Origin of the sequence: Pseudonocardia sulfidoxydans NBRC 16205 (assembly GCF_007989085.1) — a bacterium.
Lineage (GTDB): Bacteria > Actinomycetota > Actinomycetes > Mycobacteriales > Pseudonocardiaceae > Pseudonocardia > Pseudonocardia sulfidoxydans.
Map to the genome: position 1 here is coordinate 57,006 of NZ_BJVJ01000004.1, position 55,103 is coordinate 112,108.

General features: G+C 71.7%; 55 protein-coding genes, 1 tRNA gene, 1 other RNA gene and 6 pseudogenes (1 of these 63 only partly in view). 44 read left to right on the plus strand and 19 right to left on the minus strand.

Features of this window, described 5'->3' with window-relative positions:
- The first annotated feature begins 438 nt into the window (after positions 1-438).
- Entirely contained in the window at positions 439-684 is a 246-nt protein-coding gene (locus tag PSU4_RS03315; RefSeq protein ID WP_147102456.1) for an RNA-binding S4 domain-containing protein, read from the plus strand.
- On the opposite strand, the gene PSU4_RS03320 is transcribed toward PSU4_RS03315, so the two are convergent.
- The 4 genes from PSU4_RS03320 to PSU4_RS03335 form a co-directional block, all read right to left on the minus strand.
- Positions 685-2,715, minus strand: coding sequence for an acyltransferase family protein (locus PSU4_RS03320; protein WP_246114918.1), 2,031 nt, complete (start codon positions 2,713-2,715; stop codon positions 685-687).
- 189 nt (positions 2,716-2,904) lie between these two features.
- Positions 2,905-3,555, minus strand: a complete 651-nt coding sequence (locus tag PSU4_RS03325) for a transglycosylase SLT domain-containing protein (RefSeq protein ID WP_147102458.1) — start codon at positions 3,553-3,555, stop codon at positions 2,905-2,907.
- Between the two features lie 539 nt (positions 3,556-4,094).
- Positions 4,095-5,153, minus strand: a complete 1,059-nt coding sequence (locus PSU4_RS03330) for an S-adenosylmethionine:tRNA ribosyltransferase-isomerase (RefSeq protein ID WP_147102459.1) — start codon at positions 5,151-5,153, stop codon at positions 4,095-4,097.
- A complete protein-coding gene (locus PSU4_RS03335) occupies positions 5,150-5,851 on the minus strand; it encodes an SDR family oxidoreductase (protein WP_147102460.1) in 702 nt (233 codons plus the stop codon). The genes PSU4_RS03330 and PSU4_RS03335 overlap by 4 nt, the downstream gene beginning before the upstream one ends.
- Before the next feature lie 47 nt (positions 5,852-5,898).
- Between PSU4_RS03335 and soxR the strand changes: the two genes are divergently transcribed.
- From soxR to PSU4_RS03355, 4 genes are read left to right on the plus strand one after another with little or no spacing between them, the layout of a single operon-like run.
- Positions 5,899-6,363 (plus strand): redox-sensitive transcriptional activator SoxR, encoded by a 465-nt coding sequence (soxR, locus tag PSU4_RS03340; RefSeq protein WP_147102461.1) that lies wholly within the window; start codon positions 5,899-5,901, stop codon positions 6,361-6,363.
- Between the two features lie 59 nt (positions 6,364-6,422).
- Positions 6,423-6,746, plus strand: a complete 324-nt coding sequence (locus PSU4_RS03345) for an NIPSNAP family protein (RefSeq protein WP_147102462.1) — start codon at positions 6,423-6,425, stop codon at positions 6,744-6,746.
- Positions 6,747-6,777: 31 nt separating this feature from the next.
- Positions 6,778-7,530, plus strand: coding sequence for a hypothetical protein (locus tag PSU4_RS03350; protein ID WP_147102463.1), 753 nt, complete (start codon positions 6,778-6,780; stop codon positions 7,528-7,530).
- A gap of 19 nt (positions 7,531-7,549) precedes the next feature.
- On the plus strand, positions 7,550-8,284 hold the full coding sequence (locus PSU4_RS03355; RefSeq protein WP_147102464.1) for a tyrosine-protein phosphatase: 735 nt from the start codon (positions 7,550-7,552) through the stop codon (positions 8,282-8,284).
- Positions 8,285-8,343: 59 nt separating this feature from the next.
- Here PSU4_RS03355 and PSU4_RS03360 read toward each other — a convergent pair whose 3' ends face one another.
- Both PSU4_RS03360 and PSU4_RS03365 read right to left on the minus strand, forming a co-directional pair.
- Complete coding sequence (locus PSU4_RS03360; RefSeq protein WP_147102465.1) at positions 8,344-8,736, minus strand: hypothetical protein; 393 nt, start codon at positions 8,734-8,736, stop codon at positions 8,344-8,346.
- Positions 8,733-8,987 carry a hypothetical protein gene (locus tag PSU4_RS03365; protein WP_147102466.1) on the minus strand — a complete coding sequence of 85 codons (255 nt, stop codon included), beginning with the start codon at positions 8,985-8,987 and terminating at the stop codon, positions 8,733-8,735. The genes PSU4_RS03360 and PSU4_RS03365 overlap by 4 nt, the downstream gene beginning before the upstream one ends.
- 107 nt (positions 8,988-9,094) lie before the next feature.
- Here PSU4_RS03365 and PSU4_RS03370 point away from each other — a divergent pair, with 107 nt between their 5' ends.
- The 13 genes from PSU4_RS03370 (at position 9,095) to PSU4_RS03430 (ending at position 21,042) form a co-directional block, all read left to right on the plus strand.
- Positions 9,095-10,264: an acyl-CoA dehydrogenase family protein gene (locus tag PSU4_RS03370; protein ID WP_147102467.1), complete on the plus strand. Its 1,170-nt coding sequence runs from the start codon at positions 9,095-9,097 to the stop codon at positions 10,262-10,264.
- Positions 10,265-10,272: 8 nt separating this feature from the next.
- Positions 10,273-11,292 (plus strand): acyl-CoA dehydrogenase family protein, encoded by a 1,020-nt coding sequence (locus PSU4_RS03375; protein ID WP_147102468.1) that lies wholly within the window; start codon positions 10,273-10,275, stop codon positions 11,290-11,292.
- A 69-nt stretch (positions 11,293-11,361) separates the two neighbouring features.
- Entirely contained in the window at positions 11,362-11,871 is a 510-nt protein-coding gene (locus tag PSU4_RS03380; protein WP_147102469.1) for a PadR family transcriptional regulator, read from the plus strand.
- Positions 11,872-11,895: 24 nt separating this feature from the next.
- Positions 11,896-13,005 (plus strand): peptide chain release factor 2, encoded by a 1,110-nt coding sequence (gene prfB / locus PSU4_RS03385; protein ID WP_147102470.1) that lies wholly within the window; start codon positions 11,896-11,898, stop codon positions 13,003-13,005.
- A gap of 142 nt (positions 13,006-13,147) precedes the next feature.
- Positions 13,148-13,846 carry a cell division ATP-binding protein FtsE gene (gene ftsE / locus PSU4_RS03390; protein WP_147102471.1) on the plus strand — a complete coding sequence of 233 codons (699 nt, stop codon included), beginning with the start codon at positions 13,148-13,150 and terminating at the stop codon, positions 13,844-13,846.
- 34 nt (positions 13,847-13,880) lie between these two features.
- Complete coding sequence (gene ftsX / locus PSU4_RS03395) at positions 13,881-14,783, plus strand: permease-like cell division protein FtsX (RefSeq protein ID WP_147102472.1); 903 nt, start codon at positions 13,881-13,883, stop codon at positions 14,781-14,783.
- A 32-nt stretch (positions 14,784-14,815) separates the two neighbouring features.
- Positions 14,816-15,301, plus strand: a complete 486-nt coding sequence (gene smpB / locus PSU4_RS03400; RefSeq protein WP_147102473.1) for an SsrA-binding protein SmpB — start codon at positions 14,816-14,818, stop codon at positions 15,299-15,301.
- Positions 15,298-16,203 carry an amidohydrolase family protein gene (locus PSU4_RS03405; protein ID WP_147102474.1) on the plus strand — a complete coding sequence of 302 codons (906 nt, stop codon included), beginning with the start codon at positions 15,298-15,300 and terminating at the stop codon, positions 16,201-16,203. The genes smpB and PSU4_RS03405 overlap by 4 nt, the downstream gene beginning before the upstream one ends.
- Positions 16,204-16,247: 44 nt before the next feature.
- Positions 16,248-17,270, plus strand: coding sequence for a FecCD family ABC transporter permease (locus tag PSU4_RS03410; RefSeq protein ID WP_147102475.1), 1,023 nt, complete (start codon positions 16,248-16,250; stop codon positions 17,268-17,270).
- Positions 17,267-18,073, plus strand: coding sequence for an ABC transporter ATP-binding protein (locus PSU4_RS03415; RefSeq protein WP_147102476.1), 807 nt, complete (start codon positions 17,267-17,269; stop codon positions 18,071-18,073). The genes PSU4_RS03410 and PSU4_RS03415 overlap by 4 nt, the downstream gene beginning before the upstream one ends.
- Positions 18,070-19,110: an ABC transporter substrate-binding protein gene (locus tag PSU4_RS03420; RefSeq protein WP_147102477.1), complete on the plus strand. Its 1,041-nt coding sequence runs from the start codon at positions 18,070-18,072 to the stop codon at positions 19,108-19,110. The genes PSU4_RS03415 and PSU4_RS03420 overlap by 4 nt, the downstream gene beginning before the upstream one ends.
- Positions 19,111-19,204: 94 nt before the next feature.
- Positions 19,205-19,576: a transfer-messenger RNA gene (ssrA, locus tag PSU4_RS03425) on the plus strand.
- 134 nt (positions 19,577-19,710) lie between these two features.
- The gene (locus PSU4_RS03430) at positions 19,711-21,042 is read left to right on the plus strand and encodes an MFS transporter (protein ID WP_147102478.1); all 1,332 of its coding nucleotides are present in this window, start codon (positions 19,711-19,713) and stop codon (positions 21,040-21,042) included.
- An 86-nt stretch (positions 21,043-21,128) separates the two neighbouring features.
- Here PSU4_RS03430 and PSU4_RS03435 read toward each other — a convergent pair whose 3' ends face one another.
- Positions 21,129-21,851 (minus strand): VIT1/CCC1 transporter family protein, encoded by a 723-nt coding sequence (locus tag PSU4_RS03435; protein ID WP_147102479.1) that lies wholly within the window; start codon positions 21,849-21,851, stop codon positions 21,129-21,131.
- 163 nt (positions 21,852-22,014) lie between these two features.
- On the opposite strand from PSU4_RS03435, the gene PSU4_RS03440 reads away from it, so the two are divergent.
- Together PSU4_RS03440 and PSU4_RS03445 are read left to right on the plus strand one after the other, a co-directional pair.
- Positions 22,015-22,509: a MauE/DoxX family redox-associated membrane protein gene (locus PSU4_RS03440; RefSeq protein ID WP_147102480.1), complete on the plus strand. Its 495-nt coding sequence runs from the start codon at positions 22,015-22,017 to the stop codon at positions 22,507-22,509.
- Position 22,510: 1 nt separating this feature from the next.
- Positions 22,511-23,266: a DsbA family protein gene (locus tag PSU4_RS03445; protein ID WP_147102481.1), complete on the plus strand. Its 756-nt coding sequence runs from the start codon at positions 22,511-22,513 to the stop codon at positions 23,264-23,266.
- A 40-nt stretch (positions 23,267-23,306) separates the two neighbouring features.
- Here the strand turns inward: PSU4_RS03445 and PSU4_RS03450 are convergent, their stop codons facing one another.
- Complete coding sequence (locus PSU4_RS03450) at positions 23,307-25,283, minus strand: S9 family peptidase (protein WP_147102482.1); 1,977 nt, start codon at positions 25,281-25,283, stop codon at positions 23,307-23,309.
- Between the two features lie 74 nt (positions 25,284-25,357).
- Between PSU4_RS03450 and PSU4_RS03455 the strand changes: the two genes are divergently transcribed.
- The 7 genes and pseudogenes from PSU4_RS03455 to PSU4_RS03470 all read left to right on the plus strand — a co-directional run.
- Positions 25,358-25,430: transfer RNA gene (locus PSU4_RS03455), tRNA-Ala, on the plus strand.
- An 18-nt stretch (positions 25,431-25,448) separates the two neighbouring features.
- The gene (locus tag PSU4_RS03460) at positions 25,449-25,862 is read left to right on the plus strand and encodes a hypothetical protein (protein WP_147102483.1); all 414 of its coding nucleotides are present in this window, start codon (positions 25,449-25,451) and stop codon (positions 25,860-25,862) included.
- A gap of 88 nt (positions 25,863-25,950) precedes the next feature.
- Positions 25,951-26,295, plus strand: a pseudogene (locus tag PSU4_RS32950) (CoA transferase); the annotation flags it as partial.
- 16 nt (positions 26,296-26,311) lie between these two features.
- Positions 26,312-26,355, plus strand: a pseudogene (locus PSU4_RS32955) (hypothetical protein); the annotation flags it as partial.
- 36 nt (positions 26,356-26,391) lie between these two features.
- Positions 26,392-26,613 (plus strand): annotated as a pseudogene (locus tag PSU4_RS32960) (CoA transferase); the annotation flags it as partial.
- Positions 26,614-26,669: 56 nt separating this feature from the next.
- Positions 26,670-26,756, plus strand: a pseudogene (locus tag PSU4_RS32965) (beta-ketoacyl-ACP reductase); the annotation flags it as partial.
- Positions 26,757-26,766: 10 nt separating this feature from the next.
- A pseudogene (locus PSU4_RS03470) lies at positions 26,767-26,889 on the plus strand (SDR family oxidoreductase); the annotation flags it as partial.
- Between the two features lie 13 nt (positions 26,890-26,902).
- Here the strand turns inward: PSU4_RS03470 and PSU4_RS03475 are convergent.
- From PSU4_RS03475 to PSU4_RS31785, 4 genes and pseudogenes are all read right to left on the minus strand, one after another.
- Complete coding sequence (locus PSU4_RS03475; RefSeq protein ID WP_186816718.1) at positions 26,903-27,646, minus strand: GntR family transcriptional regulator; 744 nt, start codon at positions 27,644-27,646, stop codon at positions 26,903-26,905.
- Positions 27,647-27,764: 118 nt separating this feature from the next.
- Positions 27,765-28,072: pseudogene (gene fdxA / locus PSU4_RS32150) on the minus strand (ferredoxin).
- A 14-nt stretch (positions 28,073-28,086) separates the two neighbouring features.
- A complete protein-coding gene (locus PSU4_RS03485; protein ID WP_147102485.1) occupies positions 28,087-29,268 on the minus strand; it encodes a molybdopterin molybdotransferase MoeA in 1,182 nt (393 codons plus the stop codon).
- A 36-nt stretch (positions 29,269-29,304) separates the two neighbouring features.
- Positions 29,305-29,814: a nitroreductase family protein gene (locus PSU4_RS31785; RefSeq protein ID WP_222596153.1), complete on the minus strand. Its 510-nt coding sequence runs from the start codon at positions 29,812-29,814 to the stop codon at positions 29,305-29,307.
- Positions 29,815-29,976: 162 nt separating this feature from the next.
- Between PSU4_RS31785 and PSU4_RS32715 the strand changes: the two genes are divergently transcribed.
- The gene (locus PSU4_RS32715; RefSeq protein ID WP_281290655.1) at positions 29,977-30,312 is read left to right on the plus strand and encodes an NmrA family NAD(P)-binding protein; all 336 of its coding nucleotides are present in this window, start codon (positions 29,977-29,979) and stop codon (positions 30,310-30,312) included.
- Positions 30,313-30,367: 55 nt separating this feature from the next.
- Here PSU4_RS32715 and PSU4_RS03505 read toward each other — a convergent pair whose 3' ends face one another.
- Both PSU4_RS03505 and PSU4_RS03510 read right to left on the minus strand, forming a co-directional pair.
- The gene (locus tag PSU4_RS03505) at positions 30,368-30,778 is read right to left on the minus strand and encodes a DUF6841 family protein (RefSeq protein WP_147102487.1); all 411 of its coding nucleotides are present in this window, start codon (positions 30,776-30,778) and stop codon (positions 30,368-30,370) included.
- Entirely contained in the window at positions 30,775-32,577 is a 1,803-nt protein-coding gene (locus PSU4_RS03510) for a flavin-containing monooxygenase (RefSeq protein ID WP_147102488.1), read from the minus strand. The genes PSU4_RS03505 and PSU4_RS03510 overlap by 4 nt, the downstream gene beginning before the upstream one ends.
- 170 nt (positions 32,578-32,747) lie before the next feature.
- On the opposite strand from PSU4_RS03510, the gene PSU4_RS03515 reads away from it, so the two are divergent.
- Positions 32,748-33,410, plus strand: a complete 663-nt coding sequence (locus PSU4_RS03515) for a substrate-binding domain-containing protein (protein WP_147102489.1) — start codon at positions 32,748-32,750, stop codon at positions 33,408-33,410.
- 459 nt (positions 33,411-33,869) lie between these two features.
- Here PSU4_RS03515 and PSU4_RS03520 read toward each other — a convergent pair whose 3' ends face one another.
- Positions 33,870-34,481 carry a TetR/AcrR family transcriptional regulator gene (locus PSU4_RS03520; RefSeq protein WP_147102490.1) on the minus strand — a complete coding sequence of 204 codons (612 nt, stop codon included), beginning with the start codon at positions 34,479-34,481 and terminating at the stop codon, positions 33,870-33,872.
- Positions 34,482-34,620: 139 nt separating this feature from the next.
- Here PSU4_RS03520 and PSU4_RS03525 point away from each other — a divergent pair, with 139 nt between their 5' ends.
- Genes PSU4_RS03525 through PSU4_RS03535 form a run of 3 tightly spaced genes read left to right on the plus strand, consistent with a single transcriptional unit; the run spans position 34,621 to position 39,366 of the window.
- Positions 34,621-35,976 carry a hypothetical protein gene (locus PSU4_RS03525; protein WP_147102491.1) on the plus strand — a complete coding sequence of 452 codons (1,356 nt, stop codon included), beginning with the start codon at positions 34,621-34,623 and terminating at the stop codon, positions 35,974-35,976.
- Positions 35,977-35,987: 11 nt separating this feature from the next.
- Positions 35,988-38,189: a molybdopterin-containing oxidoreductase family protein gene (locus PSU4_RS03530; protein ID WP_147102492.1), complete on the plus strand. Its 2,202-nt coding sequence runs from the start codon at positions 35,988-35,990 to the stop codon at positions 38,187-38,189.
- Positions 38,179-39,366, plus strand: coding sequence for an epoxide hydrolase family protein (locus PSU4_RS03535; protein WP_222596154.1), 1,188 nt, complete (start codon positions 38,179-38,181; stop codon positions 39,364-39,366). The genes PSU4_RS03530 and PSU4_RS03535 overlap by 11 nt, the downstream gene beginning before the upstream one ends.
- Positions 39,367-39,956: 590 nt before the next feature.
- On the opposite strand, the gene PSU4_RS31115 is transcribed toward PSU4_RS03535, so the two are convergent.
- A complete protein-coding gene (locus PSU4_RS31115; RefSeq protein ID WP_186816719.1) occupies positions 39,957-40,145 on the minus strand; it encodes a hypothetical protein in 189 nt (62 codons plus the stop codon).
- Between the two features lies 1 nt (position 40,146).
- On the opposite strand from PSU4_RS31115, the gene PSU4_RS03540 reads away from it, so the two are divergent.
- The 7 genes from PSU4_RS03540 (at position 40,147) to PSU4_RS03570 (ending at position 48,609) form a co-directional block, all read left to right on the plus strand.
- Positions 40,147-41,235 carry an ABC transporter substrate-binding protein gene (locus tag PSU4_RS03540; protein ID WP_186816720.1) on the plus strand — a complete coding sequence of 363 codons (1,089 nt, stop codon included), beginning with the start codon at positions 40,147-40,149 and terminating at the stop codon, positions 41,233-41,235.
- 14 nt (positions 41,236-41,249) lie between these two features.
- Positions 41,250-44,066 carry an ABC transporter permease subunit gene (locus PSU4_RS03545; RefSeq protein ID WP_147102494.1) on the plus strand — a complete coding sequence of 939 codons (2,817 nt, stop codon included), beginning with the start codon at positions 41,250-41,252 and terminating at the stop codon, positions 44,064-44,066.
- A 1-nt stretch (position 44,067) separates the two neighbouring features.
- Positions 44,068-44,817 carry an ABC transporter ATP-binding protein gene (locus PSU4_RS03550; protein ID WP_147102495.1) on the plus strand — a complete coding sequence of 250 codons (750 nt, stop codon included), beginning with the start codon at positions 44,068-44,070 and terminating at the stop codon, positions 44,815-44,817.
- Entirely contained in the window at positions 44,814-45,731 is a 918-nt protein-coding gene (locus tag PSU4_RS03555; protein ID WP_147102496.1) for a TIGR03619 family F420-dependent LLM class oxidoreductase, read from the plus strand. The genes PSU4_RS03550 and PSU4_RS03555 overlap by 4 nt, the downstream gene beginning before the upstream one ends.
- Entirely contained in the window at positions 45,728-46,990 is a 1,263-nt protein-coding gene (locus PSU4_RS03560; protein WP_147102497.1) for an acyl-CoA dehydrogenase family protein, read from the plus strand. The genes PSU4_RS03555 and PSU4_RS03560 overlap by 4 nt, the downstream gene beginning before the upstream one ends.
- 75 nt (positions 46,991-47,065) lie before the next feature.
- A complete protein-coding gene (locus PSU4_RS03565; RefSeq protein ID WP_147102570.1) occupies positions 47,066-47,482 on the plus strand; it encodes a Zn-ribbon domain-containing OB-fold protein in 417 nt (138 codons plus the stop codon).
- The gene (locus PSU4_RS03570) at positions 47,479-48,609 is read left to right on the plus strand and encodes a thiolase family protein (RefSeq protein ID WP_147102498.1); all 1,131 of its coding nucleotides are present in this window, start codon (positions 47,479-47,481) and stop codon (positions 48,607-48,609) included. The genes PSU4_RS03565 and PSU4_RS03570 overlap by 4 nt, the downstream gene beginning before the upstream one ends.
- A 68-nt stretch (positions 48,610-48,677) precedes the next feature.
- Here PSU4_RS03570 and PSU4_RS03575 read toward each other — a convergent pair whose 3' ends face one another.
- From PSU4_RS03575 to PSU4_RS03590, 3 genes are all read right to left on the minus strand, one after another.
- Complete coding sequence (locus PSU4_RS03575) at positions 48,678-49,190, minus strand: GMC oxidoreductase (RefSeq protein WP_246114920.1); 513 nt, start codon at positions 49,188-49,190, stop codon at positions 48,678-48,680.
- A gap of 129 nt (positions 49,191-49,319) precedes the next feature.
- Positions 49,320-50,084 carry a GntR family transcriptional regulator gene (locus PSU4_RS03585; protein ID WP_147102499.1) on the minus strand — a complete coding sequence of 255 codons (765 nt, stop codon included), beginning with the start codon at positions 50,082-50,084 and terminating at the stop codon, positions 49,320-49,322.
- Between the two features lie 413 nt (positions 50,085-50,497).
- Positions 50,498-50,992, minus strand: a complete 495-nt coding sequence (locus PSU4_RS03590) for a MarR family winged helix-turn-helix transcriptional regulator (RefSeq protein WP_147102500.1) — start codon at positions 50,990-50,992, stop codon at positions 50,498-50,500.
- Positions 50,993-51,288: 296 nt separating this feature from the next.
- On the opposite strand from PSU4_RS03590, the gene PSU4_RS03595 reads away from it, so the two are divergent.
- From PSU4_RS03595 to PSU4_RS03615, 5 genes are all read left to right on the plus strand, one after another.
- Complete coding sequence (locus PSU4_RS03595) at positions 51,289-51,984, plus strand: GntR family transcriptional regulator (RefSeq protein ID WP_147102501.1); 696 nt, start codon at positions 51,289-51,291, stop codon at positions 51,982-51,984.
- A 147-nt stretch (positions 51,985-52,131) separates the two neighbouring features.
- Positions 52,132-52,320, plus strand: a complete 189-nt coding sequence (locus PSU4_RS03600) for a ferredoxin (protein ID WP_147102502.1) — start codon at positions 52,132-52,134, stop codon at positions 52,318-52,320.
- On the plus strand, positions 52,320-53,495 hold the full coding sequence (locus PSU4_RS03605) for an NAD(P)/FAD-dependent oxidoreductase (RefSeq protein WP_147102503.1): 1,176 nt from the start codon (positions 52,320-52,322) through the stop codon (positions 53,493-53,495). The genes PSU4_RS03600 and PSU4_RS03605 overlap by 1 nt, the downstream gene beginning before the upstream one ends.
- Positions 53,492-54,673 (plus strand): cytochrome P450, encoded by a 1,182-nt coding sequence (locus tag PSU4_RS03610; RefSeq protein ID WP_147102504.1) that lies wholly within the window; start codon positions 53,492-53,494, stop codon positions 54,671-54,673. The genes PSU4_RS03605 and PSU4_RS03610 overlap by 4 nt, the downstream gene beginning before the upstream one ends.
- Positions 54,670-55,103: the 5' portion of a creatininase family protein gene (locus PSU4_RS03615; protein ID WP_147102505.1), read on the plus strand. The gene runs 274 nt beyond the window's last position; only the first 434 of its 708 coding nucleotides appear in the window; the start codon lies at positions 54,670-54,672; the stop codon falls past the right edge of the window. The genes PSU4_RS03610 and PSU4_RS03615 overlap by 4 nt, the downstream gene beginning before the upstream one ends.

Consider the following 55,103-nt stretch of genomic DNA (forward strand, 5'->3'; position numbering starts at 1 on the left):
TGGGGAGCGGCGCGGAACCGGGGCCGCCGGTTCCGAGAGGGATGTCGAGACGTCGCGACGTTACGTTATCCACTCGGAGCCCTCCGGTCGCCAGGTCCGTTCGGCGGAATCGAGAGTGCGACGAACGGCGGCACCGTCGCCGTGTCATGTCGAATGGAGCAGCCTGTCGTCGACGGACGGTTGCCAGAGGAGGAGCAACGGTGGGTGAGCGACGGGTCCGGCTCGCGTACGGCAGCGACGGGCTGGAGGTGGACCTCCCGGCCGATCGCACGACGGTCGTCGAACCGAAGCCCTCGCCGCGGCCGGCCCCGGTTCCCGGGTCTGCGTCCTCCCGGAAGGCCCGCTCACGCTGCCGTACGTCGCGGCCTGAACTCCCCTGCCGCGCACGAGGTAGGTGGGCCGACCGCGCTGCGCCGACGGGGCGGGGATGATGGACCCATGTCCGCCAGGTCGCCGATCCGTGCCGTCCCCATCCGCGAGGAGCCGATCCGGCTCGGCCAGTTCCTGAAGCTCGCGGGCCTCGCCGAGGACGGCGTGCACGCGCGCGAGCTGGTCGAGGCGGGCGAGGTGCAGGTCAACGGCCGCGACGAGACCCGACGGGGTGCGCAGCTGCGGGCCGGCGACGTCGTCGCCGTCGGCGGGGAGCGGGCCCGTCCCGTGCTCGACGAGGCCCAGGAGCGGTAGCTACCAGCCCATCGCGGACATGATCCGCTGTTCGACGACGGGCGCCATCGACGCGGTGAACGTCGCGCTCAGGTGGTTGTCGTCCATGTAGACCCACACGTTGCCGATCTCGGCGGGGCACTGCCCGTCGGGGGCGCACATGAGGTCGCTGAAGTCGAGGAACCGCACGCTCGGCGGGACGCCCGGGGTCCCGACCCAGGACGGGACCTCCGGGTACCAGGCGTTGCGCTCGGCGCCGCACTGCGGGGCGCCGCGACCGTTCTCCTGGACGCAGTCGGGCGGGCGGAAGTCGAAGCGCGGGTTGTCGCGGACCGCGAGGACCGGGATGCCGGCGTCGGACAGCTGCGTCCACGCCTCGACGAAGCCCGCCGGGGTGCTCTCGGTGAGTCCGGTGCGGACCTCACGGCTGGCCATCGTGAAGACGGCGTCGGGGTGCAGTTCGACGAGCGCGGGCACCAGCGCGGTGTTCCAGGCGAGGCACTCGGCCGAGTCGGGCTCGGTCTCCGAGCCCGTCGAGAACGGGCACGCGCCCTTGAGGAAGGTCGTGACCTCCCACCGGTTGTGCTGCGCGATCGGCTGCAGCGCACCGAGGTACTGCTGGGAGTGCGAGTCGCCGACGACGACGATGCGCCGCTCCGGCGTGCCGTCGACGGGCAGGGTGCACGACTCCAGCGGCGGCCGGACGGGATCCGCACCGCACGTCCACGGGTCGGAGGTCTGGCCCCAGTCGTCGCCGAGGGAGACCATGGGCGGCAACGGGTCGACGGGCTCGTCGCCGGCGGTGACCGCGGTGTAGCCGGGAACGAGGGCCATCGCGCCGGGGTGTGTCGAGTCGCCGATCTGGGCGCCGTGGTCGGCCCGCACCATCGAGACGGCCTGCCATCCGCCCGCGGCGAGCAGGACGAGCGCGACCGCGACGGCGCCGAGCCGGTACTGCCCGCGGCGGCTCGCGTGTCGCTGCCGCATCGGTTCCTCCACCAGGTGATAGGTGATCACGGCGAGCAGCAGCGACAGGACGATGACGAACGAGCCGCCCTCGATGTCGGCCGCCGGCTCGCCGGTGAGGACGAGGAAGAACAGCAGCACCGGCCAGTGCCACAGGTAGAGCGAGTAGCTGATGTCGCCGAGGTAGCGCATCGGTGTCGACGACAGCAGCCGGTCGGCGCCGCGCCTGCTCCCGGTGGCGCCGGCGAGCAGGACGAGCGCGGCGGCGCACGTCGGCCACAGGGCGGCGAAGCCGGGGAAGACGCTGCCGACCTGCAGCACCGCCCCACACGCGACGAGACCGAGCACGCCGAGCCAGCCCAGGAACACCCGGAACCGGGCGGGCAGGGCGATCCTGTCGATCCACAGTGCGAGCAGGCCGCCGAGCGCGAACTCCCAGACCCGGGTGAGCGAGTGGAAGTAGGCGAGCGGCTGGTCGAGCGCCGTGAGTACCACCGAGTACGCGAGCGAGGCGACGAACAGTGCTGCGAGGACGCGGGTGAGCGTGCGGTCGAGGCGGGCCCGGCCGGCGACGAGCGCGACCCCGGCGATGAGCAGTGGCCACACCACGTAGAACTGCACCTGGATCGACAGGGACCAGAAGTGCTGCACGACGCTGGCCGTGTTGTGCTGCGCCGAGTAGTCGACCGAGTCGGCGGCGAGCCGCCAGTTCTCCAGGAAGAACGCCGAGGCGACGATCTCGCGGACCGTCTGCACCCAGCGGGCCTCCGGCAGGATCGCGAGCCCGGCGATCACGGTCGCGACCAGGACGACGGCCACCGCCGGCACCAGCCGGGCGACCTGGCGGCCCCAGTTCCTCGTCAGCGGCACGTTGCCGCGCTGCGCGGACCGGTACAGCTGACCGGTGATCAGGAAGCCGGAGACGAGGAAGAAGACGTCGACGCCGCCGGAGATCCGGTCGAACCACACGTGGTAGACGACGACGAGCGCGACGGCCAGGGCGCGCAGGCCCTGGAGCTCGGGGCGGTAGCGCCGTTCGCTCCGGACACCGGTCGTGCTGGCGGGCGGAGCGGGCCTGGTGGTCATCGCCTCCGATTCTCGCATCCGGCCGATCACCGCGCGTTCCCCAGGTCCCATGCGCAGGTTGTGGCACCGAAAGAGCACCGTCGCCGTGCGGAGCCGAACGGGCAGCGCAGGCGAACGAACGGCACAGTCGCGCAACTCAGTTGCGCGACTGTGCCGTTCGTTCGGGAACTCGGAAGCCCGGGGGGAGGCTCAGTAGCCGATGTACTGGCCCAGGTGGTTGCTGCGGCCGCCGGACGCCAGCGTGCCGATGCCGTAGGTGGCGACCATGTAGCGGACGCCCGCGGTGATGTTCGCGACCGGGTCGGTGATCGAGCGGCCCGCGAGGCTCGGGTGCACGAACTTGCGGAACGTCGACGGGATCGTCTGCATGAGCCCCTCCGACGGCGTCCCGCGGGCCGCGTTGGAGTCCCAGTTGTTGATGGCGCGGGGGTTGCCGCCCGACTCCGCCATGATGATCTTCTTGACGCTCGGCGCGTAGGACTGCGGCATCTCCATGATCCGCAGCGCCTCGGCGATCCAGCCGTCGAGCCCGCCGTTGGCGACGATCGCATCGATCCGGGCGTTCTCCGCGGCCTCGCGGGCGGCCTGTGCGTGCATCTCGGCGAGCTGGTCGGCGAGTTTGCCGCCCTTGTCGAGCGCGGCGATGTCGGGATCGGTGGGGGCGCCGACCTCGGTGTCGTCGGTGTTGACGACGAACGCGACCGGGGACAGCGTGCCGAGCGTGGACGAGGACGTGCGGACCGGCGCGGTGTCGACCGGCAGCGTCGTCGAGTTCGCGGCCAGCGAGGTGGGGATCTCGGCGGCGTCCGCGACGGGGAGCGCGCCGGTTGTCGTGGGCATGACGAGGGCGAACGCGCCGGTGCTGACGACGCCGACGGCCGCGCCGAGGGCAGCGGTCGTGTGCGCGGCGGTGCGCCTGGCCGACTCGGTGAGTGGCCGCCGGGCAGTCTGGTGCCGCGTGGGGGTCCGGTTCGGGGCCGGGACCACTGGCACCTGCCTGCCGCCTGGGGAGCGGTGGCTGGGCAAGTCATGTCCTTCCGCGATCAGCCGACCAACGGGGACGGACGTCCGGTTCGGGGGCCCGGGGAGCCGGTTGGGGAGTCCGGCTCGATGTCCGCTCGTGATCGGATCGTGACTGCCCGAGGCACATTACGGAAGGTGAGCAAGAGGGGACAAGGCGCAGGGCTGCCTGTCGGCGCTCCTCACCCGCCGCTCGCCCGGACGGCCGCGCGACAGCTGGTCGGCCATGGTCCGCGACGAACGGTCACAGAACGCGTTCGGCGGTCGTTTCCGCTGCAACCGTCGGGTCCCTGATGATCACCGGTCGTACCGTTCGGCGCCGATCGTCCGCAGTGGCCGGACAGGCGGTCCCGTGATCGTCAAGAGCGGGTCCGGGCGAGCAGCAGGCAGCTGTCGCCGAACTCGTGCCACAGGTAGCCCTCCGCGAGCGCGGCCCCGTAGGCGGCGGCCACTGTCTCCGGGCCGGCGACGGCCTCGAGCAGCAGCAGGTGCGAGGCCTGCGGCTCGTGCCAGCCCGTCACCAGCCCGTCGACGGTCCGCGCCGGCCGGTCGGGGCCCAGCACGAGCTCGGTCCAGCCGCTGCCCGCGCGGACCGAGCCGTCGTCGGCGGCCACCGTCTCCAGGGCACGGGTGACGGTCGTGCCGACGGCGACGATCCGGCTGCCCGCGGCCCGGGCGGCGTTGACGGCGTCGGCGGTCCGGGTCGGGACGCGGTAGCGCTCGGGCAGCGGCGTCTCGCCCGCCTCCAACGACGAGACACCCGTGTGCAGGACGATCCCGGCCACGCCGACGCCCCGCGCGGCGAGCCGGGCCAGCACGTCGCGGGTGAGCGGGCGCCCGGCCGAGGGCATCTCGGCGCTCGGGAACTCCCGCCCGGGCTTCGCGACGACCGTGCGGAAGTCGGCGATCCCGGGGGCGGCTCGCAGGTAGGAGTAGGTGATGGGCCGCCCGACGCGCTCGAGCCAGCGCAGGAACGGGCCGTCGGTCACGATCATCGCCCGCCACAGCCGGCTGGTCACGGCCGCCGGGTCCGGGTGCGCCGCCACCAGCACGGCATGCGCGCCGCCGGGGAGCGTGACGACCTCGCCGGACCGGCCGTCGTGCACCCGTTCCCGCCCGGGCGTGCGCAGCTCGACGACCCAGCGGTCGGGCACCTCGGGCACCGGGCCGCTGATGTGGACGGTGACGGGCCGGCCGTCGGACCGCGTGCCGTCGACCGCGGCGGGTGCGGTCGACGAGGTGTTGACGACGAGCAGGTCGCCCGGCGCGAGGGCCGACGGGAGGTCCCGGAACCGCCGGTGCCGGACGGGCGCCCCGGGCCGGGCGACGAGCAGCCGCACCCCGTCGCGGGGCAGGCCGCGGGCCTCGGGCGGCTCGGTGGCCGACAGCCGGTCGGGCAGGACGAACGACACCGTCATCGGGTGGTCTCCAGGAGGTCGGCCGCGCGATGACGTCCCGACGGGGGCCGTCGGTCGAGCAGGGTCAGCAGCGCGGGGACGACGGTCGCGGGCTCGGGTCGGTCGGAGATGTCCTCGCCCGGGAAGGCGCGCTGGTGCATCGCGGTGCGCATGTCGCCGGGGTCGAAGGCGTAGACGCGCACCGCGGGCTCCTCGACGCCGAGGACGGCGGCGAGCTGGTCGAGTGCGGCCTTGGTCGCGCCGTAGCCGCCCCATCCCGCGTAGGCCTCGACGGCCGCGTCGGAGCTGAGGGTGACGATCGCGGCGCCGGGGGAGGTGCGCAGGATCGGCAGCAGCAGCCGGGTCAGCGCCAGCGGTGCGGCGACGTTCGTGTCCCAGAGGTCGTCGAACGCCTGCGGGGTGAGGTCGGCGAGCCGGGGCAGCGGGCTCGGGCCGAGCGCCCCGGCGTTGTGCACGAGCAGGTCGAGGCCACCGGCGCGGCGCACGGCGGAGTGGAGGGCGCCGCGGTGCGCGGCGTCGGTCAGGTCCCCGGCGACGGTGACGACCCGCCCCGGGCCCGCCAGGTCGGCGGTGGCGGCGGCGAGTGCGGCGGCGTCGCGGCCGTCGACGATCACGGTGGCACCGCGGGCCACGAGGCCCGCGGTGAGGGCGAGGCCGAAGCCGCGTGCGGCTCCGGTGACGAGCGCGGTCGATGTCATGTGGCCTAGGGTGAGAGCTGAAGTCAGCTCGAGGTCAAGGAGTTTCGGTGGACGCCCACGACCTGCTCACGATCGGCGAGGTCGTCGACCGCAGCGGGTTCCCGCACTCGGCGCTGCGCTACTACGAACGCGAGGGCCTCGTCTCGGCGACGCGGACCTCGGGCGGGCAGCGCCGCTACGAGCGCGGGGTGCTGCGCCGGCTCGCGTTCATCCGCGCCGCCCGCGCGATCGGCATCGGGCTCGACGAGGTGCGCGACGCCCTCGACCGGCTGCCCGCGGGCCGCACCCCGACCAAGGCCGACTGGACGCGGCTGTCCCGGTCGTGGCGTGGCCGTCTCGACGAACAGATCGAGGCGCTCGTGGCGCTGCGCGACGGGCTCGACTCCTGCATCGGCTGCGGCTGCCTGTCGCTGGCCCGTTGCCGGCTGTGGAACCCGGGCGACCGCATCGGCGCCCAGGGCGACGGCGCCCGGCTCCTGCCGCCCGCCCTGCGCCGGCCGCCGGTCGGCTGAGGAGCCGCGGCGAGGTCCTTACGATCACCGGTGACGACGTCGTCCACGAGGGAGAGCCGATGATCTACGAGATCCGCGAGTACACGACCGTCCCGGGCCGGATGCCGGCACTCGTGAAGCGGTTCAACGAGGTCACCAGGGCGCAGTTCGCCAAGCACGACATGGAGTGCGTGTTCCTGTCGCTGACCACGGTCGGCGACAACACCAACAACGAGCTCGTCTACGTCATGAAGTTCGACTCGCTCGCCGACATGGACGCCAAGTGGTCGGCGTTCCTGTCCGACCCCGACTGGATCGAGGCACGCGCCGCCAGCGAGGCCGACGGGCCGATCGTCGCGAAGCTGCACCGCCGCGTCCTGAACCCGGAGCCGTTCGCGGGCTGACCGCCGGGTACCGCCACCCGGACACAGTGGGGTGCTGGCATCCCTGACCGCCGGGCCGTCGCGGCGAACACTCGTCGTCATGAAGAAGCTCGCCGCGATGGCAACGGCGGCTGTCGCGCTGGTCGCGGTCGCGGGCTGCGCGCAGACCACCTCCGGGACGGCCGAACCCGTCGCCCGCACCGTCGCCGCCACGCCCGTCGTCCCGCCACCCGCCGCGGCCGCCGGTGAGGCGCCACCCGCCTCCACCGGCACGCCGGGTATCCGCGACTTCGAGGCCGCCGCCGACGGGTTGCGGCCCTTCCTGCTCACCGAGGCCGAGGTCGGCCCCGGGTTCACCTCGATCGCCGAGCCGAAGCCCGACCCGTCGGCGCCCGCGGTCTGCGGCGGGCAGGGCGTCGTCGCCCGGTTCCCCGACGCCGTCCGGGTGGGCGTCGCGTTCGAGAGCGCGTCGGTGCGGGTCCAGGAGGCCGTCTCGGTCTACCCCGACCAGACCACCGCGCAGGCCGCCTACGACCACTCCGTCGCAGGCCTCGACTGTGGGCAGGGCAGCATCGGCGGCAAGCCCGTCGTCGTCACCCCCGGTGAGGACCTGCGGGTCGACGTCGGCGGGACGCAGGCCACCGGCTGGCGCGTCGGCGGGGAGGGCTTCGACATCCTGCTGATCTCGGTGCACCGCGACGAGGTCGTCATGACCTTCACCTGGCTGACCCCCGAGGGCGGCTCACCGGATCTCCCCGATCCGCTCGTCGTGACGCGGGGCGCAGTGCAGAAGCTGGTCGGCTGAGCCGGGTTACGGTGCCGGGGTGACCGTCGTCGATCGCTGGCTGCAGCTCGAAGGTCTCGACAACGTCCGCGACGTCGGCGGTCTGCCGATCGCGGGCGGCGGGACCACCCGACCCGGAGTGCTGCTGCGCAGCGCCTCCCTGCACTACGTCACCCCCGCCGACGTGCGGCACCTCGTCGACACCTTCGGGCTGTCACTGGTGCTCGACCTGCGGACCGCCCGGGAGATCGACCGCGACGGGCCGACGTCGGTCGCGGCGGCGGGTGTCGAGACGGTCGCGCTGAGCTTCATCCCCGAGGAGGGCCGGGCCCTTCCCGAGACCGACGAGGATGCCGACCCGTTGGCGCGCAACTACCTCGGCTACCTCGCCGACCGGCCCGCCAACGTCGTCGAGGCGGTCCGCAGACTCGCCGCCCCGCAGGCCGGGCCGGCGCTCGTGCACTGCGCGGCGGGCAAGGACCGCACCGGCGTCCTGGTCGCGCTCGTCCTGGACACGGTCGGCGTGGAGCGCGACGCGGTCGTCGACGACTACGCGTTGTCGGCGACGAAGGTCGAGGACATGTTCCGGCGCTGGACCACGGCCGAGGGCAGCGAGATGCCCGCCGACCTCACCCCGCACCTGCCCCGCGCCGAGGCGATGGCCCAGGTGCTGGCCACCCTCGACCGCGAGCACGGCGGTGCCGCGGGGTGGTTGCTCGCGAACGGCCTGGACGACTCCTCGATCGTCCGGCTACGGGAACGGTTCGCGCACTGAACCCCTGTGAGTGGCGATAGTCGCTATAGCGACTATCGCCACTCACAGGGCGAGCAGGGCTACGGGAGCTCCTCGATCGCGACGCCGACGTCCATCTTGCGCAGCGCGCCGGGGTCGCCGGTGACAGCGGGCCAGCCGCGGCGCCGCGAGGCGGCGACGACCTGGCCGGTGACGAGGTCGTCCTGGCCGGAGGCGGCCATCAGCAGGCCGGACTCCTGGGCCATGGCGGGGCTCAGCTCGTCGATGACGGTGTTGGGCAGCCCGAGCAGGACCTGAAGGGCCGCATGGTGTTCGGGCTCGACGAGCGACCACGCCCGGCCGAGCGCGGCGCTCGGGATGGCCAGCACGATGTTCTCCTCGACCGCGGCCCACACCAGGGCGCGGACGTAGACGGGGCGGCCGGTGGCGAACGCGGCCAGTGCCGACGCGTCGAGAATCCTTCCGCCGATCACCGCGGTGAGCCGACCGGCGCGGGCGGCGGGACGACGCGCAGGGACCGGCGGGCGGCGTCGAGCTCGTCCGGCGGGGGTGGTCCGCCGTAGAGGTCGGCCAGCGTCGCGAGGGAGCGGTCGCGCGTCTGGCGCGCTGCCACCGCCTCCGCGACGTAGGCCGACAGGCTCGGTGAGTGACCGGCGCGGACCGCGTTCCGCGCCACGGCCACCAGTTCGGCTGGAAGGGTCACCGTCACCCGCTCACTTCGCATACTCCGAGGCTACGGGGTGCATACCGGCGGCGCCGCCCGGCACGCGGCAAGTTACCGACGAGTATGGAAGGCTGCGGGACGACCGGACCGGCGCGCGAGGAGGCTGCATGGACCTGACCTACACCGAGGCCGAGGAGCAGTTCCGCCGGGAGCTCCGCGCCTGGCTCGGCGCGAACATCCCCGACGAGTGGACCCGCCCCGGCTTCTGGGAGTCCCTGGGCGACGACGAGAGCTTCCGCGTCCGGCGCGACTGGGAGCGTGACAAGGCCCTGGCCGGGTTCGCCGGCATCGAGTGGCCTGCCGAGTTCGGCGGCCGCGGCGGCACCCCCGGCATGAAGGCGATCTACGACGAGGAGACCGTCCGCGCCCACGCCCCGCGCACCGTCAACCCGCTGGGCCTGGCGTTCCTCGCGCCGACGGTGATGGCGATCGGCACCGACGCGCAGAAGAAGGAGATCGTCGGCCCGTTGCTGCGCAACGAGGTCATCTGGTGCCAGGGCTTCTCCGAGCCCGGCGCCGGTTCGGATCTCGCCGCCTTGTCGACCAAGGGCGTGCGCGACGGCGACGACTTCGTCGTCAACGGCCAGAAGGTGTGGACCACCAACGCCGTCCACGGCGACAAGATCTTCACCCTCGTCCGTACCGAGCCGGGCAGCCAACGCCACCGCGGCATCTCCATGCTGCTGATCGACATGCACCAGGACGGTGTCGACGCGCGGCCGCTCAAGCAGATGAGCGGGGCCAGCGAGTTCGGTGAGGTGTTCTTCGACGACGCCCGCGTCGCCGCCACCGACGTCCTCGGCGAGATCGGTGACGGCTGGCGCACGGCGATGCTGCTGCTGTCGTTCGAGCGGGGCGCATCGGGGATCGGGCAGTACACCGAGTTCCGACGGCAGTACGACGAGATCGTCGACGTCGCCCGCAGACTGGGGCGTCACACCGACCCGGTGATCCGCGGCCGCCTGGCGAGGGTGCTCACCGAGCTGGAGTGCCTGCGGCTGCACGCGATGCACGTGCTCACCCAGGTCGAGCAGGGCCGCGACCTCGGGTTCGAGGCGTCGATGACCAAGCTGCAGTGGTCGGAGACGTTCCAGGACCTCTGGGAGGTCTACGACGACATCCTCGGCGAGGACGCCACGCTCGACTCGCTCGGCGAGCTGGATCTCCGCCCGCTGCACGCACAGGCCATGTGGTCCCGGTCGGTCACGATCTGGGGCGGGTCCTCACAGGTGCAGCGCACGATCACCGCCGAGCGCGTGCTCGGCCTGCCGCGGTAGGGGGAGCAGTGTTCTTCGCACTCACCGACGACCAGCGCGAGTTCGGCACCGCGGTCACGACGTACCTGGCCGAGCGCTTCGACCTCGAGGCCGTCCGCGGCGTCGTCGAGGACGCCGCCGCGAGCGGCGCAGACGGCGCTGTCGGCGACGGCAACCCCGAAGCGCTGTGGAAGGCCGCCGCCGAGCAGGGCTGGCTGGCCGTCACCGTCCCCGAGGAGCACGACGGCCTCGGGCTCGGCCTGGTCGAGGCCCAGGTCATCGCCCGGTCGCTGGGTGCGGGCGTCGCACCCGGGCCGTGGCGCGGCACCGTCCTCGCCGCCGATGCGGTCCGGCTGGCGGGCTCGCCCGAGCAGCAGGCGGCGTGGCTGCCGAGGCTCGCGTCCGGCGAGGCGGTGGGCGCGGTGTCGCTGAGCGGCGCGCCTGTCGAGTACGCCGCGATCGCCGACGTCCTCGTCGTCCGTGACGGCGACGGGCTCGCCCTCGCCGAACGTGGCGGGTTCACCACGGAAGCGGTCGGCTCGTACGACGGAACGACGCGGCTGGCCCGCGTCACCGTCGAGACGTCCGAGGCGTTCCCCGGTGAGGCGATCGCGGATCTCACCGCCCGGGCGACCGTCCTCGTCGCGTCCGATCTGGCCGGTGTCGCGCGCGAGGCGATCACCCGGACCGTCGCCTACGACCGTGAACGCGAGCAGTTCGGCGTGCCCGTCGGCTCCTTCCAGGCGATCAAGCACGCGCTGGCCGACCTCCACGTCGGCGTGACGATGGCCGAGCACGCCGTCCTGTATGCGGCACATGCCGTCGACACCGGGGCCGACGGCGCGGACCTCGCCGTCGCCGTCGCGAAGGCCAAGGCGTCCGACGCCGCGCTGGCCGCGACCGCGGCGATGATCCAGTACCACGGCGGCATCGGCTACACCTGGGAACACGAGGCGCATCTGTTCTACAAGCGCGCCAAGCGTCTCGCCGGGCAGTACGGCGATGCCGACGCGCAGCGTGAGCGGATCGCCACGCTGACGATCGGCTGACCCGGTCGACCGGGCGGTGTCCGTCCGCTGTGGATGCGGACCTCGCCCGGTCGTGTCACTGTAAGAGCCATGCCAGCGTCCACTGCCGTGAATGCGACCGCTGCTGCGCTGCTCGGACTGCTGCACGCCGGGCCGATGACAGGCGGCCAGCTCGTCGCCGCGGCGGCCGACCGCTTCGGTGCCTTCTTCTCCGTGACCCGCAGCCAGGTGTACCGGGAGCTGCCCGCCCTCACCGAGGCCGGGCTGCTCAAGCTCGGCAAGCAGGGGCCACGGGCGTCGCAGCAGTACGTCATCACGCAGCCGGGGCGGCGTGCCTTCAAGGCGTGGCTGATGGCGGGCGGCGGGGCCGACTCGCTGCGCAGCCCGCTCGTGCTGCGGCTGCTGCACTCGCGTTCGCTCACCGTTCGGCAGCGCGCCGAGCTCGTGCGCACCGCCCGGGTCGCCTACGCGGTGCGGCTCGACGGCGCCCGCTCGGCCGCACGGTCGGAGTCGGACCCGTACGAGAAGGCCGTCGCCGACTTCGCCGTGGCCCACACCCGCGCGATGGTCAAGCTGCTGGATGCCATCCCGACCGAATAGACGCGTTGCGTAGGCTGGTCTGTTGTGAACCCCGACGTCGCAGCCGATCTCAAGGACCTGTCCGGCACCCTCGACAACATCGAGGCGGTCGTCGACCTGCCCGCGCTGCGCGTCGAGATCGCCGACCTCGAGGAGCAGGCGGGCCAGCCCGACCTGTGGAACGACACCGAGGTCGCGCAGAAGGTCACCAGCCGGCTCGCGCACGCCGGTGGTGAGCTGCGCCGGGTCGAGGACCTGCGCCGCCGCCTCGAGGACCTCCCGGTGCTCTACGAGCTGGCCGAGGACGAGGGTGACGAGTCGGCCGTCGCCGACGCCGACAGCGAGCGGGCGTCGCTGCGGTCCGACATCGAGTCGCTCGAGGTCCGCACCCTGCTCTCGGGTGAGTACGACGAGCGTGAGGCGCTGGTGACGATCCGCTCCGAGGCGGGCGGTGTCGACGCGGCCGACTTCGCCGAGATGCTCATGCGCATGTACCTGCGCTGGGCCGAGCGCCACGGCTACGGCGTCGACGTCTACGACACGTCGTACGCGGAGGAGGCGGGTATCAAGTCCGCGACCTTCCAGGTCCACACGCCCTACGCGTACGGGACGCTGTCGGTCGAGCAGGGCACGCACCGGCTGGTGCGCATCTCGCCGTTCGACAACCAGGGGCGCCGGCAGACCTCGTTCGCGGGTGTGGAGGTCACCCCCGTCGTCGAGTCGACCGACCACATCGACATCGACGAGAAGGAACTGCGCGTCGACGTCTACCGCTCGTCGGGCCCGGGTGGTCAGGGCGTCAACACGACCGACTCCGCGGTCCGGCTGACGCACATCCCCACGGGGATCGTGGTGTCCTGCCAGAACGAGCGCAGCCAGATCCAGAACAAGGCCACCGCGATGGTGGTCCTGCAGGCCAAGCTGCTGGAGCGCAAGCGCCAGGAGGAGCGGGCCCTGATGGACTCGCTGAAGGACACGGGCTCGTCGTGGGGCAACCAGATGCGCTCCTACGTCCTGCACCCGTACCAGATGGTCAAGGACCTGCGGACCGAGTACGAGGTCGGCAACCCGGGTGCGGTGCTCGACGGCGATCTCGACGGCTTCATCGAGGCCGGCATCCGCTGGCGGCGCCAGCAGCAGGCCGAGGACAACTGAGGTCGTGAGTGGCGATAGTCGCCATAGCGACTATCGCCACTCACAGGGCCGCGCGGATGCGATCCGTGAGTGGTCGGCACGCCGCGCCGAGGGGGCGGGTCGAAGCCGGGGTGCGAGGGTGGCGACCGGTACCGTCCCAGCCGTGATCCGCCTGGAACGCGTCACCAAGATGTACAAGACGTCGACGCGCCCCGCGCTCGACCGGGTCTCGGTGTCGGTGGAGAAGGGCGAGTTCGTCTTCCTCATCGGGCCGTCCGGCTCCGGGAAGTCGACGTTCCTGCGGCTGCTGTTGCGCGAGGACCTGCCGACGCGCGGGAAGATCACCGTCGCCGATCTCGACGTCGCGAAGCTGCCGCGCCGGCGGGTGCCGCGGCTGCGGCAGCGGATCGGGTGCGTCTTCCAGGACTTCCGGCTGCTGCCCAACAAGACCGTCGGCGGCAACGTCGCGTTCGCCCTCGAGGTGATCGGCAAGCCGCAGTCCACGATCGGCCGGGTCGTGCCCGAGGTGCTGGAGCTGGTCGGGCTCGAGGGCAAGGCCGACCGGATGCCGCACGAGCTCTCCGGCGGTGAGCAGCAGCGCGTCGCGATCGCGCGGGCGTTCGTGAACCGGCCGCTCGTCCTGCTGGCCGACGAGCCGACGGGCAACCTCGACCCCGACACCAGCCAGGACATCATGCTGCTGCTGGAGCGGATCAACCGCACGGGCACGACGGTCGTGATGGCCACGCACGACCACTCGATCGTCGACTCGATGCGCCGCCGCGTCGTGGAGCTCGACCTCGGCCAGGTCGTGCGCGACGAGTCGCGCGGCGTGTACGGGGTGGGTCGGGCGCAGGCATGAGGACCGCCGACGTACTTCTTCCCGCGGAGGCGGAATGAGAACCGACTTCGTCCGCCGGGAGGTCACCACCGGCCTGCGCCGCAACGTCACCATGACGATCGCGATGGTGCTGACGACGGCGATCTCGCTCGCACTCGTCGGTACCGGGCTGCTGGCGGTGCGCACGATCGACTCCACGGAGGCGATCTACGCCGACCGGCTGGAGGTGCAGGTCGCGCTGACGCAGGACGTGTCGTCGGCCGACACCGACTGCAGCCAGCCCATCTGCCAGGGCATCGAGACGACGCTGCAGAACTCGCCGCTCGTCGAGTCGGTCACCTACGAGAGCCAGCAGGCGGCCTACGAGCGGTTCCAGGAGCTGTTCGCCGGCCAGTCGATCGCCGACGTGGCCCGCCCGCAGTCGCTGCCCGCCACGCTGCGGGTCAAGCTCGCCGACCAGGACAACGGCGCGGAGGCGGTCCGGCAGGCCATGAACGGCCAGGTCGGGGTGCGCACGGTGATCGACCAGCGCGACGTCGTCGGCAAGCTGTTCGACTTCCTCGGAGGCGTGCGGAACGTGACGTTCGCGCTGGCGCTGGTGCAGGCGATCGCGGCGCTGCTGCTGATCTCCAACACGGTGCAGGTGTCGGCGTACACGCGCCGCGTCGAGGTGGGCGTGATGCGACTGGTCGGCGCGACGCGCTGGTACACGCAGCTGCCGTTCCTCATCGAGGCCGTGATCACCGGCGTCGCGGGCGCGGTCCTCGCGGGTGTCGGGCTGGTCGTCGCCAAGTTCGTGTTCATCGACGACCTGCTGGCCGGGATCGCGCAGAACGGTGTCATCCCCCCGGTCACGATCTTCGACGTGCTGGAGACGTCGATCTGGCTGGTGCCGATCGGTGCGGCGATCGCGGGTGTCACCGGCTACGTGACGCTGCGGCTGTACGTGAAGGTCTGAAACCTCCTTCCGTGCCCGCGTAGGCTGGACAGGTGAAGGAGAAAGGCCGCAAGGTGATCGCGCAGAACCGCAGGGCGCGACACGACTACGCCATCCTCGACACCTACGAGGCGGGTGTCGCGCTGATGGGCACCGAGGTCAAGAGTCTGCGGCTGGGCCGTGCGTCGCTGGCCGACGCCTTCGCCACGATCGACGACGGCGAGGTGTGGCTGCGCGGGCTGCACATCCCCGAGTACACGCACGGCAGCTGGACCAACCACGAGCCGCGGCGCACGCGCAAGCTGCTGCTGCACCGTCGCGAGATCGAGTCGCTCATCGGCAAGACGCGCGAGGGTGGTCTGACGCTGGTGCCGCTGGCCCTGTACTTCAACGAGGGCAAGGTCAAGTGCGAGGTCGCGCTGGCCAAGGGCAAGAAGTCCTACGACAAGCGCCAGGACCTCGCGAAGCGCGACGCCGACCGCGAGGTGCAGCGCGCGTTCGGCCGCGCGGCGAAGGGGCGCGCCAGGGAGCTGCGGTGACGGTTCCTCGACCGCCGGTCGACGACGCGGACGTCGCGCGGTTCGTGGCCGACCTGGGGCTGCCGGGGCTCGTCGACACGCACACGCACTTCATGCCCGACCGGGTCATGGCCAAGGTGTGGGCGCACTTCGCGAAGGGCGAGGAGTACTACGGGCGGCCGTGGCCGATCCACTACCAGGTGCCGTCCGACGAGCGGCTCACCATCCTGCGCGGCATGGGCGTGCTGCGGTTCGCGCCGCTGGTGTACCCGCACAAGCCCGACATGGCGGAGTGGCTCACCGGGTGGGCGCTCGACTTCGCGGCGGACACGCCCGGCGCGGTCCCGACGGCGACGATGTTCCCGGAGCCCGGTGTCGTCGACTACCTGGGCAAGGCCGTCGACGCCGGGGCGCGGCTGGTGAAGGCGCACGTGCAGGTCGGTGCGTACGACCCGCGGGACCCGCTGCTCGCGCCCGCGTGGGGGCTGCTCGCCGAGGCGGGCGTCCCCGCGATGGTGCACTGCGGGCACGGTCCGGTCGCCGGGGCCCACACGGGTCTCGACGTGTTCGGTGAGGTCCTGGCGGCGCATCCGCGGCTGCGGGTCGTGCTCGCCCACGCCGGGATGCCCGACTTCGTCGACGCGCTCGCGCTGGTCGACCGGTACCCGGGCGTGGTGATCGACACGACGGTCGTCGGTACCGGGTTCGCGGAGGCGATCGCGCCGTTGCCGGCCGACTGGCCCGCGCGGCTGGCCGGGGTGGCCGACCGGGTGGTGCTGGGGACGGACTTCCCGAACATCCCGTACGGCTACCACGAGCAGATCGCCGCGATCGCGGGCTGGGCCGCGGCGGACGAGCGGCTCGGCGCGGGGTTCCTGCGGTCGGTGCTGTACGACGCCCCGGCGCAGCTGCTCGGAGTCTGACGTCCACCTACCGGGTTGCGGGGACCATCTGATGAAATGTGCAGATGTCCGGGCAACCGTGGCGCCCGGTCGTCGTGTGCGTCTGTCTGCTGCTGCTCCTCGCAGTCGCGCTCCCCGCCGCGATGGCCTTCGGCGCCGAAGCTCTCCCTGTCGGGCGCGTCGTCGACGCGCTGCGCGGTGGCGGTGACCTCGCCACCCGCACGATCGTCCTCGACCTGAGGCTGCCGCGGTCGCTGCTGGCGATCGTCGTCGGCGCCGGGTTGGCCGTTGCCGGTGTCGCGGTGCAGACCCTGGTCCGCAACCCGCTCGCCGACCCCTACCTGCTCGGTGTGCAGTCGGGCGCGAGCGTGGGCGCCACCGCGGTCATCACCGCCGGGGCGCTCGGCGCGTTCGGGGTGTGGGCGCTGTCGGCCGGGGCCTTCCTCGGGGCGCTGCTCGCCGGGATCCTCGTCGCGTTCGTGACGCTGTCGCAGGGCGGGCTCACGCCGTTGCGGCTGATCCTGTCCGGCACCGTCATCGGGTCGGCACTCTCGGCGATCGCCAGCTACCTCGTGTTCCGCAGCGCCGACCCCGCCGCCGCCCAGGCGGTGCTGTTCTGGCTGCTCGGGAGCCTCGCCGGTGCCGAATGGGACCGGCTCTGGATCCCGACGGCCGTCGTCGGCGTGTCGCTCGCGCTGCTCATGGCCGCCAGCGGCTGGCTCGACGCCATGGCCGTCGGGCCGGACACCGCGTCGGCGCTCGGGGTGTCGGTCCCCGCGGTCCGGGCCGGCCTGTTCGCGCTGCTCGCGCTCCTGGTCGGGGCACTCGTCGCCGTGGCGGGCGCGGTCGCGTTCGTCGGGCTGGTGCTCCCGCACATCGCACGGCTGCTCGTCGGTGCCCGCCACCGGTTCGTCCTGCCCGCCGCCGCCCTGGCGGGGGCGCTGTTCCTGCTCGCCGTCGACGTCGTCGCCCGCATCGCCGTGCGCCCGACGGAGATTCCGCTCTCGGTCGTCACCGGAATCGTCGGCGCGCCCGTGTTCCTGGTCCTCATGGGCCGCCGCCGCTACAGCTTCGGGGCGGCCTCGTGACCGCACCGTCCCCGGCTCCCGCCGGCTCCCGGACCGCGCCGCCCCTGCTGCGCGCCACCGGTCTGACCTGCGCGATCGGGCGGCACGTGGTGCTGCGCGACGTCGACGTCACGATCGAGGCGGGGGAGACCGTCGGCATCGTGGGGCCCAACGGCGCCGGCAAGTCCACACTGCTGCGGATCCTCGCGGGCGTCCGCCCACCGGCAGCCGGGACGGTCGAGCTCGACGGCGTCGCGCTCGGCTCCCTGTCACGACGCGAACGCGCCCGCCGTGTCGCGCTCGTCGCCCAGGAGGAGGACCTGCCCGCCGAGCTGCGCGTCGGGGAGCTCGTCGCGCTGGGGCTGCTACCGCACCGGCCACCCTGGGCGGGCGGCGGGAAGGCCGAGGCACGGGCCGTCGACGCCGCGCTCGCCGCCGTCGACATGGCCGGGACCGCCGACCGCCCCCTCGACCACCTCTCCGGCGGGGAACGTCGCCGCGCCCTGCTCGCCCGCGGCCTCGTCCAGGACACCGAGCTGCTCGTCCTCGACGAACCCACCAACCATCTCGACGTCCGCCACCGGCTCGACCTGCTCGGACTCGTGCGCGGGCTGGGTCGCACGGTCCTGATGGCCCTGCACGACCTCGACCTCGCCGTCCGCTTCTGCGACCGGCTGGTCCTCGTGCACGACGGCACCGCGCGCAGCGCCGCGCCCGATCCCGCCGTGCTGGGCGCCGTGTTCGGCGTGGCCGCGACCCCCGTGCGCCATCCCGTCACCGGCGAGACCCATCTGCTGTTCGACCGACACCCGGAGGTTCCGTGATCCGCCCCCGCCACGTCCTGCCGGCCGCGCTCGCCGCGGCGGCGCTGCTCGCCGGCTGCTCCTCGCCGGCGCCCGCCGCCCCCGCGTCGACGACCGTGACCGTCACCAACTGCGAGGCCCCCGCCGAGTTCCCGGCGCCCGCGACGAAGGTGTTCGTCAACGACGGCAACCTGATCTCCATGATGCTGGCCCTCGGTGCGCAGGACAGCATCGTCGCTGTGTCGAGCCTGCAGCGCGACGCCGCCACCCTGAGCCGCCACTACGGCGCCGGGCCCGTCGACGGGCTGAAGCAGGTCGCGCCCGAGTACCCGTCGCTGGAGACCGTGCTCGCCCAGAGCCCCGACGTCATGGTCGCCGGCTGGAACTACGGCTACAGCGAGACCAAGAACATCACCCCGGCCGGGCTGCGCGAGCGCGGCATCGCCCCCTACGTGCTCACCGAGAGCTGCCGGCAGCAGGACGGTCAGAAGGCGCGCGGCATCGTCGACCCCTGGACGGCGCTGCGCGACGACCTCACCAACCTCGGTGCCATCACCGGGAAGTCCGAGCAGGCCGCGGCCGTGAACGCCGACATCGAGGCCCGGCTCGCGGCGCTGCGCTCCGCGCCGCAGCCGGCGACCCCGCCGACGGTGTTCCTCTACGACAGCGGCACCGACGCCGTCTACTCCAGCGGCCGGTTCGGCGCGCCCGAGGGCATCCTCACCGCGGCGGGTGCCCGCAACGCCCTCGCCGACGTCGAGGACACCTGGACCGAGGTCTCGTGGGAACGGGTGGCCGCGAGCAACCCGGCGGCGTTCCTGTTCGTCGACTATCCGCCGCAGACCTTCGCGCAGAAGACCGAGGTGCTGCGCAGCCGCGCCGGCATCCGCGACCTGCCCGCGGTCCAGCAGGGCCGGTTCCTGAACCTGCCGTACGCGATGTGGACCTCGGGCCCGCTCAACGTCGACGCCGCCGAGCAGATCCGCAAGGCGCTGGAGGGATGGCAGCTGGTCCCGGCCTCGGGCATCACCCCGAAGTTCGACGACGCGGTCCGCTGACGCGGCGCGCCGTCGGGTCGTCGGCGTAACCGGGATGAACCGGCGGCGCTGCCGCGTTAGGATGGTCGTGTACGCCCACAGCGGGTGGACGCCAGGGGGTGAACGGTTTCGACTTCGGATGTAGATCGAGGTGAAGCGTGCCGAGGAAGGCGACGATGATCTCGTTAACCACCCGTCGCAAAAAATCAAGCGCCGACAAGAGTCAGCGCGCGTACGCCCTCGCCGCCTGAGCGAGGAGCGTCGCTGTCGGACCGGGGGCTCCCTCGCCCCGGACCCCGGCATCATTCAGAGGGATCACCGTGCGGGCCGGTCGCGGGCTCGCACGGGACATCTCACAGCGACTGGGATCGTCACTCCGGCTTGTTCGCGTGACCGGAGGGTCCGAGTAGAGGCATAGCGGACTGCGCACGGAGAAGCCCTCGTGAAGCAACGGAGGACCCGGGTTCGATTCCCGGCACCTCCACACCCCTGGGAACCGGGGCCGCACCGCTCGCCCGAGCGGGGCGGCCCCGGTTCTCGTTTTCCGGCACACCTCGGCTCCCGGCGGCCGCCGCCTCGATTAGCCTTGCTCACGAAGTGGACGAGAGGGATCAGGTGGGCATGCGGGGCAGGTCCGGCAGCACGGGCACGACGACGGCAGGGCTGCCACGGGAGATCTGGGTCCTGGTCGGCGCCGCGTTCGTCATCGCGGTCGGGTTCGGCGTGGTCGCTCCCGCCCTCCCGACGTTCGCCCGCAGCTTCGACGTCGGCGTCACCGCGGCCTCGCTCGTCATCAGCCTGTTCGCGGTGTTCCGGCTCGGGTTCGCCCCGGTCAGCGGGCGGCTCGTCAGCAGGTTCGGCGAGCTGCGCGTCTACGTCGTCGGCCTCGGCATCTCGGCCGTGTCGAGCGCCCTGTGCGCGTTCGCGGCGAACTACTGGCAGCTGCTGTTCTTCCGGGCGTTCGGCGGCATCGGGTCGACGATGTTCACCGTCTCCGCGGTCTCGCTGCTCGTGCGGCTCGCCCCGCCCGAGGCGCGCGGGCGGGCGTCGGGCAGCTGGGCGACCGGGTTCCTGCTGGGCAACATCGCCGGACCGCTGCTGGGCGGCCTGCTCATCGGGTTCGGGCTGCGGGTGCCGTTCCTGGCCTACTCCGGCGCCGTCGTCGTCGCACTCGTGCTCACCGGCGTCCTGCTGCGCGGACGCACCGGCCTGCCCGTGTCCGCCGACCCGTCCGCCGCCCCTGCCGCGACGTTCCGCACCGCCTTCGGCCACCCCACCTACCGCGCCGCGCTGGCCGCGAGCTTCGCCAACGGCTGGGCCGTCTTCGGCGTGCGCGTCGCGATGGTGCCGCTGTTCGTCGTGATGGTCCTGCGCGAGAGCGACGCCTGGTCCGGCTACGCGCTCGGCGTGTTCGCCGTCGGCAACGCCACCACGCTCATGATCTCCGGCCGCTGGTCGGACCGGGCCGGGCGCAAGCCGCCGGTGGTCGCCGGGCTGGTGGTCTCGGCGATCGGCACGGGCGCGTTGGGCCTCATCGAGTCGCTGCCGGTGTTCCTCGCGATCTCCCTGGTGTGCGGTATCGGCAGCGGGCTGGTCAACCCCGCGATGACAGCCGCGGTGGCCGACGTCATCGGCGCCAGGTCGCGCGGCGGCACCGTCCTGGCCGGCTTCCAGATGGCAGGCGACCTCGGTGCGATCGCCGGCCCACTCGTCGCCGGGTTCGTGGCCGAGCAGGTCGGGTTCGGCTGGGCGTTCGGCGTGACCGGCGCGATCTGCGCGCTCGCGCTGCTGTTCTGGTGGCGCGCACCCGAGACGTTGCCGGCGGGCGGCGCGCTCGCCGCCGACGACTCGATCCCCGACTGCGTGGCCGCCGAGGCGGGCCCGACCGCGTTGACGACGTCGCCGGAGATGGCGCCGGTCGCGTTGCCCGGCGAGCGTCGCAAGCAGACGTAGCCGGACGGGAGGCCCGAAGGACCGCGCGCAACCTCAGCGTCGTCCGCGGCCCGGAACACGACCGTGAGGTTGCGCGCGAACCGGGGTCACGCCGTCGCGACCCCGATCAACGTGCCGACCAGGTACGTCGCGCCCGCCGCGATCGCCCCGAACATCAGCTGCCGCAGCCCCGCGCCCCACCAGGAGCGGGCGGTGAACCGTGCGGTCAGCGCCCCGGCGACGAACAGCCCGACCGCGCCGACCGCCAGGCCCAGCCACAGCGACGACGACCCGAACAGGAACGACAGCAGCGGGACGATCCCGCCGACGGCGAAGCACAGGAACGACGACCCCGCCGCCACCCACGGCGACGGTGACTCGTCGGGATCGACCCCGACCTCCTGGGTGACGTGCAGCTTCAGCTCGAGCTCGGGGTTGGCGTGCAGCTCCGTCGCCACCGCCTCGGCCGTCGACTCCGACAGCCCCATCTCCCGGTAGCGATCGACGAGCTCGGCCCGCTCCGCGTTCGGGTGGCGGCGCAGCTCCTCGCGCTCGACGGCGACCTCGGCCTGCACGGCGTCGTTCTGCGCGCTGACCGACGCGAACTCGCCGAGCGCCATCGAGAACGCGCCCGCGACCAGGCCCGCGGTGCCGGTCAGGATGATGCCCTCGCGGTCGACCCCACCCCCGCCGACACCTGCCACCAGCGCGATGTTGGTGACGAGCCCGTCCATCGCCCCGAACACGGCGGCGCGCAGCCAGCCACCGGACACGTCGGCGTGGTGGTGGTCGAAGGCGTGCTCGGCGGCCTCCTCAGCAGGCACGGACATGGCAGCACGGTACCCCACCCGTCCGTCCACGTTGGACTGAAGCGAGGCTGTCCTCAGGTCGGGGCAGGCACACCTGTCCGACGCACTGCCCGCGACGGTTTCCGACCCGATCGGGACGAGTGCCCCTGAGTGGTCTCTCAGGTTTCGTCGATACTCTGATCGAGTGGAGCGGGGGCGGATTCTCGACGTCATCGGGACCCTCGCGCGGCTGGGTCTCGCCGCGGTGTGGCTCGTGTCCGGCGCCGTCAAGGCCGCCGACCCCGACCAGACCTACATCGCCGTCCGCGCCTACGACGTGCTGCCCAGCGACGTCGTCCCGGTCGTCGCCACCGTGCTGCCCTGGCTGGAGCTCGCCCTCGGCGTGCTGCTGCTGGTCGGGCTCGGCACCCGCGCGGTCGCCGTGCTCTCGGCGCTCGTGCTGGTCGTGTTCGTCGCGGGCGTCGTGCAGGCCTGGGCGCGCGGGCTCTCGATCGACTGCGGCTGCTTCGGCGGCGGCGGCCAGGTCGCGCCCGACGCGACCGCCTACGGCACGGAAGTCCTGCGCGACGTCGGATTCCTGCTGCTCGCCGGGTGGCTGATCGTCCGCCCCCGCACCCTGTTCGCGCTCGACGGGCGCCTGGAGAGCCGGCCGCAGGTGCGGTCGGGAGAGAGGAACTGACGTGGGCGGAGCCTCGCGCAGCGAGAAGCAGCGCCGGCAGGCGGCCAACCAGCGGCTCGCCGCGGCCGGGATCACCCCGAAACAGAGCGGACCGTCCGGTGGGACGCGGATCGCGCTGATCGTCGTCGCGGCCGTGGTCGTGGTCGCCGGCGTCATCGGCTACTTCGTGATCCACAACCGGCAGTCGACGACGCCGAACTACGCGGTCGCCGCCAACGGCACCGTCGTCACCGCGGGCAAGACCGACGCCCCCGTCACCGTCGACGTCTACGAGGACTACCTGTGCCCCGTCTGCGAGCGGTTCGAGTCCCGCTACGCCGACGACGTCACCGCCGCCCTCAACGACGGCAAGATCAAGGTCAACTACCACTCGACCGCGATCCTCGACAGCCTCACCACGCCGCCCGGCTACTCGACGCTCGCCGCCAACGCCGCGCTCTGCGCCGTCCCCGCCGGCATCTGGCCCGCCTACCACAAGGCCCTCTACGACCAGCAGCCCGCGGAGAGGAGCGCCGGTCTGACGGCGCAACAGCTCGTCGACATCGGCACCGAGGCCGGCGCGACGAGCCCCGACTGGGCCTCCTGCGTGACCGGCAACGGCAACGCCGCCGCCATCACCGCCGCCACCAAGGCGGCCATCGCCAACCCGGCGCTGCTCACCAACGGCCAGTTCGGCACCCCGACGATCCTCGTCGACGGCAAGAAGATCGACCTCAACGACAGCAAGTGGCTGTCGAACGCGATCGCCGACAAGTGACCCTGTGAGTGGCGATAGTCGCTGGAGCGACTATCGCCACTCACGACCGTGCGGGGGCGCGGCCTCCGAGGTGCCTCGCGAACCAGTCGAGGATGATCTCCGCGCGCAGGATGCGATGGCGTGGTGAGCCGTTGCGGCTCAGGCCGTGGCTCTCCCCGTCGAACCGGTGGTACTCCACCGGCCTGCCCAGCATCCGCAGCGCCACGAACAGCTGGTCGGCCTGGTTGATCGGGCACCGCAGGTCGTTCTCCGAGTGCAGGATCAGCACCGGCGTCCGCACGTCCTGCACATAGGTGACCGGCGACATCCGCCGGTACACGTCCGGGCGCCGCACGTGGTCGACGCCGATCTCGAAGCGGAAGAACCCCGCCACGTCCGACGCCCACTCCAGCGACTCCAGGTTGTTCACCGCCCGCTCGCTGCACGCCGCCACGAACCGGTCGGTGTGCCCGATCAGCCAGCTCGTCAGGTAGCCGCCGTACGAGCCGCCCAGCACCCCCACCCGGTCCGGGTCCAGGTCCGGATTCGCCGCCAGGGCCGCGTCCAGCACCGTCAGGACGTCGTCGGCGTCGATCCCGCCCCAGCCCGTCCCCGGCTCCACCTCGGCCTCCGGCGCCCGGATCGCCCGCGCCCACGCCTGCGTCCCACCCGTCGACCCGTGCGGGTTGCAGTACACGACCGCGTACCCCGCACCCGTCCACATCTGGAACTCGTCGAACCACGACTCGCCGTACTGCGTCATCGGGCCGCCGTGGATCGACAACAGCACCGGCGCCCGCTCACCCGCGGGCTCCGCAGGACGGACGAGCCACGCGTCGATCTCCCCACCGCCCGTGGACGGCACCGTGAACCGCTCCGGCTCCCGCGGCGGCACCGCGGCATGGAACACGTCCCCAACCGCCGTCAGGCGCCGCTCGGACCCGTCCGGGTCCAGCACGAACAGATCGGGTAACGACGTCGCCGTCGTCGCCGTGAACACCAACGTCCCGCCCGCCGCGTCGTACCCCGTCACCCAGCGCCTGCCTCCGACGACCGGCGCGCTCGGCCCGCCTGCCGCAGGCACCCGCCTGACGTGGACGCTGCCGTGGTCCTCACACGAGAACAGCAGCCCGTCGTCGTCCCACACCGGCGACCGGGCGCCCGGCATCGGCAGGCACTGCCGGTCCAGCTCCGCGGTCAGCACACGCTCCTCGCCCGTGGCGACGTCGATCACCACGACCTGGCTGTGCGAGTGCACCACCCGCGCGTCCTCGGCCAGCGCCGCGATCCGCGTCCCGTCCGGCGACCACGACGGCATCTGGTGCGCGAACGTCCGCCGCGTCACCGCCCGCGGTTCCGACGCGCCCGCCGGGTCCACGAGATGCACATCGGTCAGGAGCGGGGAGACGTCCCAGTCCTCGTACCGCGCGGCGGTCACCGCGATCGTCGCGCCGTCGGGCGCCCACGCCGGCCCACCGTGCTCGAACGGCCCGCCCGCCACCACCCGCGGCGCCGCCGACCCGTCGACCGGCACCACGAACACGCTCCGCGGCCGGTCCACCGTCCAGCCCTCGCCGTCGAGGCGCGTGAACAACCGCTCGATCCGACGGGGCGGGCGTGCCCGCTCGTCCGGCCCGTCCAGGCGTGACGTCCGCTCCCGCGACGCGAACGCGATCCGCGACCCGTCCGGCGACCACGCCGGCTCCTCGATCGCCTCGTCCCGGGCGCACAACGTCCGCACCTCACCGGGGCCGTCCACGGGCGCAACGTGCAGCGTCGCCTTCCTGTCGTCGCCGCGGCGGCTCGTGAACGCCAGCCACCGCCCGTCCGGCGACCACACCGGCTGCCCGTCCCCGTGCTCACCCGCGGAGAACGGGCGCGGCGGCGCCGACCCGTCGGCCGCCGCGATCCACACGGCATTCCGGTAGACGTTGTCGTCGACGTCGACATGGGTGACGACGAAGGCGACCGTCCTGCCGTCGGGCGACACCCGGGGGTCGGTCACGAGCGCGATCCTGGCGATGTCGGCGGGCTGCACCCGCGAACCGTAGGTGAGGGGTGACCCGGTTGCAGAGGGGTGTTCGGGGCCGTGTACGGTTCTGAACATCGCAAGGGGCTGTGGCGCAGCTGGTAGCGCACTTGACTGGCAGTCAAGGGGTCAGGGGTTCGAATCCCCTCAGCTCCACCCTTATGATCAGGCTCGATGAGTCTCCCGACTCTCGGCCCTGCCCTGTTGCGGGGCAGGATGTGGGGCGAGCGGCCCTACGGTTTTTGCTCACGTCTGGCCACGACCAAAGAGATCCTCGAGCTCGCGGCGTCCCTGCGGGTGCCCGCCGCGCCCGTCGGCAACGGGGCCACGATCGCGTCGATGTCGGTGGTCAGCTCGTCCCGGCGGCGTTCCCGCTCCCCCTGCGCGATGAGCGTCTCGTCGTCCAGCCAGTCGAAGCGTTCGACGAGCACGCAGAAGTCGAGCCACTGCTGGCCGGTGCCGCACTTCGCCGAGGAGGGGATGCTCGTCGAGGCCCCGCGAGGCGGGTTCCTGCAGCCCGCCACCCCGTACCGCCTGCACGGCAAGGGCGAGCCTCCCGCCGCTCGGACCGCCGCCGGCCCTCGGTGAGCACACCGCCGAGTGGGCCTGGCGGGTCGCCGGCACCACGGAGCGGGAGCGGGTACCGGGGCCGGGCGGCCGGCTCCCGTTCGACGACCTGCGGGTCGTGGAGATGACGGCGTTCTGGGCGGGACCGTCGGCGGCGCAGTTCCTCGGGATGCACGGGGCCGCGGTCATCAAGGTCGAGTCACCCGCCCGGCCGGACGGGATGCGTACGCTGAGCCTGCGCCCCGTCGACCAGGAGGAGTGGTGGGAGTACGGGCCGCTCTTCCACGCGACCAACACCAACAAGCTCGGGCTGGGGCTGCGGCTGGACCGGCCACGCGGGCTCGACCTGCTGGTCGACCTCCTCGACACCAGCGACGTGCTGATCGAGAACTTCAGCCCGCGGGTGCTCGACTCGTGGGTGCTCGGCCCCGAACTCCTGCACCAGACCAACCCGGGGCTGATCCTTCCGGATGCCGGCGTTCGGGCTGTCCGGTCCGTGGAGGGATCGGACCGGATTCGCCCAGACGATGGAGCAGACGTCGGGGATGGCGTGGGTGACCGGCTTCCCGGATGGGTCTCCGCAGGTCCCGAGCTCTACCGGACGGCGGACCCGGACGACGGCCTCGGCGGCCCGCTCGTGGCGATCTCCGTCGAGACCGACGAGCAGTGGGCCGCGCTGTTCACGGCTCTCGGGAGGTTGGACTGGGCGGAGTCCGCCGAGCTGGCGGACTTCCCCGGCCGGAAGGCGCAGGAGGACCTGCTCGACGCCCGGCTCGCGGCCTGGTGCGGGGAGCAGACCGTCGCAGAGATCGTCAGGCTGCTGTGGGCGAGCTCGGCCCACCCACGGTCCTCGTCGACAACGCCGGCATCACCTGCGACAACCGGCTGTTCAGGATGACCGAGACCGTCTGGGACCCCCGCCGCCATCGCCGTCCAGCGGGTGGGGCAGCCCGAGGACGTCGCCGCCGCCGTGTCGTTCTTCGTGGACGAGCGGTCGGGGTTCGTGTCGGGACAGGTGCTGTACGTGACGGGCGGCCCCTGGGGGTGACGCCGGGCAGCGGTCACCGCCACTGCGGGGAGTAGCCCGGCCCGATCTCGTCCACCGTGCGGATGAGCAGCTCCCCGGCGTGCCTGGCGTGGCTGATCAGGAGCTCGCGGGCGGCGGCCCCGTCGCCACGGGTGATGGCGTCGAGGATCATGGCGTGCTCGGCCGCGTCCTTCTCCAGCCGGCGGACGTCGTTGCCCAGCGCTATCCAGGTGAGGTTGCGGGGCACCTTGCGGTGCAGGCCCTCGACGACCTCGGCCAGATGCCGGTTGCCGCTGGCCTCGATGATGACCATGTGGAACCGCGTGTTCGCCTCGTACCAGCGACGCTGGACCTCCGCGGTGCCGAGCGTCCTGGTCCTGAGGTCCTCGACGACCTGGCGGAACAGGCGCGCCGCCGCCGCCAGCCGCTCGAGCTGCTCCGACGTGATGAAGGCGGCGGTCGCCGCTCCCGCGTACCCCTGGAGCACGCCGTGCAGCTCGTAGACCTCGATGATGTCCCGGGTGGACGGCAGCCGGACCCGGGCGCCGCGGTTTGCGATCACCTCGACCGCGCCCATGGCCTGGAGCCGGCGCAGCGCCTCACGGACGGGTGTGCGGCTGACGCCCAGCTGCTCGGCCAGGTGCGCTTGCCGAAGCCACGTCCCGGCGGTGATCTCGCCGGCGTTGATGCGCTCCTGGAGCTGCTCGACCAGCCACCCGACCAGGTCGAGGTCCTGGCTCCGCGGCCTGGCCTCCGCCGCGGTCGCCTCGCCCATCATCACCCCGGTCCGCGTCAGTCAAATTCGAACAGCCTTTGAAATATGGCATGCGGTAACCCGGGGGTCAAGCGCACCGCGGGCGAGGAACGACGGATCGCCGCCGGCGGATGCCCGCCCGTCAGGCTTCCCCACCCGCAGGACCGCAGTCGTAGCTCTGCCTGCCGACGCTCGCAGCACCGCCGGGGCTGCTGAGCCGGGCGACGAACTCGGTCGCGCCGCGGCGAAGGGCGCAATGGCAGCCGGGAGGTCGTCCACGTAGTAGATCGCCTCGACCGGGCAGACCGGCTCGCACGCTCCACGGTCGACACACTCGTCGGCGTTGATGTACATCCGGCTCGCCCCCTCGTAGATGCAGCCGATGGGGCACTCGTCGACGCAGGCGCGGTCGAGGACGTCGGTTCAGGCCTCGGTCACCACATAGGTCATGGCAGGCGGGTGGGTCAGAGGGCCAGGATCGTCGTGCCCCCGGGCTCCGCGTCGACGACGGCGAGGACGTCGGCGCGCGCCACGCCGCGCAGATCGGAGGGCTGGTGCCCGGGGACCACCGCCAGCCGGTCACCGTCCCACGCGGCGGGGACGAGCAGGGTGTGGCCCGCCACCGCCTGCGGTGTCCCGGACACCGGCACCCGCCGCAGGGGCGGGAGCGGGCGTCCGGCGAGCCCGGCGAGCAGCGGTGCGAGCAGGGTGTGCACGGCGACGATCGCCGCGTACGGGTTTCCGGGCAGCCCGATGAGCCAGCGGCCGGGAGTCAGGGCGGCGAGCAGCTGGGGATGCCCCGGCCGGCAGGCGACGCCGTCGACCACCGTGCGCGCGCCGACCTGTCGCAGCAGGCGGTGCAGGTGGTCGGTCACGCCCACGGAGGTTGATCCGGTCACGAGGACGATCTCGGTCGTTGCGCCGCCGCGGACGGCGTCCGCCAGCCCGTCGATCGAGTCCCGGACGTGCGCGGCCTCGACGAGCTCGCCACCCAGGGCCGCGACCAGCGGCGGCAGCGTGGGGCCGAGGGCGTCGCGTACCCGGCCGGCTCCGCCCGGTCCGGCCGTGACGAGCTCGTCGCCCGTCACGAGCAGCCGGACCCGTGGTCGCGGGCGGACCGTGAGCCGGTCATGGCCCGCGGCTGCGGCCAGCCCGAGCATCGCTGGCCGGACCGACGAGCCCGCGGCGGCGAGGATCTCGCCCGCCGGCGAGTTCTCGCCCGTCCGGCGGATGTGCCGGCCGGGGGCCGGCATGGCGCCGTCGGCACCCGCGACCTCGTCGCTGCGCCGGACGGTGTCCTCGACCGGGAGCACGGCCAGCGCTCCCGCGGGCACCGGGGCACCGGTGGAGATGGCCACCGCCTCGCCGGCCCGCAGGCTCCCGGCCCGGACCTCGCCCACCACCGTCCACGGGCCCTCGCCGGCCACGGCGTAGCCGTCCATCGCCGCGGTGTCGAACGCAGGTTGCGGGACCAGCCCGACCAGGTCCTCGGCCAGGACGAGCCCGGCCGCATCGGCCAGCTCGACCGGTCGTCCGGGCAGGGGCCGGCCCTCGGCGTGGGCCCGTCGGCGGGCGGAGTGCCAGTCCACCGTCCGCCCGGATCGGGTGGCTCGGGCGTGCTGTTCGTGGGCTCGCGTGGTGGACATCGGGGGTCCTTCCGTGCCGGAGGTCGGGCGGACGTCCTAAGGGCTGCCCCAGCGGTCGCGGAAGATCACCTCGGAGACCGGCTTGCGCGCCACCGGGCCGTAGCGCCCCTCGGGGTACCCAACCGGGACGACCGCGCCGATCTCGACGGCGTCGGGTATCCCGAAGTGCTCCCGGACCGCCGGTTCGTCCCACAGGTGGGCCACTGCTGTGCAGTTCGTGCGCTCGGAGAACTTCTCCGCCACGCCCTCGGCGTCCAGCAGGGGCGTGCGCCCGGCTGCCCGGGTCCATGCCTCGGACCGCTCCTTGGGAAGGTCGGCGACCGCGACGTCCGCGCCGAGACCGGCCAGCCGGTTGACGCACGCCTGGTCGAGGTTGACTCCCGCGCCGCCGGTCACGACGGCCTTCTTGCCGCTGAGGTCCATCAGGTCGGTGACGCGCTTGTCGATGCTGTCGAGGGGAGTGCGCTCCTCGTCCCACCAGTAGGCGGGGTCGGTGCCCTCGTCGACGTTCTTCTGGAGCACGTTCAACAGGAAGTTCTCGCGCATTCCGGCCTCCGTTGGCGAAGTGGCGTCCGCAGCGAGTGTGCGGAGCCCCGGGCGAGGCGGATGACGCGGTGGACGATACTCATTTGAGGACAATGAGGTCAATTTAGGATCCTAAGTCGCCGAAAAATTGGCGGGCGTGCAGCAGGTCGTCCACATCTCGACCTGGACGTCCCGCAGCCCTTCGTCGCGGTCTCCGACATCGCCGCCGCCGCGGCGGCCGCCTTCGCGGACCCGGCGTACTTCCACACCGTCGAGCTGGAGCTCGCGGGAGAGGTCCGCTCCCTCCGCGACGTGGCGGAGATCCTCTCGGCAGCGTGGGGCAGGACGATCACGCTCTCGGCCCCGCCGGCGACCACCGACGACGGGCTCCCGGCCCCGTTCGTCGTCTCCCAGACCTATCTCAGCGCCCGGCCCGCCCCGGCACGCCCGGAGTACGCGAAGGCCTTCGGCCTGCCGGTCACGACGGTCGAGGTGTGGGCGCGCGTCACGAGGCCGTAGCCGCGGGCCGGCGTGGCCGGACGGGTGGGCTCGTCGGGCCACGCCGTGACCCCCGCTACGGAGCTCCGCGGACGGACAGCAGCGTGGCGATCCGCCAGCCGGTGTCGTCCGGGCGGACGAGGGTGTAGAGGACGTCGAACTCCTGGTAAGCCGATCCGGCCCGGTCGTGGCGTGTCCCCCGCGCCCGGGCCAGCGCGGCGGTCCGGTCGAGCACGGTGACCTCCAGGGACGCCATCCGGGAGCTCCCATAACCGCCGGCACGCAACCTCTCGAAGGTGGTTTCGAGCATCTGCCGGACGTCGTCGGACGTGGGGAGGACCGCGGGCCGCCCGTCCGCCAGGCGGAGCAGCGGCGCGGTGAAGTGCTCGGCGGTGGCTGCCGCGTCGCCGCGCTGGAAGCACGCGAAGTAGTCCGCGTACGCGGCACGGACCGCCTGCTCGACGGGGGTCGGGTCCGGCAGGCTCACTCGAACTCGAGTCCCACGTACTCACCCGTGGCCCGCCAGTCCTCGAGCAGCTTGCTGAACGGCAGGATTCCCCGCGCGTACGGCCCGTTGCGCCGGAAGAGGTTCACGTTGGGCTGGCCCTCGTTGTTGTAGTACGAGGGCGTGCACGACTCGAGGAAGTCCGCCGAGGCGGTCGACGAGTTGATGACGGTCTGCACCCACTCGTCCTCGGCGGCCTCGGTGACGTCGACCGTGGTGGCGTTGCGGGCGCGCGCCTCGGCGATGATCGTCGAGATGTGCGTGGCCATCTCGCCCAGCGGGTGGGCCTGGTTGGACGCGATGCCGGTCTGGAAGTACGACACGATGAAGAAGTTCGGGAAGTTCCGGGTCTGGGCGCCGTACAGCGTCGAGATCCCGTCCTTCCACTTGTCGCTGAGCGCCTGGCCGCTGCGGCCGTGGACGTCGTAGCCGAGCCGGCTCTTGAGGTCCTGCCGGATGCTGGCGAAGCCGGTCGCGTAGACCAGGGTGTCGATCGCGTACTCGGTGCCGTCGACGACGATGCCGTTCGCGGTGACGCGCTCGGGGCCCTTGCCGTGCGTGTCGACGAGGGTGACGTTCGGGCGGTTGAACGCCTGCAGGTACTCGTCGTGGAAGCACGGCCGCTTGCACAGGAACCGGTAGTAGGGGCGCAGCGCCTCGGCCGTCACCGGGTCCTCGACGATCTCGCCGACCCGGGCGCGGATGGTCTCCATGTGGGTGTAGTCGGCCAGCTCCATCGCCGCGGCCTGCGACTCGGTGACCGGCCGCGTCCTGCGCAGGTTGTGGAAGACCCGGGTCCAGGCGTCGTCGACCAGGTCGACCTCGGTGTCCTCCCCGGCGATGCACGCGGAGAAGTTCACGACGCGCTCGCGCTGCCAGCCGGGCTTCAGGGAGGCGGCCCACTCGGGATCGGTGGGGTGGTTCTCCCGGACGTCGACGATCGCCGGCGTCCGCTGGAACACGAACACGTGCTCGGCGTCCTTCGCCAGCATCGGTACGCACTGGACGGCGGTGGCGCCGCTGCCGATGACCCCGACGACCTTGTCCCGCAGCTTGTCGAGGTTCCCGTAGCTGTCGCCGCCGGTGTAGTCGTAGTCCCAGCGGGAGGTGTGGAACGACTTGCCGGTGAAGTCCTCGATGCCCGGGATGCCGGGCAGCTTGGGGTGCAGGAACGTCCCGAACGTCATGCAGACGTACTTCGACCGGAACGAGTCGCCGCGGTCGGTCGAGACGGTCCAGAGGGCGTCCTCCTCGTCCCACCGCACGTCGGTGACGCGGGTCTGCAGCAGCGCGTCGCGGTAGAGGTCGAAGTGTCGCGCGAACATCTGGCAGTACGCGAAGATCTCCGCGCCCTTCGCGTACTTCTCGGTCGGCATGTAGCCGACCTCTTCGAGCAGCGGCAGGTAGATGTAGGACTCGACATCGCATGCGATGCCCGGGTAGCGGTTCCAGTACCAGGTCCCGCCGAAGTCCCCGCCCGTCTCCACGACGCGCAGCTTCTCGATCCCGGCCTGGCGCAGCCGGGCGCCGAGCAGCAGCCCGGCGAAGCCGCCGCCGATCACGGTGGTCTCCACCACGTCGGACACGGGCTCGCGCTCGACGCGGGGTGTGTACGGATCCTTGATGTACTCGGCGAGCTCCCCGTCGCGTGAGATCAGCCGGTACTGGTTCGGCCCGTCGGCCCGGATCCGCTTGTCGCGCTCCTGCTTGTACTTGCTGCGGACGGCGTCGACGTCGTAGCCCTCCGCCGTCCACACCGCGTCGGCGTTGATCTCCGCCATTCCGTCTCCTCTGAACAGGCTCTCGGCCGCGTGCGTCGATCCGTGCCGGCTGGACAGCGCGAAGCGAACTGCCACGATAGGATACAGCTGTAGATAGCTTGGATCCAAGCATATCGTTGGATCGGATCGAGCCGGCCTGATCACCGGAGGGCCTCGACCTGGACACGCTGTTGCAGCGGTTCCTCGCGCATCGCGTCGACGGGCTCTTCTACCGGCAGGCCCGGCCGTCGAAGACGCTCGCCTGGTACGAGCGGTCGAACATTCCGGTGATCGCGGTGGGATTCCGCGACCCGGAGTGCGCCCAGCTGCCCTTCGTCACGGTGGACGGCGCGCCGGCGTTCGCCGCGGCCTGCCGTGACCTCGAGGCGCAGGGACACCGGGACTTCGCCGAGATCGTGGTCGACAGGGCGGACCCGCTCTACGCGCTCTACCCGCGCATGCGCGGCGTGCGGTGGCACGAGATCCGGATCGGGCACGGCGAACAGGACCTGCGTGCGGCCGTCGAGGAGCACCTGACGGGCAGTGCCGCACCCACGGCGGTCTTCGCCGCGCCGCCGACGTCGACGGCGCTCCTGTCGATCGCAGGCGAGCTGGGCCTCACGGTCCCGGAGGACCTGTCGCTCGTGTCGTACTTCGACCTGGAAGACGCGTCGCTGTTCCGGACGCCGCTCAGCGCCATCCGCACGGACTACGACAAGCTCGGACACGCGGTGGCCGCGGCCATGCTCGACGCGTTGTCCGGCCGGCAGGTCGGGGACGTCGTGGTCCCGGACTCGGCCCACTTCGTCCCCCGCGCGTCGACCGGTCCGGCGCGCGGGCACCGGGCCGGCTGACCGGGGGAGCGGGGACCTTCACGCCGCGATCGCGGTGAGCGCGGGTACGGGCTGTTGACGAGAACCTGGTCGGCACCGGCGGCGAGGTGGGCGCGGGCCCTGGCCGCGTCGACGACCCGGTCCGCCCCGGCGGCGATCTCCTCGGCCGGGTAGCCCAGCCGGATCAGGTCGGCGCCGTAGAGGGATCCGGGGAAGCCGAGGGCACCGACGACGAACTGCCCCGCGGTGGCGCGACGGTCCGGCATCCCCCACGACCTCGGCGCGACGACGAGCAGCTCGTGCGGGCCCGACGTGGCGCGCACCTTGGCGGTGTACTCGACCAGGCTCAGGATCTGCTGCGGCATCGGGACCACTCCGTGCCGGTCGTCGGCACACTGGCGCCGATCGGTCCGAGTTCGGCCCGGGCGGCCCCCATCGTCTGCGGCATGGTGGTCCCCTCTCCTCCGGCAGGACCGGTGGTCATGCGTCTCCTCCGGGTCCGGCGGCCGGGGTCCGCGGCTTCGCGGCCGCCGACGGTCCGAACGCGGCGAGGAACCGGTCCACGATGGAGTCGGCGATCCGGTCGTCGATGGGCATCAGGCCGGCCAGGAAGGCGATCATCAGCGGTCCCTGGAGGTGGGCGATGGCCTCGTCGACGTCGATCCCGCTCTCGACGATCCCCTCCGCGGCGGCCCGCTGGACGAGCTCGGCGAGCACGCGGTTGTGCTGCCAGTCCATGCGCTCGTTGATGGCCCTGATCTCGGCCTCGTGCCGGCTGAGCATGATGAACGCCGGCAGCAACCGTGACCATTCGGTGTCGCGCAGGGAGTTCACCGAATAGCGCATGACGACGCGGAGAGAGGTCTCGACATCGGCGTCCGGCTCGGGCTCGGGAAGCCGGGGAACCGACGCCTCGATGACCGTGGCCAGGAGGTCGTCGCGCGACTTCCAATGGCGGTAGATGGTCGTCTTCGCGACACGGGAGCGCAGGACGACGGCGTCCATCGTGAGGGCACCGGGTCCTCCTTCGACGACGAGGTCCGTGGCGGCCCGCATGACGGCCGACCGCGTGCGCTCCACACGGGGGTCCATGGTCGAGACGGTAGCCGGTGGCCGCGGGCTGCCCCGGTGAGCGGCTCGGGCCTTGACAGGTCGGTCGAACGCTACGCTACCGTAGCGTATCGTTAGTCCGCCGCACCGGGCGGCCCGTCGCGATACAGGGTGGTAGTCGATGACAGCAGTGGTAGGGACCAGGTCGTTGGGGGACACCCCCGAGGCGGTGACGTCGTCGCTGCAGGAGCTCTGGGACGAGCGCGGCGCGGCCGTGGGTCGGACGTTCACGGTCACGCCGTGCCCGTACTCGGCCGAGGAGATCGCCGCGCTCGAGGAGGACGGCCGTCGGCTCGCCTACCTGCCCCCTGAGGTGGCCACCCAGGCGGGCCGGCACTGGCTCGGCAAGATCTGGCCGTTGATGGAGTGCTTCAGCGTCCTCGAGGACAACGTCGTCAGCAATGTCATCAACCCGTCGGGCTGGTTCGACTACGAGTCCCAGATCGATGCGCCGAACGTCAACCTCGACCAGGCCGGGCTGCTCGCCGAGGTCGAGCGCCAGGGTCGCACGCTGCTCACCGTCAACCAGTGGATCGTGGCGGCGCAGGACTCGCGCGTGCTGACCGGCAAGTACCTCGACGAGACCCGGTCCTGGGTTCGCGTCAACTCCGGCATCGACCCGGGCCGGATTCTGGCGGTGCACATCGACGGCCCGAACATGGCGGTCGACCTGACCGATGAGGACGCGGTCGACGGCTCGATGATGATGGCCTACGACCTCAGTCCCCACGACGCCGTCGTGGGCTGCGGTGGTCGCACCTCGAGCGTGCCGCCGGAACGCCAGAACCTCGTCGAGGAGCCGGCCGAGCGCGTGGCGCGCTGGACGATGACCCCGCACTTCGCCACGCTCGACCTCGGCAGGGAGTGGCAGCGCCAGGTCGACAAGTACCTGGAGCTCGGCTTCCACACCGCGATGCACTTCACCGAGGAGCAGTACGTCCGCACGCTGCCGAAGTTCGAGCGGCAGCCGAAGGAGTACCGCGGCCGGTTCGACATGCCGATGTTGGTCGACCCCCGACTGTTCTGGCGCAACCAGTGCGTCCTCGGTGGCGTCCGCGTCCCGCACTTCGATTACTGCACCGAGCCGATCCCGGCCGACGAGCGCTTCCGTGTCCCGGCCCGTCCCTACGCCGCCTGGTTCGGGGCGTGGGACCAGCGCTTCCCCGAGCGTATCGCGCCGCCGGACGCGCGCGACCAGCTCGCCGAGGACGAGATCGGCGGCAACTCGTGGGAGATGGCGGCCGTCGAGATCCTCTGGCCCGAGTACGATCTGCGCGGTCAGTACTGGGACATCATCGGCTACGTGGTGCACGATGCCAAGATCAAGAACATCCCGGACACCGACTACGAGCGCACGCTCTCCTGCTACCACTACCGCCGCTCGGCGGAGATCCACCCGAACCTCCACCAGCGGGCCTTCGAGGTGTTCCGCCCGCTCGTGCGCGGTAGCAAGATCGTCACCTCTCCCAACTCCTGAGGGCTGATCTCGTGGAGACCAAAGTCTCGTACTGCCGGACCTGCGGTGCCAACTGCGGCATGCTGGTCGATGTCGAGGACGACAAGATCGTCCGCATCAAGGCGAACGCGGCGAACACCTCGTCGGCCGGTTACACCTGCGTGAAGGGCCGCAACGCGGTCGCGGGGCACAACAGCTCCGATCGCATCCTGCGCCACCTCCGCCGGAGACGGGACGGCGGTTTCGACGAGATCGGTCTGGAGACGGCGGTCTCGGAGATCGCCGACCGGCTCGGGTCCATCATGACCGAGACGGGGCCCGAGTCGGTCGGCATCTACTGGGGCACCTATGCCTGGATGGCGTCGGCGACCATACCGGTGGCCAAGGCGTGGTGGCGGGCCATCGGGTCGCACAAGTCGTTCTCGCCCATCACGATCGACCAGGCGTCCAAGACGATCTCGTGGGAGCGGACCGGCTTCTACACGGGCGGCTTCCAGCGGGTCGAGGACGCCGACGTCTGGTTGGAGATCGGCGGGAACCAGCTCATCTCGATGCAGAGCGTCGGCTGGTCCAACACGAACCCGTTCGTGACGCTGAAGGAACACAAGAAACGCGGGCTCAGGCTCATCGTCGTCGACCCGCGCCGCACCGAGCTGGCCAAGGCGGCCGATCTCCACCTGCGGCCGCGCCCGGGCACGGACGCCGTGCTGCTCACCGCCATCCTCAACGTCATCTTCGACAAGGGCCTCGACCGGCCGGAGTTCTACGGCCGGTACGCGGACAACGTCGGGGCCCTCAAGGACTACGTCCGGGGGACGACGCCGGCGATGGCCGCGGAGTTCTGCGACGTCCCGGAGGAGGACATCGTCGCCGCCGCGGTGATGTTCGGCGAGGGCAAGGTCGGCGCGGCCAACGGCCACACCGGCACCGACATGGGGCCCGGCGGGAACCCGTGCGAGCAGCTGATCCTCTCCCTCAACATCGTCTGCGGCCGCTTCGTCCAGGAGGGCGAGCAGGTGCAGAGCGATGCGATCGTGGGCGACTCCCCGCCGCGGCACGCCCAGGTCATTCCGCCGTCGCGGCACTGGGACAAGGGCTGGCGCAACCGTTTCGGGTACGGCCTGATGCCGAGCCCGTTCTCGGGTTTCGGGGAGGTCCCGTGCGGGCTCTACGCCGACGAGATTCTGGAGCCGGGGGAGGACCGCGTGCGGGCGATGTTCTCGATCGGCGGCAACCCGGTCAACGCCATCCCGGATCTGCCGCGCCAGATCGAGGCGGCCAAGGCGCTGGACCTGCTCGTCAACATCGACCCGTACATGACCGAGACCTCGCGGCTCTCGGACTACATCATCGCGCCGACGATGATGTACGAACGGCCCGACTTCAACGTCATCTTCGGCCCGTTCGGCATCTACACGCCGCCCCTGGTCCCGCCGCCGGGTGACACCGTCGAGGAGTGGAAGTTCTTCTGGCTCCTCGGCCAGGCGATGGGGCTCGACATGGAGCTCGGCGTGCCGAACGACGCCGGTTTCGGTTGCTTCGGGTACGTCCCCCCGGGCAGGCCGGTGAAGCTGACGGGCCCGTTGCCGTCGAGCGACGAGGTGCTCGCGATGGTGGCCAACGACGACGCGCTGCTCGAGGAGCTCAAGAAGCACCCGAACGGCCTTGCGGCGCCGAGGCGGTCGGTCACCGTGCAGGGTCCGGTCCCCGGCATGGAGGACAACCGTCTGGACCTCTTCCCGCCGGAGTTCCCACAGGAGATGGAGACGCTCAGGTCCATCCTGCAGGACTCCGAGCGCCGCCACTACCGACTGATCGTGCGGCGGGCCAAGGAGCTGTTCAACAACCAGGGTCGGAACCTGCCCGAGATCACCAAGGGGAAGACCAACCCGCTGTACATCCACCCCGACGATCTCGCGTCGCACGGGCTCGCGTCGGGCGACCGGGTGACCGTCACCAGCGACCACGGCACCATCGCCGTGGTGGCGAAGGCTGATGACACCATGCGCCAGGGCGTCGTCGCGCTGACCCACGGTTGGGGCGGCCTCGCCGAGGACGACCCTTTCGCCCCGGGCGTCGGGGCGAACGTCAACGCCTTGATGAGTACTCGCGGCCCGGTGCAGCAGGTGCTGCACATGCCGATCATGACGGCCCTGCCCGTCGACATCGAGCCGTTCGCGCAGGCCCCGGCCCCGCGAACGGACCCGGCCCGAAGGATGAGCGATGGCGACTGAACACGACGGGCGGTCCGCGGTGCGGGCGGTGCCGTTCGAGATCCACGTCCCGGACGCGGAGCTCGACGACCTCGCCGCGCGGCTGCGGGCCACCCGATGGGCGCCGGAGGCGGGCAACGAGGACTGGAAGTACGGCGCGACGGGGGAGTTCCTGCGCGAGCTCGTCGACGGCTGGCTCGCCTTCGACTGGCGCGCCCAGGAGAAGAAGATCAACGAGCTGCCGCACTTCCGGGCGGACTTCGACGGGACGCCGATCCATTTCGTCCACCAGCGGGGGAAGGGCCCGGCTCCGCTGCCGCTGATCCTCTCGCACGGATGGCCCTGGACCTTCTGGGACTGGTCGGAGGTCGTCGGCCCGCTCACCGACCCCGCCGCGTACGGCGGCGACCCGGCGGACGCCTTCGACGTCGTCGTCCCGTCGATGCCCGGGTTCGCCTTCTCGAGCCCGCTGACGGAGAAGCCGGTCACGGTCCGCTGGATCGCGGAGTTGTGGGACCAGCTGATGACCGACGTGCTGGGCTACCCACGCTACGGCGCCGTCGGCGGCGACTGGGGCGAGGTGGTCACGACCGAGCTCGACCGCGTGGCCAGGGACCATCTCGCGGGGCTCTACCTGTCGACCGCTCCGACGACGCTCATCGGCGGGATGCAGACGCTCAAGCCCGAGGAGTACGCCCCGGACGAGGCCGGCTGGTTCGACCACACCCAGCAGATGATGAGGACGATCCTGAGCCACGGGCACGTGCACATCCTCGACCCGCAGACGCTGGCGTGGGCACTCAACGACTCGCCGGTCGGCCTCGCGGCGTGGCTGATGGAGCGCCGGCGCGCCTGGAGCGACTGCAGCGGTGACCTGAGCTCGACGTACTCCACGGAGTTCCTGCTCACGACCATCAGCCTGTACTGGTTCACGCACAGCTTCGGCTCCTCGGTCCGTGTCTACGCCGACGCCACCGCGGCGATCGCGGACGGCACGGAGCACGTCGAGACGCCGGTCGGCGTCGGCGTGTTCCCGGCGGACGTGTTCCTCGTTCCGCGCGAGAGGGTCGCCGCGGCGGCGAACCTGCAGCACTGGTCGGTCCAGCCGAAGGGCGGGCACTTCGCCCCGGCCGAGCAGCCGCAGGCCGTCGTCGAGGAGCTGCGCACCTTCTTCCGTCCGTTGCGGCTCGGCGGCTGACGTACCCGTAGCAGGGAGTACCGCGATGGGAACGACGGCGACAGTGTAGGGCCGGGACGGTCTCGGTGAGCCATGCGTTCGGCGATCTGTCGGGGAACGGCCGCGACGTCCGGAGCGTGGGTCCCGACACGGGCCGTCCGATCGCGGAGGACGAGGTGTCCGAGCGCTACCCGGGTCGGCCGAGGATGAGCAACATTTCCATCAGAATTGGTTCGGGAACGCATTGTCGAGGACCCCGACGCGGGAATGTCGAGAACGCCCTCCTTCGTGATCGACGACCGGTCTACCGGCTGTCCGATCTTGGCTCGAGGAACAACCTGGGCCCATGCAGCGGCGCGGGTCGTCGGCACTGGTCCTGGGTCCATCGCGCCCGGTGCATCCATGCAGGTCAGATCATCATCGTGAGTATTTCCCGCGGCAACTGCTCCGGCTGACTAGTACATTCTGAGCAATATAGGATCCAGTATTGACGATGTAGTATCCCGCAATTAGGGTCCTCCCCACCGTCAGGAAGTGCCCAGGTCGGCCGCTGCGCAGAGCACCTCACTTCGATCGCGAGCGAATTCGTCGCTCAGCGAGAAACGGATGTGTCAGGTCATGAGAATGAAGTTGAAGTGCATCGCCGTGGTGACGTTGGCCGTGGTCGCCGCCGGATGCGGCACAGGCTCCGACGCCTCCTCCGGATCGAGCGGTCCGGTGGGTTCCGAATCGGCTCGGCCGGCGACCGCCGTCGCCGCCGATCCGTCGAAACCGCCGGTTCTGGTCGGGTTCGAGAACACGATGACCGGCACCTTCGCGTTCCCCGCCTTCGCGGACGGATTCGATGCCGGCGTCAGGTACGTGAACGAGGAGCTCGGCGGTGTCAACGGGAGCCCGCTGACGTCGACCTTGTGTGCCTCCGACGGCACACCGGACGGCGCCGTCAACTGTGGCAACCAGTTCGTGCAGAGCAACGTCGTGCTCTCGATCCTCGGCTTCGACTACGGTGCCGACGGCATCCTGCCGGTGCTCGAGGCCGCGGGCGTCGCCGAGTTCGGGTATCAGGCCATCACACCCGGGATGAACGACGCGGTCGGCCAGGCCTTCTTCGCCTCGCCGTCGACCCAGGAGGCCTACTCCGCCGCCGTCGTCGCGCAGCAGGGTCTCGGGGTGAAGTCGCTGGCCACGGTGCTGCCCGATCTCCCGCCGATGCACGAGTACTTCGACACGGTCGTCGCGCCCGCCGCGCAGACGCTGGGCCTCGGCATCCGGGCCTTCTACTACCCGGCGAGCGGACCGGACTGGGCGAGCTTCGCCTCGTCGGTCGTCGCGACGCAGCCGGACGGCGTGACCCTCTACGTCGGCGACGCGGACGCGCTGGCCGCCGTCCCGGCCTTCCGGGGCACCGGGTTCACCGGCGTGCTCGACGCGTCGACGTCGACGTCGATCATCCCGAAGCTCTCGGCCCAGGACCTCGAGAAGGTCATCTTCGTCAATCCCTTCTTCAACAACCTCTACGCGGACTCGGCGCTGAGCCCCAAGGTGAAGGCGGACCTGGCCGCGTTCGAGCGGCACATCACGCCCGATCCCGCGACGTACACCTTCGCCCAGGCCGGCTTCTTCGATGCCGTGCAGGCAGCGGACATGCTGCGCCAGGTCGCTGACCGGACCGGTGCTCCGCTGACCCCCGAGAGCGTCCTGAAGAACATCGGCAGCACGAAGGGCTCGACGTTCTTCCGCGACGGGACCTACGACTGCACGGCGCCCAGCTGGCCCGCCACGACGTCCTGCACCAGCGGGTTCAACTACGCCGAGGTGGGAGAGGGCAAGAAGCTCACGCCGCTGGCGAACTCCCCGATCAACGTCTCGGCGGTCAAGCCCGTCAACTGACGGAGCGAGGAAACATGACCCCCTATCTGCTGTTCCTCTTCCTCGGGCTGAGTCTCGGCGCGGTGTACGCGTCGATCGCACTGAGCATCACGCTGACGTACCAGGGCTCAGGGGTGATCAACTTTGCCGCGGGCGCCATGGCGACCGTCCCGCTGTACGTCTTCGACGACCTGCGCAACGGCGTGTTCAGCCTTCCCCTCCCGGGCGTGCCCTCCGTCGAGGTCGGGGAGCAGCCGGTGTGGCTGGCCGTCCTGCTGGGCATCGTGGTCGCCGCCGTGCTGGGTCTCCTGGTCGAGCTGCTGATCTCGCGCCCGCTCCGCCGGGCGCCGGTCCTGGCGAAGGTGGTGGCGGCCGTCGGCGTCATGCTGACGATCCAGGCCGCGGTCGCCCTCAAGTTCGGGAGCGACGCACGGTCGATGACGGCGGTGCTGCCCACCGGCTCCGTGTCCGTCGGCGGAATCCAGGTGCCGACCGACCGGCTCTGGTTCGCCGGCATCGTCATCCTCGCCGGGGCGGGGCTCGCGATCTGGCTCCGCCGGTCGCGGGTCGGGCTGGCGGTCCAGGCCGCGGCCGAGAACCAGCGGGCGGCGGAGTTCGCCCGGCTGTCCCCGAACGTGCTCGGCATCGTCACGTGGGTCGTGTCGTCGGTCTTCGTGGCGCTCACGATGATGCTGGCCGGGCCGGCGATCGGCGTGCTGACCCCGGGCAACATGACCCTGCTCGTGGTGCCCGCCCTGGCCGCGGCGCTGATCGGCCGGATGAGCTCGCTGTGGGCGGCGCTCGCGGGCGGCCTCGGCATGGGCGTCCTGGTGGCCGAGCTGCAGTTCCTCTCCCAGACGAAGACCTGGTGGCCGGACTGGGCCAAGCAGGGGCTGACCGACGCGGTGCCGTTCCTCGTGATCGTGGTCGTGCTGTTCGTCGTCGGCCGGTCGATCCCCGTGCGCGGGGACGATGAGCAGCTGAAGCTGCCGGCGGTCCGGCTGCCGAGGAACCGCCCGGTGGTGATCGCGGCCCTCGTGCTCGGCGGGGTCGCGCTCGTGACCCTGACGGACGGCAGCTACCGGTTCGGCGTGATCAACAGCCTGGCGCTCTCGCTGATCGCCCTGTCGCTCGTCGTGCTCACGGGGATGGTCGGGCAGATCTCGCTCGCCCAGGCGGGGCTGGCCGGCGCGGCAGGGCTGGTGGTGTCCAAGCTCGGCACCGCCCTCCCGTTCCCGCTGCCGATGATCATCGGTGCGCTGGTTGCGACCGTGATCGGCGTGCTGATCGGGCTTCCCGCACTGCGGATCCGGGGCGCGCAGCTGGCCGTGGTCACGCTCGCCGCCGCCGTCGTCGTCCAGCAGTTCGTCCTGGGCAACCGCCTGTTCGTGTCGACCGAGAACTCGATCCCGGATCCGGAGCTGTTCGGGCTGGACCTGGGAGTGCGGGAGGGCACCACCATCGCCCGGGTGCCGTTCGGCCTGCTGGTGCTGGTCGTCGTCGCGATCGCGTTCGTCCTGGTCTGCAACGTGATGCGCAGCGGGACGGGCCGCAGGATGCTGGCTGTCCGCTCCAACGAGCGTGCGGCGGCATCGGTCGGCATCAACGTCTCCGGGGTGAAGCTGACGGCGTTCGCGCTGGCGTCGTTCCTGGCCGGACTGGGCGGCTCGCTCATCGGCTACAGCCGGGGCGTGCTCTCCGTGGAGTCCTTCGGCGTGCTCGTGGGACTGTCGATCCTGGCGATCGCCTACATCGGCGGCATCGCGAGCGCGAGCGGCGCGTTCGTCGCGGGGGCGATGGGCGCGGTGGGCATCGTGTTCGTCATCCTGGACCGGAACCTGGACCTCGGGCCGTACTACTCGGTGATCACCGGGGCCGGCCTGATCCTGGCGGTCCTGTTCAACCCGCTCGGCGTCGCCGGTGGGATGCGGGTCGAGTACGACAAGCTCCGGGCGCGGCTGCGCCGCAAGGCGGGCCCCGACGAGACACCGGACGCCGAGCCTGCGCGGACGGATCCGGTCCTGCGCCGGCCCACCTCCCGGACGATCGGCGAGGTCTGCCTGCGCGCGTCCGACATCCGTGTGACCTATGGCGGGGTCACGGCCGTGGACGGCGTCGACATCGAGGTCCGGGCCGGCGAGATCGTCGGACTGATCGGCCCGAACGGCGCCGGCAAGACCAGCTTCATCGACGCGATCTCGGGATTCACCCCGGCCACGGGCACGGTGGAGCTCGGGGGCCGGGACGTCAGCGCGCTGCCGGCCTACCGCCGAGCCCGGCTGGGGCTGGTCCGCACCTGGCAGTCCATGGAGCTGTTCGACGATCTCTCGGTGCTCGGGAACGTCCGCGTCGCCGACGATGTCAGGGACCGGTCGTTCGCCTTCGCCCGTGACCTGTTCCGCCCGTCCCGGACGCCCTCCGGGACGGTCGGCGACGCGATGACGCTGCTCTCGCTGACCGCCTCGGGCGACGGCCGCCCGGAGGAGCTCCCGCTGGGTCGGCAGAAGGTGCTGGGCGTGGCCCGCGCGCTCGCGCTGGAACCCCAGGTCCTGCTGCTCGACGAGCCCGCCGCGGGCCTGGACACGCCCGAGAGCATCGAGTTCGGCAACGACCTGCACCAGATCGCGGCCACGGGCGTGGGGTGCCTGCTCGTGGACCACGACATGCACCTGGTGTTCGGCGTGTGCGACCGGGTGTACGTGATCGAGTTCGGCAGGCCGATCGCGGTCGGCACGCCGGAGGAGATCAGGCGGAACCCGCAGGTGCTCGCCGCCTACCTGGGCGGCGAACACCTCGAGGCGGTCGGGGCGGACGCCCTGGCCCAGGAGCCGACCACGATCGGGGGAGCGTGAGATGACCACCGTGATCGAGGCGCGGGACCTGCACTGCGGCTACGGCACGCTGCCGGTCGTGCGGGGACTGGACCTGACCGTGGGCGCCGGCGAGGTCGTGTGCCTGCTCGGCGCGAACGGCGCCGGGAAGACCACGACCCTGCTCACCATCGCCGGCGCGCTCCCGCAGCTCGGTGGCGACCTGCAGGTGCTGGGCAGCCCGGTGACGAAGGCGCGGCCCTACGCGATCGCCCGCCGGGGGCTGAGCATGGTGCCCGAGGGCCGTGGCCTGTTCTACAAGCTCACCGTGGCCGAGAACCTCCGCCTGCGCCGGCACCGGAGGTCGACGGTCACGATGGCGGAGGTGTTCGAGCAGTTCCCCGCGCTGCCCGCCCTGGCGGACCGCCGCACCGGGCTGCTGTCCGGGGGAGAACAGCAGAGGGTCGCGCTGGCCGGCGCGCTCATCGCCAGTCCGACGGTGATGCTGCTCGACGAGATGTGCCTGGGCCTCGCGCCGATCATCGTGGAGAAGCTGCTGCCGATGGTCCGGCGCATCGCCGAGGAGCACGCGATGGGCGTCCTGCTCGTCGAGCAGCACGTGCTCGCCGCGCTGACGGTCGCCGACCGGGGCTACGTCCTGGCCCACGGCCGGGTCGTCGCCGAGGGCTCGGCGGCCGAGCTGCGCCGCGACGCCGAGAAGCTCGAGGCCGGCTACCTCGGCGAGGACATCGCCGCCGCGCCGGTTCCCCTCGCGAACGGAGGACAGAGATGAAGATCGGGATCCAGAGCTACGTCACGGCCACCAGCATCGACCCGGCGACGCTGGGCCGGGCGATCGAGGACGCGGGGTTCGACTCCTACTGGGCGCCGGACCACGCCGCGATCCCCGTGACGCCCGCGAGCCCGCTGCCGTTGCCGGGCGGGAAGTTCCCGGACATCTACGGGCAGATGGTCGATCCGTTCGTCTCGCTGAGCGTGATGGCGACCGCGACGACCGACCTGCGGCTCGTGACCGGTGTGTGCCTCGTGCCGGAGCGGCACCCGCTGATGCTGGCGAAGCTCGTCAGCAGCCTGGACCTCTTCTCCGGTGGCCGGGTGATCTTCGGCGCGGGCACCGGGTACGTCCCCGAGCTCACCGAGGTGTTCACGCCGCACCACGCCACGCCGTGGAAGCTCACGATCGAGTCCCTCGAGGCGATGAAGGTGCTGTGGGCCGACGGCCGCGGCGGCTTCGCGGGCGAGCTCGTGACGTTCCCGGAGGTCGTTCTCGACCCGATGCCCGTGCAGCGTCCGCACCCACCGATCGTGCTGGGTGCACGGCCCACGCCCGTGGCGGCCAGGCGGGTCGCCACCGTCGCCGACGGGATCTACCTGACGGTGGTCACGCCGGAGGAGGTCGCTGCGGCGCGCGCGGCGGTCACGGCCGAGTGCGAGAGGATCGGGCGCGATCCGGCGGAGATCGAGATCTCGGTCAGCGTGCACGACCCGAGCCCGCAGGTGCAGCGTGCCTTCGCGGACGCCGGCGCGAACCGGCTGGTCGTGATGCTGCACAACCACGACGGCAAACCGCTGCCGATGGAGGACTGGATGGTGCGCCAGACGGAGAACATCCTGGCCCCGGCGCCCACGCCGGAGGAGACGCTCCGCTCGCTGGAGATGGTCCGCGAGCTGGCGGGCCTGACGTGACCGACCTCGACGACACGCCGGCCGCGGGCGTGCGCGGCCGGCCGGCGGCGGAGCTGCAGGGACTCGAGGACGCGATCGTCGAGCGGGTGCGCGAGTGTGTCGCGGCGGACGACTTCGCGGAGCGGGCGCGGGTGGCCGACCGCGACGGTGTGCTGGCGCGCGAGAACCTGCGGCTGATGCAGGAGCTCGGGGTGACGGGCATGCCGATCGATCCCGTCTTCGGGTCCGCGGGTGCCTCGCTCTCCGCCGCCGTGCGGGTCATGGAGGAGCTGTCCTACCGGGACGCCTCGACGGCCCTGGCGATCAACATGCACTGGGGCGGCGCGCGCGGCCTGGCGCAGATGCCGTCCTTCCCGCGGCGGGACGAGGCGTGCGCCGCGATCGCGCGCCACGAGGCCACGATCTGCGGGGGCTTCTCGATCTCGTCCGACGCGCTCGACTCCCGCAGGTCCGGTGTGGTCTGCCGTGACGAGGGAGACGCGTACGTGTTCAACGGCCGCAGCGGCTACGCCTCGATGAGCGAGGCGGCAGGGTACGCGATGCTCGGCGGCGTCCTCGACGGCAGCGACCCGGAGGACCCGACGTACGTCCTGACCGTGGGCCGGATGGGCGAACCCGGGCTGCTCGACCACCGCAACTGGGACGCGATGGGCATGCGCGCCACGGGAAGCAGCGACATCGAGTGCCGGGGCCTGGTGATCGCCAAGGACGACTGCCTCGTCGGCCGGATGCGGACCTTCCAGTTCCGGCGGCCGATCGACACCGTCTACAACACCTTCGGGATCGGGGCGATCTGGGTCGGCCTGTCGCGGGCGGCGTTCGACTTCACGATCGACCACGCCCGGCGCCGGTACGGGTACATGGCCAGCAGCTCGCTGGACTCCGTCGAGCCGTCCTACCGCGCGGACGAACCCTGGGCGCAGGCTGCGATCGGCAACATGGACCACTGGCTGGGCACGGGCCGGGCGCTGTTGCGGGACATGGTCGAGCGGCTCGACGACTACCAGGACGATGCGCTGATGGGCCGCGACCAGGTCAGGACGCTGTACCACCTCCGCCGCATGGCCGAGGAGGTCGCCATGGGCGCGATGAAGACCTGTGGCGCGCACGGATACGTGAAGTCCCGCACGTTGGAACGCATCTTCCGGGACCTGATCGGCGGCGTCGTCATGGCATGGAAGACCGACGACCTCCGGCACAAACTCGGGATCGGCGCGCTGGGGCGTCCGATCATGATCAGTGGGCCGGGCGGTACGTAGGCCCGAAAGAAGCGAACAACGGTGTCCGGTATGGACCCGTCACTTCCTGAAATCGACGCTGGTGAGGACAGAACAATGGAATCGGCGGGCGGCCTGACCAGGCCCGTACCACAGGTATCGGCACTTACCCGACCATTCTGGGAGGGATGTCGCCGCGGGGTGCTACTCGTCCAGCGATGCTGTTCCTGTTCGGGACACGTCTTCGCCCCTCAGGACTTCTGCCGATCCTGTCAGAGCCCCGACCTGGAATGGGTCGAGTCGTCCGGCGAGGGCGAGCTCGTCACGTACACGACCATCTGGCGCCCGCAGACACCGGCCTTCGAGGTGCCGTACGTGGTCGCGGTCGTCGCTCTGACGGAGGGCTACGAGATGCTGACGAACCTCGTCGACGCCGAACCCGGCGAGATCCGGGTCGGCGCCAAGGTGCAGGTCGTGTTCCGCGACGTGGCTCCCGACGTGACGCTGCCCTGCTTTACGGTGGTGTCCGCATGATCTCCCCGGGCACCGCGACGATCGTCGGCGCGTTCAACACGAAGCAGGCCCGGGTCCTCCCCGGCGAGACCTCCTACACCATCACGCTCGCGGCGATCCAGGGCGCACTGGCCGACGCCGGACTCGGCCTGGGCGACGTCGACGGCCTCAACGTGCTGCCCGGGCCGGACTACCGGCACGGGTCGAACGCGTTCGGCTACGCGCTGGGCATCCCGACCTTCTGGATCGGCACCGCTGCTCCGGGACCGGCGTCGGTGGCCGAGGCCGCACTCGCCATCGAGTCCGGGATGTGCACGACGGTGGTGATCGCGAGCGGTCAGGCGCAGGTGCACACGGACAAGGACTCGGTCGCCCCGTGGACCCGGCCCGAGAATGAGTTCGTCGAGTGCTGGGGACTGATGACGCCGGCGGAGTTCGCGCTGTCCGCCCGCGAGTACATGCACCGGTTCTCGGTGACCCAGGAACAGATCTCCTACGTCGCGAGCGTGATCCGCAACAACGGCCATCGCAACCCGGAGGCGGTCTACCACGGCCGCGGGCCCTTCACGACCGAGGACATCCTGGCGTCCCGGATGATCGCGGACCCCTACCACCTGCTCGACTGCTGCACGACCGGCGAAGGCGGTTCGGCACTCGTCCTCACCAGTGCGGAACGCGCCCGCGACCTGCCGAACCGGAACGTCCGCGTGCTCGGCGGCGCCTGGGACAGCTGGGGGCCGACCTACACCCACCCGCCCACCTACGACCGGACGGCGATGTGGGGGCGCAAGGCCGCCGACGCGGCATTCGCCCGGGCGGGCCTCGACCGCGCGGACATCGACGTCTACGAGCTCTACGACAACTTCTCGTGGGAGATCATCCGGTACTTCGAGGCGCTCCGGTACTGCGGCGTCGGCGAGGGAGCGGACTTCGTCGCCGGCGGGGCGATCGAGGTGGGCGGCAGGTATCCCGTGGTGACGGACGGCGGCACGATGTCGCATTCGCACACCGGTGAGTCGCAGCGCATCCAACGGGTGGTGCAGGCGGTGCGGCAGCTGCGCGGAACCAGCGCGGCCAACCAGGTCGCCGACGCCGAGACCGCGATCGTGGCACAGATCGGCGATGTCGTGCTGCTCGGCGCCGACTAGCGAGCCCACCCCTTGATCACCGTCCCGGATCTCTCGGCGCCTTGGTCCGGAACGGTGATCACGTCCGGCTAGGACTCCTGGCGGATCAGGTCCGCGGCGCGCCAGGCCGGCGCCATCGTGGGCGCCGTGGTGTTGCCGGCAGGCTGGTCGGCGAACACCGGGGCGTCGACGATCCGGAGACCCTCGACGCCCCGGACCCGGAGACGGTCGTCGACGACGTCGTCGGGGTCCGGGCCCATGGCCGCCGACCCGATCGCGTGGTGGACGCCGAGCGGGCTGTCCTGCGCCGGCCTGACGACCTGCTCGGCCGTCGAGATCGACAGTCCCGGCTGGTCCCCGCTCTCGACCAGCTCCGCGAGCGGGTTCCGGGTGACCATCTCGCGTCCCCAGCCGAGGATCCGCGCAGTGGCGGCCTGGTCCTCGCCGGTCTCGACGTACCGCGGCCGGATCACCGGCGGGTCCTCCGGCGACGGGCCGCCGAGGTGGATCGAGCTCTGCGTCGTCGGGCGGATCGGGTACCCGACGAGGTGGCGCCGGAGTACCCCCGCGAGCGTCATCCGGTCCGCGGCGGTGTGGGACACGAATGACAAGCGCGCCGCCACAAGCACACCTACGGCACCACGAGCGAACCGTTCGGTGCGGTCGCCGTCGCGCAGCACCGGTGGGCCGCGCTCGGCCCCCTCGCCGAGATGCGCGAACCGCTCAAGCGATCAACTCCGCCGCGTGGAACTGTCCTGCGCGATCTCGTCCACCGTGCGGACGAGCAGGTCGCTGGCACGCTTGACGTGCTCGGTCAGCCGGGTGCGGGCCGCGTTCGCGTCCCCGCGGCTGATGGCGTCGAGGATCCCGGCGTGCTCCGCCGCGTCCTTCTCGAGCCGGCGGACGTCGTTGCCCAGGGCGATCCAGGTGAGGTTGCGAGGCACCTTGTGGTGCAGGTTCTCCAGAACCTCCGCGAGGTGCTTGTTGCCGCCCGCCTCGATGATCACCAGGTGGAACTCGGTATTCGCCTCGTGCCAGCGGCGCTGGGCCGTCGAGGTGTCGCCGTCGGCCGTCCGCAGGTCCTCGACGGCCACCCGGAACATCGCCTCGGCCGCCGCCAGCCGCTCGAGCTGCTCCGTGGTGATCAGCTCCGCGGCCGCCGCGCCGGCATGCCCCTGAAGGATCCGGTGGAGCTCGTAGACCTCGATGATGTCTCGGGTCGAGGGCAGCCGGACCCGGGCGCCACGGTTCGCGATCAGCTCGACCGTGCCCCGCGCCTGGAGCTGGCGCAGCGCCTCCCGGACGGGCATCCGGCTGACGCCGAGCTCCTTCGCCACGGCCTCCTGCCGCAGCCACGACCCGGCGGGGATCTCGCCGGCGTTGATCCGCTCCTGGAGTACCGTGACCAGGGAGTCGACGAGGTCGCGGTCGTTCGCGCGGCGCGGTGTCGAGGCCTGAGCGGAGGCGCTGGCGGTGGCTGTCACCTCGGGCTTCATGGATCCAGTCTACGTCCCGGCGGATATCGGCCGCCCTGGTGACGCCGGCTCCGACGTCCACGATTGTCTCCCGCTCGACCCAGCACTTGCGTTGATTGGATCCCAAATAGGCTAGTACGGGTATCGAGCGTCCCTTGGTCACGGCTCACCGCGACCCTCGCCACGCCGTCCCACGGGGAGTTCGACGAGCGTGCCACGCTGCTCGGGTGGCCGCCGGTGCGGCCCGCGGCTGCTCGTGTCCTTCGGCGCGCGCTGGGTCGGCCCGCTGTGCGCGCAGCTGCTCGACGGGGCGGGACCGGTCGTCTGTGCGCCCGGTGTGGTGTCGTGGCGGCTCTCGCGGGAAACGCGTCGTACCGGCCGCGCGACGGTGACGGTCGCGGAACGCGTTGGTCGCCTCTCGGCTCAGCGTGCGGTCAGGACGATCTTCCCGGCGAGCCCGGCTCCCGGTCCCGTGCCATCCATCCCGGCGTGTCGAACCGCACCGGCTGCGCTCCGACGAGTGTGCGCAGGTCGCGCTCGAAGCGTTCGAACTCCGTCTGGCCGAGGGTGCGGGCCCAGTTCTCGCGGAGGCCCTCGAAGATCTTCTCGCCTGTGCGCATGACCTCGTTGCCGAGGGCGGTCACCTGCAGTCGTTTGCGGCGGGCGTCGGCGGGGTCCGGGATGCGTTCCACGTAGCCGCGCTCCTCGAGCACCGCGATGGTCCGCGCCGCGGACTGCTTGGAGATCGACAGGCGTCGTCCCAGCTCGGAGGCGCTGTCCCCACCTGCGGCGATCGCTCGCATGGCGAAGTCGTGGACGGGTCGGACGTCGGCGAACCCACGGTGTTCGAGTTCGGTGATCGCGGCGTCGACGAGGATGCGGAAGCCGCCGAGAAGCGAGAGGGCGAGATCCGCGCCTGGGCTCAACACAGTCGCAGATTACGGGAGAGGGCTGGACAGACGACAGTCTGGGTGTCTATTTTTCGACACCCAGGCTGTCGAACTGAGGAGCATCTCATGCTGTCGACCGTGGACGCTGCCGGCGTGCCGGGCGTCGCGCCGGGTGGCCCGAGGGCGGCTGGACGAGGTGCGGCTCGAAGGCGTGGGCCACGTCGTCGCGATAAGTGCGTCCGAGAGACCGACAAGCGTGATCCGACGGTTGCAGCCTCGACGAACCAACTTTTGAAAGTTGCGTGTGTCTTCTTATGTCGGGTACGTTTTCGCCCATGGCGAGGCGAGGCGGCTCCGTGACCCGGGCCGAAGGGGTGTACGACCAGCTTCGCGCGGACATCTTCACCGCTCGCCTGCGACCGGGTCAGCGCCTGAAGTTCCCGGAGCTGTGCGCCACCTACGAAACGAGCGTCGGCCCCCTTCGCGAGGCGTTGACCAAGCTGACCTCGGAGCGGCTGGTCACGCTGCAGCCGCACCTCGGTTACACGGTGGCCGCCCTGTCGGCCGACGAGCTCACCGATCTCACGGCGGTGCGCGTGGACATCGAGGGGCTCGCCTTCCAGCAGGCCATGGTGAACGGCGGGGACTCCTGGGAGTCCGAGGTCGTCGCGACCCATCACCTGCTCGCCCTGCGGGAGCGTGAGATCGCGGCACGCGGCCGAGGCGACGCGTGGTTCCTCGCCCACGAGGCCTTCCACGCGGCACTGGTCTCGGGATGCGGCAACCGCAGGCTCGTGGAGATCACCGCCGGTCTGCGGGCGGAGACCGAGCTCTATCGCCGCTGGGCCGCTCCGTTGCTCGAGGAGCACGATCGCGACCCTGCGGTCGAACACCAGCGGCTCGTCGACGCGGCGTTGAGTCGCGACGTCGAGCGCGGGGTCGGGCTCCTGCGCGACCACATCGCCTACACCACTCAGATGCTGCTCCGGCAGCTCCTTCTCGCCGACCCTGCGGTCACCGGCGAGGGCTGAACCGACCGACCGACGCCACAGCACTGATCCGCGGGCCGGCCACCGGCCCCGCGCCGAGCATCGCCGCTCGACCGGTCCGAGGCCTGTCGTGCGGTACCGCGGAGCACGCGCGTGCCCGCGTCCCAGACGAGCCTGTGAGGAGTCGCCGTGAGACTGACGATCGACCGGGACCGCTGTGAGGGCTACGGACTCTGCGCCGACTCGGCGCCCGAGCTCATGCACCTCGACGACGACGGCGAACTGGTCCTCGACCACGAGGACGTCCCCGCCCCGTCGAGCGCGGCCGCCGAGACCGCGGTGCGGGTGTGTCCGGTAGCCGCGTTGAGGGCCGACTGATGGTCCGGCAGCGGGTCGTCGTCGTCGGTGCTTCGATCGCCGGCGTCACCGTGGTGGACGAGTTGCGGCGCCGCGGGTTCACCGGTGAGCTGACCCTGGTCGGGGACGATCCGCATCCCGCGTACAACCGGCCCGCCCTGTCGAAAGGGTTCCTGTCCGGCACGGACACCCTGGCGAGCATCACGCTCCCGGCGCTGTCGTGCGAGGTCGACCAGCGGATCGGGGCAACTGCGATCGGGCTCGACACCGATCGCAGGGAGGTCCTTCTCGCGGACGGAGACCGCCTCCCGTTCGGTCGCCTCGTGATCGCCACCGGTGCCCGCGCGCGGACGATGACGGATCTCGGTGCCGCCGACCCCGGTGCCGAGGAGTCGACCTTCCGCGACGTGGCCGACGCCCGCGACCTGCGAGACCGCCTGGTCGATCGGCCGCGGGTGGTGATCGTCGGTGCCGGGATCCTCGGAATGGAGCTGGCCTCGACCTGTGCGGCAGCTGGGTCCGCGGTGACCGTCGTCGACCGGCAACCGCCGCTGCGGGCCCAGCTGGGGCGCTTCCTGTCCGATCTGGTGGTCGAGGCGGCGACGGCCCACGGCGTGACGCTCGCCCACCACCCGGCGGGGGTGCGGCTGCGGGGGAGCGGGACCCCCGCCGCCGAGCTGGCCGACGGTCGCCGGTTCGACGGTGATCTGGTGATCTCGGCGGTGGGTTGCCGGCCCGACGTCGAATGGCTGGCCGGATCCGGTTTGGTCACCGACGGCGATCTCCGGATCGACGACCGGTGCCGAGTCGCTGCGGGCATCCTGGCGGCCGGAGATGTCGCCGCGTTCCCCGGTGATCACGGACATCGGCGGACACCGTGGTGGACCAGTGCCCTCGACCAGGCGCGTACCGCCGCCGCGACCCTGCTCGACGACGACGCGGGGGCGCCCCTGGTGCCGTCCCCGTACTTCTGGACCGAACAGTTCGGGATCACCCTTCGGGTCTGCGGGCCCCTTCCGGTGCGCGGCAGACCGACCGTGGTCGCCGGTTCGCCCGCGGAAGGGCTGCTCCTCACCTGGCCGGATGGCCGCGATGGCGCGACCGCCGCCGCGGTGAACCGGCGGATCCCGATCTCGCGCCTGCGGGCCCTCACCCGAGCCACACCCAGCGACCCACCGATGGAGGCACGGCGATGACGCCGACCCTGACCCCGCACTCCGACGTCGACCTGTTCGCCGACCCTGTGCTGGAGGACCCCTATCCCACCTACCGCACGCTGCGGGACCTGGGCGGCGCCGTCCACCTCGCCCGGCTCGACGCGTGGGCGCTGACCCGCTACGACGCCGTCCGCGGGGCGCTCGGCGACTGGCAGACCTTCTCGTCGTCGGCGGTGGCGCTCAACGAGCCGGTCAACGAGATGCTGGTCGGCACTGTCCTGGCCGCCGACCCGCCCGAGCACGACGTGCTGCGTTCGGTCCTCGCCGACCGGCTCGGGCCCCGCGCCGTCCGGAGCCTGCAGGCGGACATCGCCACCCGGGCCGAGGCGCTGGTCGAGGAGGTGGTGGCGAGGGGCGAGTTCGACGCCGTGACCGACCTGGCCGCGGCGTTCCCGTTCGCGGTGGTCTTCGACCTCATCGGGCTGCCCGACGACGCCAGGCCGAACATGCTCCGCTGGGCGGACGCGACGTTCAACGTCTGCGGGCCGATGAACGACCGCACCGCGGGCGGCCTGCTGGTCGTCCAGGAGATGTTCGAGTGGGTGGCCACCCTGAAGGCGGGCGACCTCCTGGACGGCAGCATGGGCAGGGCGATCTTCGAAGCGGCCGAGGCCGGGCGGATCCGGCCCGAGTCGTGCATCCCGCTGCTCGCCGCGTACGCCACGGCGGGGATGGACACCACGATCAACGCGATCGCCAACGCCGTGCACCTCTTCGCGCAGCACCCCGACCAGTGGGATCTCGTCCGCGCGGATCCGGCGCTGTTGCCCGGCGCCTTCAACGAGGTGCTCCGCTTCGACGCACCGGTCCAGGTGTTCGGCCGCCGCACCACCAGGGTGGTCGACGTCGAGGGGACGGAGATCCCCGCGGACTCCCAGGTCCTCCTGCTCTACGGGTCGGGGAACCGCGACGAGCGGCACTACGCGGATCCCGACCGGTTCGACGTGACCCGGGCGCCCGTCGACCACCTGACCTTCGGCTACGGCACGCACGGGTGCGCGGGCCAGGCGCTGGCCCGGCTCGAGGCCCACGCCGTGCTCGGCGCCCTCGCCGCCCGAGTGCACCGTCTCCACGTCGGCGAGCCGAAGCGCCATCTCAACAACGTGCTGCGCGGGATCGAGTCGCTCCAGGTCCACGGTGTGGAGCTCGACCGGTGACCGGGCTGTGGGACATGACCTGGACCCAGGTCGAGACCTATCTGCGTGACGACGACCGGGTCGTGGTGCCGCTGGGCTCCACCGAGCAGCACGCGCACCTTTCGCTGGGCACCGACGCCATCCTGTGCGAGCGGGGCGCGGTGGAGGCGGCGGCACCGGAGGGGGTGCCGGTCCTGCCGGTCCTGCCGTTCGGGCTCACTCCGACGTTCAGCGCCTACCCCGGCACCGTCAGCCTGCGGATGACGACCTACCTCGCGCTGCTCGGCGACCTGCTCGACTCCCTGTACACCCAGGGTTTCCGGCGGATCGTGCTGCTGAGCGGGCACGGCGGCAACGCGCCCGCCCAGCAGTTCGGTCAGGAGTGGAACGCCGGCCGCCCGGATGCGGAGGTGATGTTCCACGGCTGGTACACCGATCCGCGGATCTGGTC

Bases quoted from the DNA above. Each gene is read 5' to 3' on its own strand.
- PSU4_RS03570 (WP_147102498.1), top strand. From the start codon at position 47,479: ATGATCTCCCCGGGCACCGCGACGATCGTCGGCGCGTTCAACACGAAG.
- PSU4_RS03460 (WP_147102483.1), top strand. From the start codon at position 25,449: ATGAGTCTCCCGACTCTCGGCCCTGCCCTGTTGCGGGGCAGGATGTGG.
- PSU4_RS03435 (WP_147102479.1), bottom strand. From the start codon at position 21,851: ATGTCCGTGCCTGCTGAGGAGGCCGCCGAGCACGCCTTCGACCACCAC.
- PSU4_RS03565 (WP_147102570.1), top strand. From the start codon at position 47,066: ATGGAATCGGCGGGCGGCCTGACCAGGCCCGTACCACAGGTATCGGCA.
- PSU4_RS03335 (WP_147102460.1), bottom strand. From the start codon at position 5,851: ATGACATCGACCGCGCTCGTCACCGGAGCCGCACGCGGCTTCGGCCTC.
- PSU4_RS03380 (WP_147102469.1), top strand. From the start codon at position 11,362: ATGCCAGCGTCCACTGCCGTGAATGCGACCGCTGCTGCGCTGCTCGGA.
- PSU4_RS03485 (WP_147102485.1), bottom strand. From the start codon at position 29,268: ATGTCCACCACGCGAGCCCACGAACAGCACGCCCGAGCCACCCGATCC.
- PSU4_RS03510 (WP_147102488.1), bottom strand. From the start codon at position 32,577: ATGGCGGAGATCAACGCCGACGCGGTGTGGACGGCGGAGGGCTACGAC.
- PSU4_RS03365 (WP_147102466.1), bottom strand. From the start codon at position 8,987: ATGCGAAGTGAGCGGGTGACGGTGACCCTTCCAGCCGAACTGGTGGCC.
- PSU4_RS03475 (WP_186816718.1), bottom strand. From the start codon at position 27,646: ATGATGGGCGAGGCGACCGCGGCGGAGGCCAGGCCGCGGAGCCAGGAC.
- PSU4_RS03315 (WP_147102456.1), top strand. From the start codon at position 439: ATGTCCGCCAGGTCGCCGATCCGTGCCGTCCCCATCCGCGAGGAGCCG.
- PSU4_RS03535 (WP_222596154.1), top strand. From the start codon at position 38,179: ATGGCGACTGAACACGACGGGCGGTCCGCGGTGCGGGCGGTGCCGTTC.
- PSU4_RS03595 (WP_147102501.1), top strand. From the start codon at position 51,289: ATGGCGAGGCGAGGCGGCTCCGTGACCCGGGCCGAAGGGGTGTACGAC.
- PSU4_RS03540 (WP_186816720.1), top strand. From the start codon at position 40,147: ATGACCGGCACCTTCGCGTTCCCCGCCTTCGCGGACGGATTCGATGCC.
- PSU4_RS31785 (WP_222596153.1), bottom strand. From the start codon at position 29,814: ATGCGCGAGAACTTCCTGTTGAACGTGCTCCAGAAGAACGTCGACGAG.
- PSU4_RS03410 (WP_147102475.1), top strand. From the start codon at position 16,248: ATGTCCGGGCAACCGTGGCGCCCGGTCGTCGTGTGCGTCTGTCTGCTG.
- PSU4_RS03345 (WP_147102462.1), top strand. From the start codon at position 6,423: ATGATCTACGAGATCCGCGAGTACACGACCGTCCCGGGCCGGATGCCG.
- PSU4_RS03550 (WP_147102495.1), top strand. From the start codon at position 44,068: ATGACCACCGTGATCGAGGCGCGGGACCTGCACTGCGGCTACGGCACG.
- PSU4_RS03370 (WP_147102467.1), top strand. From the start codon at position 9,095: ATGGACCTGACCTACACCGAGGCCGAGGAGCAGTTCCGCCGGGAGCTC.
- PSU4_RS03585 (WP_147102499.1), bottom strand. From the start codon at position 50,084: ATGAAGCCCGAGGTGACAGCCACCGCCAGCGCCTCCGCTCAGGCCTCG.
- PSU4_RS03605 (WP_147102503.1), top strand. From the start codon at position 52,320: ATGGTCCGGCAGCGGGTCGTCGTCGTCGGTGCTTCGATCGCCGGCGTC.
- PSU4_RS03325 (WP_147102458.1), bottom strand. From the start codon at position 3,555: ATGCCCACGACAACCGGCGCGCTCCCCGTCGCGGACGCCGCCGAGATC.
- PSU4_RS03320 (WP_246114918.1), bottom strand. From the start codon at position 2,715: ATGACCACCAGGCCCGCTCCGCCCGCCAGCACGACCGGTGTCCGGAGC.
- PSU4_RS03555 (WP_147102496.1), top strand. From the start codon at position 44,814: ATGAAGATCGGGATCCAGAGCTACGTCACGGCCACCAGCATCGACCCG.
- PSU4_RS03330 (WP_147102459.1), bottom strand. From the start codon at position 5,153: ATGACGGTGTCGTTCGTCCTGCCCGACCGGCTGTCGGCCACCGAGCCG.
- PSU4_RS03520 (WP_147102490.1), bottom strand. From the start codon at position 34,481: ATGGACCCCCGTGTGGAGCGCACGCGGTCGGCCGTCATGCGGGCCGCC.
- ftsX (WP_147102472.1), top strand. From the start codon at position 13,881: ATGAGAACCGACTTCGTCCGCCGGGAGGTCACCACCGGCCTGCGCCGC.
- PSU4_RS03430 (WP_147102478.1), top strand. From the start codon at position 19,711: ATGCGGGGCAGGTCCGGCAGCACGGGCACGACGACGGCAGGGCTGCCA.
- PSU4_RS03525 (WP_147102491.1), top strand. From the start codon at position 34,621: ATGACAGCAGTGGTAGGGACCAGGTCGTTGGGGGACACCCCCGAGGCG.
- PSU4_RS03610 (WP_147102504.1), top strand. From the start codon at position 53,492: ATGACGCCGACCCTGACCCCGCACTCCGACGTCGACCTGTTCGCCGAC.
- PSU4_RS03545 (WP_147102494.1), top strand. From the start codon at position 41,250: ATGACCCCCTATCTGCTGTTCCTCTTCCTCGGGCTGAGTCTCGGCGCG.